Raw genomic sequence first — 56,777 nt, 5'->3', positions numbered from 1 at the left:
CGGCGTGTTGCGCGCCGGCGAGCGGCCACGCCCGGCCTTCTGGCTCTTCTCCTCCCTCGGCAGCGCCGCAGTGGTGGGCTTCGCGCTGGTACAGGGCTTCGCCGCGTCGCCCATCGGCGACCTCCTGATGCTTGGCGCCATCATCGTCTGCGGCCTTGGCTATGCCGAAGGCGCCAGCCTCTCGCGCAAGCTTGGCGGCTGGCAGGTCATCTGCTGGGCGCTGGTCCTGTCGCTGCCGATCATGCTCGCGCTCACGCTCTTCACGCTGCCTTCCTCCTTCTCGATGGTCACGCATGGCGCCTGGACGGGCCTCGCCTACGTCTCGGTCTTCAGCATGCTCGTCGGCTTCGTCTTCTGGTACCGCGGCCTCGCGCTCGGCGGCGTCGCCGGCGTCGGACAATTGCAATTGCTCCAGCCCTTCTTCGGCCTGGCACTTGCCGCGACGCTCCTCGGAGAGCCCGTAAGCTGGAGCATGCTGGCAGCAACCGGCGCCATCGTGCTCTGCGTCGCCGGCGCCAAGAAGTTCGCGAAATAGGCAGCTTCACACGTCAAGGGCGGTGCCGGCAGAGAAGCGGCCTCGCCCGCTCTAAAGGCGGTCGAGCTTCAGCCGCTCGCCGAGCAGATCGAGAAAGTAGCGGATCTTTGCCGAAGGGCTCCGCCCCTCGAGCCAGAGCGCGTGGATCGGCACCGGAGCGGGCTCAAAGTCTTCAAGGACGACCTCGACCTTGCCCGCGTCGATCAGGTGCTTGATCTGCCAGAGCGGAGAGTAGCCAAGGCCGAGACCTACCTCCACCGCCGAGTAGATCGTGTTCATCGAATTCGTGCGAAACGCGCCGGTGACTTTGACCGCACGAGCCCGACCGTCGATGGTGAACATCCAGGCGCCAGGTCGCTCGTCGCCCGTGCGCGTGACACAACGATGCTCGGCCAATTCCAGCGGATGTGAAGGCCGACCGAAGCGCGCGAAATAGGAGGGCGAACCGAAGACGACCCGGCGAAGCGCACCCAGGCGTTTGCCTGTCAGTCCCGAATCCGCGAGATCCCCGATCCGCACCACCAGGTCGAGCCCGCTTCCGGCGAGGTCGACGAACGCATCGGAAAGGTCGAGGTCCACCTCGACCGCAGGATACTTCGCCATGTATTCGGCGATGATTGGCATCAGGAACCGCGGCGCAAACAGATTGGGCGCCCCGAGGCGCAGCACGCCTGACGGCTCGGACCGGCGCTGCGCCGCCTCCTCGCGCGCCTCGTGGATCTCCTCCACCGCCGGCTTGATGCGCTGATAAAAGCTCTCGCCCGCCTGGCTCGGCATCGAGCGGCGGGTCGTGCGATGCACCAGCTCCACATCAACATCAGCCTCAAGCATGGCGAGCGATCGGCTGACGGTCTGGAGCGGGCGCCCCAGCCGTTTCGCAGCCGCCGTCAGGCTACCCTCTTCGACAATGGCCATAAAGGCTTCCAGGTCTTCGATGCGGCTCATAAGATAATCCCGTTTTCCGGGAGAATAAATCACATTTCACATCGATTGTCTGCATCCTTATGCCTCATTAGCTTGAGGTCATCACTTCTCGGCGGCACGAAAGGCAGACCCAGATGAACCAGCGCTCCAATACGATCCTCGTTGTCGGCGCCACCGGTCGCTTTGCCGGTCTCGTCGTTCCGGAACTTGCGCGGCGCGGCGCCAAGGTTCGCGCCCTGATTCGCGACGAGACGCATGGCGCGCTGGCGAAATCGTTGGGCGCATCCGAAATCGCGATCGGCGATCTGCGTGAGCGCGGAAGCCTCGATCGGGCACTCGAAGGCGCTGCCGGCGTCTTCCATATCGGGCCTGCCTTCGCGCCGGATGAAGCGGCGATGGGCGTGTCGATGGTCGAAGCCGCCGTGCGTGCCGGTGTTAGGAAGTTCGTCTTTTCGTCGGTCATCCAGCCGACCCATATAAGGCTGAAGAACCATGCGGCGAAGATCCCGGTGGAGGACGCGCTTTATTCGTCACCGCTCGATTACACCATCCTGCATCCGGCGAACTTCATGCAGAACCTGCGCTCGGTGTGGGCAACGATGCTGGCAACCGGCACCTTCGCCGAGCCTTTCCCTGCGACGACGCGCATCGCCCGGGTCGACTACCGGGACGTCGCCGAGGTCGCGGCAATTGCGCTGACCGAGGATCGCCTCGCCTATGCAACGCTCGAGCTCTGCGCCGAAGGACGGCACAACCGTGAGGAAATCGCCCGCATGATGAGCGAAGCGCTCGGGCGGCCGATCGTTGCCGGAGACATCGGATTTCACGAATGGGCAAAGCCGATCGCCGCGACATACACCGACCACCAGTTGGAACTACTGGCCAAGGTGCATGCCCACTATACCGAGGTGGGCCTCGGTGGAAACAGCCTGACGCTTCGGGCTGCCCTTCAGCGTGCCCCCCGCAGCCTCGAAGGCTTCATCCGTGAGTTGGCACAAGCCTAGCAACAAGGACTGTCCGGCGCCGTCCCCCTTCTTTTTCGAATTCCTGGAGTCATCCCTATGTCAAAGAAGCTTCCACATCGATACCAGGCGATCGTCATGCCGCTGGTCCTTTCCGTGCTGATGTCCGCCATCGTCTCCTTTGTCTCGACGGCCAGCGGCAGCGGCCTGCAGCCGGATCTCTTCACGCTATGGCTCAAGGCCTGGACCTTCTCCTGGCTGGTCGCGTTCCCGAGTCTGCTCGTGGTTCTTCCGGTGGTGCGCCGGATCGTGGCGGCGACGGTGGAGCAACCGCGCAGCAGCCCTTGAGGCGCGCAGCGCAACCCTCCCCTCGCGCCCTCGGCGACCATTTACGAGGAGTTTGCCTTTTGCCGTTCCCGGCCTCCTGCTGCGGCGGATGATTTTTAGGATATCTAAAATCGATTGACAGGAAATCGGGCCGCACCCTAGCTTGAGGAGAGACGAGAAGGGGACAGACAGTGACGACGGACCATGCCAGCGGCGCATCTACCGGCGAGGCAGAGGCGCCGTCGCTCGGCGATCGCCTGCGCCAACGGCGCAAGACGCTGAAGATGACCCTTCAGGAGGTCGCCGACGAGGCAGGCTTTTCCGTTGGTTTCATTTCGCAGATCGAACGTGGCATCACCGTCCCGTCACTGACCTCGCTGATTGCCGTCTGCCGGACCCTGAAGGTCGAGGCCGGCAGCTTCCTCAACCCGCCGAAGGTGGCGACGCCGTTCACCCGCCGTGAACACCGGCCGATCTATGGGCTCGGCGGAGAACGCGGCAACGCGGTCTCCTACGAACGCCTCTCCGCGTCTTTCCCCGGCAATGTACTGAGAAGCACCATCATCCACGAACCGCCGGGCCACCGCAGTGAGCCGATGTCGCACGAGGGCGAAGAGATCTTCTTCATTCTCCAGGGGGCCTTGACGCTGGAGGTGGACGGCGAGCGCATGGTGCTGGAAGCCGGCGATTCCGCCCACTTCCCTTCGCTGCGCACTCACACGATGTGGAACCACACGAAAGAGCCCACCACCATTCTGCACACCTGCACCATGGATGTGTTCGGCGACGGAGATCCGTCGGGAAACTCTGCCGACAGCCTTGCGGTGACGCGGGCCGACAACCGGCTGACTGCCACCAGCAAGACGTGACCTTTAGTAGCGTCTGGGCCCCCGATAGGTCGAGCCACCAAACGCTAAGGCAACAGCACCATGGCACCCGTCGTCCCGCGTCCCTCGAGCCGGCGATGCGCCTCGGCCGCCTCCGAAAGCGGCAGACGCGCGTGGACGGGGATCTTGACCGCGCCGCTCGCGACGACGTCGAAGAGATCCTTGCTCATCGCAAGCACGTCCTCGCGGCGTGCCAGGTGCTCCGGCAGCAGCGGCCACGTGGCGTAAAGCGATCCTTTTATCGCCAGCGTCGTGATCTCGAACGGCGGGATCGGGCCGGAGGCGGCACCGAAACTGACGAAGTGACCGAAGGTGCGCAGGCTGTCGAGCGAACCTTCGTATGTCGCCTTGCCGATGCCGTCGTAGACGACATCGACGCCCTCGCCTTTGGTGATCTCGCGGACATGGTCGGCGAAACCCGAACTGCTGTAGTCGATCACGTGGTCTGCGCCATTCGCCCGCGCCAGCCTGGCCTTTTCAGGTGAGCCGACGGTGCCGATGACCGTGGCACCGAGGTGCTTCGCCCATTGCGTTAGGATAAGGCCGACGCCGCCGGCGGCGGCATGGACGAGGACGGTGTGGCCAGCTTCGACACGGAAGGTGCGGCGCAGGAGATATTGCGCCGTCAGGCCCTTCAGCATCATCGCCGCACCGGTCTCGAAGTCGATATCGTCAGGCAGATGCACGAGGAAATGGGCCGGCACATTGTGCTCTTGCGCGTAGGCGCCGAGCGCCTCGGCATAGGCGACCCGATCGCCGGGCTTGAAGCCTTCGACATCAGGCCCGATCGAGATCACCTCACCCGCCCCTTCCTTTCCGGGGATGAACGGCAGTTGCGGTGGCGGGTAGGAGCCGCGGCGCAGGTAGACGTCGACAAAGTTGACGCCGATCGCCCGGTTGCGCACCCGGACCTCGCCGGGGCCAGGCTCGCCGAGTTCGACGTTTTCATAGGCGAGCACGTCAGGCCCGCCGTGCTGATGCACGCGGATTGCTTTCATGGATTTGCTCCTCGGGTTGGGAATCGTGGCCGCAGGGCCGTGGCAGTGCCTAGTCGATGGTGGGTGCCGGCATGCTCGTCTTGGGCATGCGGATCGAGCGCTCCTTTGTTCTCACACCTGATAGATAGCCACACGGCAGTTCCCCGTGTAGACTGATATCGATGACAACAGAGTTCAAAGATTATGATATCTGATCAGATCGGCATCGACCTGCTGCGCGCCTTTGTGGCGGTCTGTCGACAAGGCAGCTTGAACCGCGTCGCTACCCAGACCGGCCGCACCCAATCGGCGCTCAGCATGCAGATGCGCCGGCTCGAAGATCTGCTTGGCCGCCAACTCTTCAACCGCACCGGTCGCGGCGTCGTGCCGACGCCCGAGGGCGAACTGTTCCTGGGATATGCGACCCGCATGCTGGCGCTCGGCGACGAAGCCGCCGCGCGGCTGCGACAGGCCGATCTCAGCGGTGGCGTGCGGGTCGGGCTTGCCGAGGAAGTGGCGACGACGGCGCTGCCCGAGGCTCTCGGGCGGCTGCGGCGCGGCTATTCGGAGATCCGGCTCGACGTGGTGGTGGAGCAGTGCGTGGCGCTCGGAAGGACCTGGCCCGAAGGTGAACTCGACATCATGGTCGTGCCGACCTCTGTCGTCACGGCTGACGCCCTCACCACCTGGAACGTCGAACTGCAATGGGTCTGCGCCACGGACTATGCGTTCGACGAGACACGACCGGTCGACCTCGTCGCATTCGCAGCGCCCTGTCTCTGGCGCCGGCGCATGATCGAGACGCTGGCGGACCAGGGCCGGGAACACCGCATCACCTTTACGAGCCAGAGCATCACGGCGCTTCAAGCCGCAATCGAGAACGGGCTCGGCATTGGATTGCTTCCGCCAGAAGCCGTGCGCGCGAGCACGATGCGGGCGCTCCCCGCTTCGTCAGGCGTTCCGAAGCCGCTTGCCGTCCAATACGGGCTTTTCGCCAGGGATCGCCGCACAGCCGTCGTCGATGCGGCGATCGGCGTGCTGCTCGAAGCCCTGCCGGCAGCGTCAAGAACCTAGCGACCTTCGTTGAAACGCTCGGCCGCTTGAGAACACGTGGCTCCGAATGGAACTCACGCGCCCCAGGTCGTCTCCAGCACGCGGAGCCAGTTGCCGTGGCAGATCTTGGCGAGCGCCGCCTCGTCATAGCCGCGTGTCCGCAGAAGGTCGACAAGCAGAGGCAGGTCGGCTGCGCTACGCATCGCAGCAGGGATGGCCGTACCGTCGAAGTCAGAGCCGAGTGCCACATGGTCAATACCGATACGCTCGACGATGTAGTCGATGTGGTCGACAAGGAGCGAGAGCGGCGTGTCCGTGTTCCTGGTCCCGTCGGCGCGCAGGAACAGCACGCCGAAATTGATACCCGCGAGCCCGCCGGTATCCTTGATCGCGTCGAGCTGACGGTCCGTCAGGTTGCGGCTGTGCGGGCAGAGCGCATGAACGTTGGAATGCGACGCCACCAGGGGCGCCTGCGACAGCGCGGCGATATCCCAGAAGCCCTGCTCGTTCATGTGCGAAAGATCGAGCATGATCTTCAGCTCGTTGCTGGCGCGCACCAGATCCTTGCCGGCCTCGCTGAGGCCCGGACCGAGATCGGGCGAAGAGGGAAAACGGAAAGGGACGCCATAGGCAAAGATGTTCGGCCGGCTCCAGACGGGGCCAAGCGTGCGCAGGCCGGCGGCATGGAGCACATAGAGCGCGTCGAGATCGGCGCCGACAGCCTCGATGCCTTCGATATGCAATACCGCAGCAAAGGCGCCCTTGGCCATGGCATCGCGGATATCGCCAGCACTGCGGCAAATCTTCAGCCGTCCCTCGGATTGCCGCTCGATCCGCATCAACAGGCTCGCCATACCGAGAGTAGCTTCGAGAGCGGTTTGCTGATCGGGCGTCGCAAAGTCGCCGCTGCCGTCCTTGGCCAGGCCCGGCGAAGCCACGTAGACGGCACAGAGACCGCCGGCAAGGCCACCCGTCTCCGCCTTGTCGAGATCGATGTGTCCGGTATCGGCGCCGTCGAGAAAGCGGCGTTCCGGCGCACCGCCCGGCGAACGCCAAAGCCGCGACAGCACGTCGTTATGTCCGTCAAAGACCGGGATTTTCGCTTGGGTCGCCAATTCTGGATCGCCTTCTCAACCTGTTGTCCTGTGCGCGACTCATAGATAGTCGCGGACGGACCATAGACATTGGGTGCGGGAACCGCACCATTTTTCCCTGCCGCCCTAACCCAATGCAGCCATGCCGGGCAAATGCAAACCGTGCATAGGCCCTGCCGGAATCGGAATTGGCAGCGCATGCGGCTGTCGTGCTTAGTCAGAAAACGCGCGCGGCAACATCCCGCGAACAGGACGGAGAATGGACATGACGAAGCCGGCATCGCTGGATTGGCAAGCCGCCGAAGCAACAGCGAGACGCCTGACCGCACAATGGGCGGCGGACGAGCCGGGCGGCGCCGTCATCGGTTTCGACGGATCCGGAATCTGCTTTTCGCATGCGGCCGGCGTCGAGAGCCTCGCCACGTTTGCGCCGTTCGCGGTCGACAGCGTCGTGCGTTATGCATCCCTCACCAAACACGTCTTTTCGGCAATGGTGCTCGCGCACAGCGATCTGATAGGCCTCGACGATCCGCTCGGCCAACACCTTCCGGAATTGCGTTCGCCGCTTGCCGAAGTGACGGTTGGACAGGCGCTCGACATGAGCGGCGGCCTGCCGGATACCCGCGAATGCCTGTCGTTGCTTGGCCTTTCCGTCTACACGGAAACCAAGGCCGGAGCGCTGCTCGGTTACATTTCGCGCCTTGAGCGGCTGAACTTCGCGGCAGGCACCGAGGTCTCCTATTCGAACACCGGCTACCGCCTCGTCGAAGCGGCGTTGGGGCGCAAGGGATTCGGTTTCGACGATTTCGTCCAGCGCGAGATCTCAACGCCGCTCGGCATCGCGCTGAAGGCGCCGGACGTCTGGAACGACCCGGTGGAGGACCTCGTTCCCGGCTATTGGCATTCGGGCAAAAGCTGGCAGCTTTCCGCCGCCGGTCTGCACATTTCCGCGTCGGGCAGCCTGACCGGCAGCGCCCGGGCGCTCGCCACCTGGCTACAGGCCCTGCTCGGCGACGAAGGTCGCTTCGCCGGTCTTCTGCAGAAATTGCAGGCGACCCGGTTTCTTGCCGACGGGCGACCGACGGGTTACGGCCTGGGCCTGCGCAAGTCCTGGCTCGGCCCGCGTGAATTCGTCGGCCACGGCGGCTCACACCCCGGCTACAAGACCTATTTCCTGCTCGATCCCGAAACGCGCGCCGGCTTCGTCATCGTTTCCAATCGCGAAGATACCAACGGTTACAAGATCGCGCTCGAAAGCATGGCAGCGCTCACCGGGCTCGCACTACCGGCTCCCGTGACCGATCTCGGCGACGGTCTCTATGTGACGGAAACCGGCCCCTGGTGGATCGAGATCAAGGGCAGCACCTGCACCTATCTCGATGCCGACGAGACGCTCTATGACGACGGCGAAGGCTGGGTCTCATCGCGCTCCGCCTCGTCGCCCCTAAGGCTTCACCGTGATGGTGCCACTCTAGTCAGCGAGGTCGGTCATGCTGCTAGACGTTTCCTCCCGGCAAAGACCGAAGAGCCCGTTCCCGCCTCGCTCTGCGGCGTCTGGCGCTCGAACGAAGACGCGGAATTCACGGTCGATAAAGGTACGGTGTTGATGGGCATCGGTCCGACGCGTCAGGCCCTTGCACTGACCGCACTCGGAAACGACCGCTTCCTGTTCACATTGAACGACGGTCCATGGGTGAAGCGCATCTGCCTGCATCTGCTTGGGCCTGACCGTCTCGAACTGGTGACAAGCCGCGCCCGGATGATCGAGTACCATCGGCGCGGCTGATTTTTCTTGATGGCGCTACCGCACCGCCTAAAAGGAGGCTTTCTCGCCGCAGATGACGGCGGGAGCCGAGCTTTACGGGAGCGCGTCAGTGGAAATCAAATGGCTTGAGGACTTTCTGGCGCTCGCCAACACGCTGAATTTTTCCAAGGCGGCGGACGAGCGCCACGTGACGCAGTCGGCCTTCAGCCGCCGCATAAGACAATTGGAAGCGTGGCTGGGGGCAACGCTGGTCGATCGGGCGACCTATCCTTCGCGTTTGACCGAGGCGGGTGCGAAATTCGTTCCCGTGGCACAGGCGACGCTGAAGCAACTCTACCAGACCCGCCGCGACCTGCGGTTAGAGGAAGGGTCCGACGCCCGAACGATTACGCTGACGGCGTTGCACACGCTCTCCTTCACCTTCTTTCCGCAGTGGATGACCCGCATCAATGCCAGGGTCGGACCGCTGTTTTCGCGGCTTCGTCCGGATTCCGGCAGCATGGAGGAAAACCTCAACTCGCTCGTCGACGGCGAATGCGACTTCCTGCTCACCTACGCCCACACCCAGGTTCCGCACCTGCTCGACCCACAGGCCTTCGAGCATCGTGTGCTGGGACACGAGCGCATCCTTCCCGTCTCGGCCGCAAACAAAACAGGTGCGCCAAAGCACCTGCTCGAAGGCGGGGCGAAACCCTTCCCGCATCTGAGCTACGAGAAGTCGTCCTTCTTCGGCCAACTCCTCGACGAGCTGATCAGTCCCAATTTGCCGCCGGCGCAAAGGGTGCACGAAGGCAGCATGTCCGTGGGATTGAAAGCCATGGCCGAAGCCGGCTGGGGCATCGCCTGGGTTCCCGAGAGCCTGATGACGGACGAATTGGCAAGCGGCTCCCTGGTCCGGGCAGCCGAGCCTCGCTGGGACGTCAGCGTCGAAATCCGCCTCTATCGCGCCAGGGAGAACCGCCGCCCGATCGTCGGGCGTGTCTGGCAGAGCCTTGAGGCCACCGCCTAGGCGATAGCCCAGAACCGCGCCACCTAGATCGCCGTCCGCCGTGCGTGTTCCACATAGAGTTCACGCAAGCGCTTGACGATCGGGCCCGGTGCGCCGGAGCCAACAGGCTTGCCGTCGATCCGGGTGATCGGTGCGACGAAATTCGAGGCGCTGGTCAGGCAGGCTTCGCGGGCGCTCAGCGCCTCGTCGAGCGTGAAGGGCCGTTCTTCTAGCGTCAGCCCCTGCTCGCGCGCCAGCGCCAGTGCGGCAAGCCGCGTGCAACCGGGCAAGGTCGCCTGGCTGTTGCCGCGGGTGACGATGCGATTGTCCTCGGTGATGATATAGGCGGTGGAGGAAGCGCCTTCGGTGACAAAGCCGTCTTCGATCATCCAGGCCTCGTCGCAGCCTTCGGCCTTGGCGATGCGCTTGGCGATCACCTGCGGCAGCAGGCACACGCTCTTGATGTCGCGGCGTGCCCAGCGCTGGTCGGGCACAGTCTTGATCGAAAGGCCTTTCTCCGTCGCAGCGACGCCCACCAGCGTCTTCTCCTGGGTGAAGAGCAGAAGCGTCGGCTTGATATCCTCCGAGAACAGGAAGTTCCGGTCTTCGGCGCCGCGGGTGAGCTGGAGATAGACGATGCCTTCGACAAGGTCGTTGTCTCGCACCAGCCGCTTTTCAATCGCGACGATCTCCTCGGTCGACACCGGCAGCAGCACGTCGATTTCACGCGCCGAACGTTCCAACCGGACCATATGCGGCGCGCTGTCGATCAGCTTGCCGTCAAGAACAGCGGTCACCTCATAGATGCCATCGCCGAAGAGGAAGCCGCGATCGAAGATCGAGAGGCGCGCCTCGTTCTCCGGCAGAAACTCGCCGTTGAGATAGACTGTGCGAATGGGCGGCTGGGACATGTGGGCTCCATAAATATTAGGTTTGGTGTGCAGCCCTGGATCGCCACACCACTCGCGATCCATGGCGCAATGATCACTGCTCTCTCAAGTCGCGAAGCCTCTCGAGCGAGATCGCTTCGACCGTGCTTGGCTTGCCGTTCGCGGCGTTGAAGCCGTGCGTCGTTCGCGCCATGGTCAGCGAATTGAGGATTGCCTCCTCGGTTGCCCCGATGGCCGCCTCGAAGAGCGGCGACATCAGGTCGTTCGGAAGGTCCGGGTAATCCGCAATCGCTGCCCGCCGTGCCTTCGTTCGACGAACGGATGGCGCCGTCGAGAAGGCAAGCGCATAGTCGCCGGAGCCGTTGCTGAGTGCTGCCCCAGTGCGGGCAAGGCCGCCAAAGCCGCGCTCGGCGAGACGCTTGAGATTGCGCGCGGAGAGCGGCGCGTCGGTGGCGATTACGATGACGATGGATCCATCCCGGTCGTGTGCCGCCGGCGCATCATAGGCACGACCGCAGACGGTGAGCCGCCCGCCATAGTTGGATTGAACGAGCACCCCGAGCGTGAAGATTTCCCCGGCCGCCTTGACGCGGCGCGAACTGGTCCCGATGCCACCCTTGAGGCCAAAGGCCACCGTGCCGGCACCGGCGCCGACAGCCCCCTCCTCCACGGCACCAGTCTTCGCGGCGGCGAGGGCTGCACCGATCTCGTCGATGGTCGGGCGGCCGGCGCGAATGTCGTTGAGACGGGAATCGTTGGTCTCGCCGACGACAGCGTTCAGCGACACGACCTTCTCGTTGCCGGGTTGCGCCAGGGTCCAGCGGTTGATTGCCTCGATGGCCCGGCCGGTCGCGAGCGTATTGGTGAGAACGACGGGCGTTTCCAGCTCACCTAGCTCCTCGACCTGGGTGGATCCTGCGAACTTGCCAAAGCCGTTGAGCACCGCAAGCGCTGCGGGCACCTTGTCCTGAAACAGGTTGCCGCCATGCGGCAGGATGGCGGTCGCGCCGGTGCGGATGCGATCCCCCTCGACGACGGTGGCATGACCGACCGCGACGCCCTCGACATCGGTAATGGCATTCAACGGGCCGGGTTCATAGACGCCCGGCCGGAAGCCGAGGTCCCGAAGTCGCAAGCATTTGATATCTACCATTTTTTCCGTCATTTCCTTGCCCGTCGACCCGATCGCGAAACAGACGTTTCGTCGCGGGGCACCCTACCTTTATCGTTGGCAAAACGGCATCTCAAAAATGGAATAGTTTCATGAGTAGCCTGCAACGCCGGCGGATACATCGACGGGATCATGGCGCAAGGGCCGATCGCGCCGTCAAGTTCTGAGACAATGCAGCCCGGCAGGTCAGGACGCCAGATGATCCGGAGGCGACGTCAGGCTCCGGGAATGACTTGGCGGCGCACCCATGATCTTGCGGAAGGCGCGGCTGAACGAGGCCTCGGAATCATAGCCGAGCCGGTTGGCGACATGAGCCACGCGCTTTCCTTCGCGCAGCCACTGATGCGCCTGGTGCATGCGCATGCGCGCCACATAACGGGCGGGCGTCTCGCCGACCGTATCGGCAAAGCGCTGGGCAAAACCCGAGCGCGATGCGCCCATGAGCTTTGCCAGTTCCGGCACCGACCAGTCCTTGGTCGGATCGAGATGGATGGCGGCAAGAACGCGACCGACCTCCGGATGGCGGACCGCGGCCAGCCAGCCGGTCGCGGTGCCGCAGCCATGTTCTACCCAAGCACGGATGATCGTTGCGGTCAGCACGTCGGCAAGCCGCGCCAGGATGCCGCCGGAACCTACGCGCTGCATCGCCGCCTCGCGCGTCATGGTGTCGAGCAGCGATGGGATCGACGGTTCGCTCGACGCGAGATCGCTCGTGCGCATGACGGACGGCATCAGCTGGAGGAGAGGATGCAGTCGGTCGACGTTGAACTGCATGACCGCGAAGAACAGAAGGTTCTGGCTGTCCGAATTGGGACATTGCACATCGACGATGCCGTCGCAAAGCTGCCGTTTCGGCAGATCGCGGATCGAGATCGCCGGCAGCCCCGGCTTGCTGGCAAGCACATGCGCGTCGCCCCGCGGCAGCAACACGGCATCGCCCGGCGTCAGCTCCATCCAGGCGCCGTCGGGCGTTTGCAGATGGGCGGAACCGGATGCGAGAAAATGAAAACGCGCAGGTTCCTGCGCGGGATAGGAGGTTGCCCATGGCGCACAGGGCTGGCAACGCCCATATTCCACTCCGTCGAGCCTCAGGCCGCGCAGAATCTCGGTTAGCGCATCGCTCATCTCTCATCCCATCTTTGGATAATCGGCACAGTGTTTTGGATTTTCTAGCATAGAAACTCCAACACGCCATGCATATTTTCATCGCCACATGCAATGGAGATGAAAGTCATGGATGGTAATGTCGCCAAGCCCACGGGACATGCGGATGAGCGAGAAAAGCCCTTGTGGGCGGCCGTCGTGTCCCTGTCGCTTGGGGTTTTTGGCTTGGTCACGGCGGAATTTCTGCCGGCAAGTCTTCTGACGCCGATGTCCGCCGATCTCGGCGTCACCGTCGGCGCGGCCGGTCAGTCAGTCACCACCACGGCCGTCGTCGCGGCCATCGCCGGTCCGGCGATCGTCGTCTACACCGGGCGCTTCGACCGGCGGAACGTCCTTCTGACCCTGACCGCCCTTCTGGTGATTTCGAGCCTGATCGCTGGTTTTGCCTCAAGTCTTCCGATGCTGCTTGTCGCGCGCTTGCTGCTCGGCATCGGGCTCGGCGGCTTCTGGGCGCTGTCGCTGGCGCTCGCCATGCGGCTCGTTCCCGCCCGGCTGATGCCGCGGGCGATGGCGATCATCATGTCGGGTGTGTCGATCGCGACGGTCTGCGCGGCCCCGGTCGGCGCCTGGATCGGCGCGACGCTCGGCTGGCGTTATGCCTTCCTGCTCGCTGCCGCCGTCGGCATCGTTACGTTCATCGTGCAGGCGCTGACGGTTCCCCGCCTTCCGCCTGTCGGGACGACCGGCCTCAACACGATCCTCAACGTACTGAAGCGTCCGGCGATCCGGCTCGGCCTTGCGACGATCCTCTTGGTCGTCACGGGTCACTTTGCCGGCTTCACCTATGTTCGCCCGTTCCTTGAGCAGGTGCCGCAGTTCGGTGTCGAGGCGATCACGGCGATCCTGCTCGCCTTCGGTATCGGCGGATTCTTCGGCAATATTGCCGGCGGGTTCCTGGCCGAGCGCAGCACGCGGCTGTCGATGATGTCGGCCGCAGCCGGCGTCGCTGTCACCACTCTGACGCTGGCGCTTGCCGGCGTACTGCCCGCCGTCGCCATTGTTGCCACGGCCGCCTGGGGCTTCGCGTTCGGCGCGCTGCCGGTCAGTGTGCAATCGTTCCTGAGCCGCGCCGCCGGCGACGAGGCCGAAGGTGCGGGAGCAGCAACGCTCACGACGTTCCAGATCGCCATTTCCACAGGCGCGATCCTCGGCGGCCTTCTCGTCGAACTTCAGGGACCCGCAGGCGTCTTCCTTTTCGCCGCGGTCGCAGCAATGCTCGGCACGTCGCTGGTCTCCGTCTATCGCGAACGGACGCTGCAGGCTGCGGAGTAGCCGACCAAGATCAGGGCGGGAGTGGCAACTCGCACCTGCGCCTGCCGGGCCTTAAGGGGTTCGGCAGGCAAGAAAACATCCGGATCCGCTCTGGAGTATCAGTTCCCGGGAAGACGACGCTCCCTCCAGCTTGTCTTCGGCACCGCGTCGCCAATGGCGATGCTGAAGGAGGTCACTTCCGTCGCCTCTTCATTGACGACGCATTTGAAATCGACGTCGTACCAATTCGCTTTGCTCTGATAGGCTCCGCCGCTCGCGTCCATCCGGTTCTTCGAGATGAAGCCGCCTTTCGGTCCGAAGGGCACCAGCCCTTCCGGCGGGGTATCCGGTCGTTGGCTGCGGATCTGCTCCAGCGCCTCGAGATTGCACAGTTGCAGGATGCGCCTCTTGACCGGCAGGTTGATCAGCGCCTGTTTCACCCGCGGGTCAGCAATCGACTTTGCCGAGTACAGTTCTTTTGCTTCGGTCATCTTGCTCGGAACCGGCTTGAGTTCGACCTTTGCCGCAGCATCGGCCGGCTTTGCCTTTGCGGTCTCCTGTTCCGACTTGACCTCCTGCGGCTTGGCCTGAGGCGTTTCTTTTGGCTCAGGCTTCGCCTCGGCCACCGTCGAGGCGGCTTTTTCATCCGCCTTCTGTGTGGCGTTCTCGGATGACTTTGCGGGCACAGCCAGAGCCGACAGGGGTTTCGGCTCTTTCACCGGTTCCTTCTTCTCCGCCGGGGGCACCTTTGGCGGCTCGTCCGCTGGCTTTGCCTTGTCGTCCACAGCCTTTGCCGGCTCGGACGTTTCGGTCTTTTTTACCGTGTCCCGTGCAGCCGGCGGCAGCTCGGCCTCCTTGTTGTCCTGCTTGGTTTTGGCCATGGCGGAGGCGAAGGACTGCGGCAACTGCTGCGCCGGCCTGGGTTCCGGCTTCGACTTCGGCTCTGGCTTCGGTTGGGGCTTGGGCTTGGCTTGCGGCTTCGGTTGCTCGGCCTTCTTCTCTTCGCCCTTTTTCGTCCCTGCCTTCTTCTGTTCGGCCTTTTTCTCCTCCTTCGCCTCAGGGGGAGGAACGAGCTCAACGTTGACGGTCTGCTCTTTCGGAGGTTTCGGCAGTTCGAGCGGCAGATCGAACAACAGCAGAAAAACGACGATGAGATGCAGGGCGACCGATGTCGGCGCGCCCCATCCTACCCGTTTCCACCATTTTTCCGCAAAGAGCCGCATCGCCAACGAGATAAACCAATCGATCGGCGGAACCTAGGAACTTCCGCTGATCTCAACAAGAGGTACAGCCCTGGAGTGCACCGGGAGGCCCGGTCGCGCAGCTTCAGGCGAGCGGACCGCGCCGCCACGCGCGCAAGCCAACCACCCGCTTGTCAAAAACGTTCCCGGCGAAAACGAGGCGGCGAAATTTGTTTCGGGCCGCGCGTCAATTTCGCACAAAAATACCTATTATATAATTTCTATAGATTTAATTATTTCAGCATGCATCGGGCGCTTCTGCCGTGGATGCGCAGTGACATTCCTTTATGGCTTGGGGGCCTTCATGCAGCGACATTTCACTCACCGAAAACTTTTCACAAAAGCCTTTGCCGCGACGGCAGCGCTGGCGGCCGGCCTCATCGCCACGTCAGCGCTTGCCGGCGAAACGCTCGACCAGATCAAGGCGCGCGGCGTGATCAAGGTCGGCGTCGGTACCACGCCGGGTTTCTTCTCGCCCGATAGCAGCGGCCGCTGGCAGGGCTTCTTCGTCGATTTCGGCCGCGCCATCGCGATCACCGTCTTCAACGACGCCGAAAAGGTCGAGTTCACCAACTCCTCGCCGCAGCAGCGCCTGCCGGCGCTGCAGTCCGGAGAGTTCGACATCCTGCTTTCGGGCGTGACCCAGACCGTCAGCCGCGCCTTCAAGCTTGGCTTCCATTTCGGTCCCGTCGTTTTCTACGATGGCCAGGGCCTGCTGGTTCGCAAGGATCTTGGCGTCAGCAAGGGCGAGGAACTCGACGGCGCGACCATCGGCGTCCAGAGCGGCACGACCGGCGAGCTCAACATCGCCGACTTCTTCCGCAAGACGGGCAAGGCCTTCACGCCGGTCACGATCGAAGAAACCGGCGAGTTCCTGAAGGCGCTCGACAGCGGCCGTGTCGATGCGCTCACCCAGGACGCGACCGACCTTGCCGCTAAGCGCACGCAGCTTTCGAAGCCCGACGATTACGTGCTTCTGCCGGAGCGTCTGTCGAAGGAACCGCTGGCGCCGGCAATTCGCGCCGGTGACGACCAGTGGCTCGAAATCGTCAACTGGACCGTCTATGCGACGATCCAGGCCGAGGAATTCGGCATCACCAAGGACAACGTCGACACGTTCCTGAAGAGCGAAGACCCCGCGATCAAGCGCTTCCTCGGCGTCGATCCCTCGCTTGGGGAAGCGATCGGCCTTGATCCGAAGTTCGCCTACAACATCATCAAGACCGTCGGCAATTACGGCGAAATCTTCGAGCGCAACGTCGGCAAGGGCACGGCCCTTAACTTCGAACGCGGCTACAACCAGCCTTGGACCGCGGGCGGCCTCCTCTACTCGCCGCCGTTCCGCTGAGCCGCTTCATGGTTTTTCCCATGACACGCCATAGCCGACCGGGCCCTTCGGGGCCCGGACCTGTCTCGCGGCTGCGCACCTGGATCGGGCCGCTGCCACTGCTGCAAGGCCTGCTTTTCGTCGTCGTGCTCCTGCTCTTCGCATTCCTGGGCCAGAACACCGCCGACAGCATGCACCGCATGGGGCTGACGCCGGGCTTCGCCTTTCTCTCTCACCAGGCGAACTTCGAGATCGGCGAGAGTCTGCTCTCCTATTCCGCCGGCGACAGCTATGCCCGCGCGCTTGGCGCCGGCATTGCCAACACGATCAAGGTCGCGGTCGTCGGCTGCCTGCTTGCAACCGTGCTCGGCGTTGCGCTCGGCATCGCGCGACTCTCGGGCAACCTGCTGCTGGCCAGCTTCGTTCACTCCTATGTCGAGCTTTTGCGCAACACGCCGTTGTTGCTACAACTCTTCCTGTGGAGCGCCATCATCCACGCGCTGCCGCCGCCGCGCGGCGCCTATTCTTTCCTCGGCAGCATCTATCTCAGCAATCGTGGCGTCTATCTTCCCTCGCTCTCGGTCGAAGGCTTGCCAGCGGTGGTCTGGCTTTCGGTGGTGGTGCTGGCTGTCCTCGCCGCGCTCGTCCTGTGCCGTCGCCTGTTTGCAGGCTCAGCCTTCTATCTGCCGAAGTCGGCCGGTGCTGCGCTCGGGGCGCTTGCCCTCTGCTACCTCACCCTCACCTCCCTAGGTTTCGCGGCCTCTGTCGAAATCCCCGCCAAGGGCGGCTTCAACATTCGCGGCGGCCTGTCGCTGACACCCGAGTTCGCAGCCCTGCTGATCGGCCTCGTCGTCAATGCCTCGGCCTCGATCTCCGAGATCGTGCGCAGCGGCATCCAGTCGGTAAAATCGGGTCAATGGGAGGCGGCCCGAGCGCTCGGGCTGAAACCCGCTCAGATCCTGCGCCTCGTCGTGCTGCCGCAGGCGCTTCGGGTGATTACGCCGCTAATGATTTCCAGCTTCCTGGATCTGACCAAGAATTCAAGCCTCGCGGTCGCGATCGGCTACCCGGACCTCGTCAGCGTCGCCAACACGACGGCGAATACGACAGGACAGGCGCTGGAGGCGATCATTATCATCGCCGCCGTCTACCTGACCATCAGCCTTGCGGTTTCGGCCGTCATGAACCTCTACAACCGCCGCGTGGTTCTGCGCGAGGAAGGAAAGCGATGAGCCAGATCGAACTTGCGCCGCCCGTCGCGCCCGACTGGCACCGTTGGCGCGACGGCCTCTTCAGCGGCTGGGCCAATGGCCTCGTCACGCTTGCCACGCTCGCGGCGATGCTCTGGCTCGCACTTCCCTTTTTCCGCTGGGCCGTCGTCGATGCCGTGTGGTCCGGCACGTCGGCCGATTGCGCAACAGAGACGGCCGGCGCCTGCTGGGCCTTCGTCGGTGCCAAGTTTCGATTCATGCTCTTCGCCTTCTTTCCGCCCCCGCTGCAATGGCGACCGGCGTTGGTGCTCACTCTCATCACGGCGCTGCTCACGGTCTCTGCCCTTCCCCGCTTCTGGAGCTTCCGCCTGGTACCGGTCTGGCTGCTGGCCCTTGTCGTGATCTGGCTGCTGATGGCGGGCACAGCCGGCATGGAACCGGTGTCGACCAATCATTGGGGCGGATTGCCGATCACGCTCACCGTCTCGATCGCCGGCCTCGCCTTCGCCTTCCCGATCGCGCTGCTGCTGGCGCTTGCCCGCCAATCGGACATGGGCATCGTGCGGTGCCTGGCAATTGCCTTCATCGAGGTGCTACGCGGCGTGCCGATGATCGCCGTTCTCTATGTGGCCATGCTGATCGTGCCGATGGCGCTGCCAAGCGGTGCTGCCATCGACAAGCTGCTGCGCGCCCAGATCGGCGTTACCCTGTTCTTCTCGGCTTATGTCGCCGAAGTCATCCGCGCCGGCCTGCAGGTGATCCCCTCCGGGCAGAAGGAGGCGGCCTTATCCCTTGGCCTCAGCCGGATCCAGATGCTGCGGCTGGTCGTGCTGCCGCAGGCGCTCACTGCCGTCATCCCGGCAATCGTCAACCTCTCGATCGGCATCGTGCTCAACACCTCGCTGCTCGCCGTCATCGGCATCTACGATCTGCTGAACGCGGCCAAGACTTCGGCGACCGACCCGACCTGGCTCGGCTTCTACAGCGAGGCCTATATCTTTGCGGCGCTGGTCTATTTCGCAATCTGCTTCACCGGTTCGCGCTACAGCCTCTGGCTCGAGCGGAAGCTCAACGGTTCCAATCGCCGCTGAGCGCACGTCGCGCGGGGTTGCGCGCCGCGCGCCGCCGGGCCAAGAGTGCGGCGACAAGGAATCTGTGACCGGGCAAGCGCATGGGACAAAAGAACATCGCCATTGTGGGCGGCGGGCCAAGCGGGCTGATGGCGGCGGAGGTGTTGGCGGAGCGCGGCCACGCGATCACCGTCTACGACAGCATGCCGACCGTCGCGCGCAAGTTCCTGCTCGCCGGCAAGTCGGGCCTGAACATTACCCATGCCGAACCCTACGCCGTCTTTGCCGAACGTTTCGGTGACGCGTCGCCGCGGCTGCGCGCGGCGCTTGATGCCTTCACGCCCGATGATATCAGGCGATGGGCGGCGGTGCTGGGAACCGCGACCTTCGTCGGCTCGTCGGGACGTGTCTTTCCCGAGGTCATGAAGGCGTCGCCGTTGCTGCGCGCCTGGTTGAAATCGCTGGAAGGTCGTGGGGTCCGGACCCTGACCCGACATCGTTGGACAGGCTTTGAGGGCAACGAACTCGCCTTCGACACACCTGATGGCAAAAAGCTTGTGAGTGCCGATGCGACATTGCTCGCACTCGGCGGCGCGAGCTATCCCCGCCTCGGATCTGATGCCGCCTGGGTTCCCTGGTTGGACGTGCGGGACGTGGCCGTCGCCAGTTTCCAACCCGCCAATAGCGGCTTCGACGTCGACTGGAGCGAAACCTTCCGCGACCGCTTCTCGGGTGCCGCCCTCAAGGGTATCACCGCCACATCCGCGGCCGGGACGGTTCCTGGTGAATTCGTCGTTTCGAGGAACGGCATCGAAGGCAGCCTTGTCTACGCCCATGCGGCCGCCCTCAGAGATCGGCTGGCGCGCGGCGAAGAGGCCGACCTGGTGGTCGATCTCACGCCGGGAAGAAGCGTTGCGAGACTGGAAAAGGACCTTGGCCGCCTCGACAGCAAGACCAGCTTCTCAAACCGCCTGCGCAAGGGAGCCGGGCTCGAAGGCGTGAAGGCCTCCCTGTTGCGCGAACTGGCGCCCGGAGCCGCCCGGATGGGTCCACCTGATCTCGCTGCCTTGATCAGGGCGCTGCCGATACCGCTGTTGCGCCCGCGGCCGATCGCCGAAGCTATCTCTTCGGCAGGCGGAGTTCAGTGGGATTCGATCGACGAAAGCTACATGCTGAAGGCACTGCCCGGCACCTTCGTTGCGGGAGAGATGATCGACTGGGAAGCGCCGACCGGGGGCTATTTGCTGACCGCCTGCTTCGCCACCGGCCGTGCCGCCGCCCGCGGCATCGACCGCTGGCTCAGCCGATAGATCGATAGATTTTCGCCGCACCCGGCAAAGGCGCGGCGAAAGGACTTGAAGGTGCCTCCAAAAGAGGCGGCTTACTGGTCGTTCAACACCAGACCCTTGGTCAGTTCCAGCGCCTGGCGCTCGAAGAGACCGCGGTAGATGCCGCCGTCGAGACGGATCAGCGCGTCATGCGTGCCCTCTTCGGCGATCCGACCATGATCGAACACCAGCAGCCGGTCGAGCGCCCGCACCGTCGACAGGCGGTGCGCGATCACCAAAGTCGTGCGCCCGAGCATCAGCCGCTCCATCGCCTGCTGGATCAAGACCTCCGATTCCGAATCAAGGCTCGAGGTCGCCTCGTCCAGGATCAGGATCGGTGCATCCGCCAGGAACGCACGGGCGATGGCGATGCGCTGCCGCTCGCCCCCCGAGAGCTTTACCCCGCGTTCGCCCACCAACGTGCCGTAGCCCTTCGGCAGGGACGTGATGAAGTCGTGGGCGCTCGCGAGCTTCGCCGCCTTCTCGATCTCGCTCTGCGTGGCGTCCGGTCGCGCATAGGCGATATTCTCCGCCAGAGAGCGATGGAACAGGATTGGCTCCTGCTGGACGATCGCGATCTGCTGACGCAGCGACGTCTGCGCCACCGAAGCGATGTCCTGACCGTCGATCCGGATCTGCCCGGATTTCAGGTCGTGCAGACGCTGGATCAGCTTGACGAAGGTCGTCTTGCCCGAGCCCGAATGCCCGACGAGACCGACACGTTCGCCCTCCCGGATCGTCACCGAGAACCGGTCGTAGAGCGGCTTGCGGTGCGCACCGTAGTGGAACGTCACATCCTTGAACTCGATGCGGCCATCGGTGATCCGGATCGGCTTGGCGTCCGCCTTGTCCTCGATACCGAGCGGCTGGCCATGGATGTCGACGAGCTCCTCCATGTCGTTGATCGAGCGCTGCAAGTTGCGGATGTGCTGCCCGACTTCACGCAGGTAGCCCTGCAGGATGAAGAACGAGGTGAGCACGAAGGTGATGTCACCGGCCGTTGCCTGCCCGCGCGACCACAACAGGAGCGCAAAGCCGATCACCGCCGCGCGCAAGACGAGCAGCATGGCTCCCTGTGTCGTGCCGTTGGTCGTGCCGCGTATCCAGGTTCTGCGCGTGCGGTCCCGCCACTTGGCAAGAACCTTGGCGAGGCGGGCATCCTCCCGGCCTTCGGCACCGAAACCCTTGACGACGATGTTGCAGCTGACTGCATCCGCGAGCGCACCGCCGAGCTTCGTGTCCCATCGGTTGGCAAGGCTTGCCATCGGCGCGACATAGCCGAGCGACAGGAGGATCGTCACGACGATGAAGACGATCGAACCGATACCGATGATGACACCCATCATCGGCCAGTAGAACGACATCAGCACCGTCGAGCCGACGAGCATTACGACGGACGGGAACAGGGCCACAAGCAAGGTGTCGTTCAACAGATCGAGCGCCCACATGCCGCGCGTCACCTTGCGCACCGTCGAACCGGCAAAGCTGTTGGCGTGCCAGTCGGTCGAGAAGCGCTGGATGCGGTAGAAGGCGGCAGACGCGATGTCGGCCATCATCTTGAGCGTCAGATCGGTGACGCCCAGGAAGGTGAAGTGCCTGAGTATGATCGCGCCGAGCGAGAGCGCCATCAGCATCCAGAAGGCAGCAAGTGCCGCATTCCAGGCAAGCTGATCGGCTGCCGCACCGGAGACGACGGCGTCGACAAGCCGGCCGGAATAGAGCGGCGTCAGGACGTCGGCGAGCGTTGACAGCAGAACCATGCCAAGGATGACACTGATCCGCAGCGGCTGCCGCTTCCAATGGACCCAAGTGAAACCAAGAACGCTGCGGAACGCACCGCCGCGCAGATCGAAACGAGTAAAAGCCATAACGATTGCCCGATGCCCATGCATCGGCCTCAAAACTGATTCAAAACGGAGTATGCCGAAAAAAGGAACCCAGCTTCCGATGCGGCATCATTGGTTTGGCAGCGTCCTCCGGGGAGGAAGGGCCAAGGTCAGCGAGACGAACTCCGACCTGGAAAAGACGGAAAGGCGAAAGTGCCCTTCTGCGTCCAGCTCAGAACTGTACGCCGCCCCGTAGGGAGAAAGAAAAAGCTGGCATCTTTTAAAACCTCCCTGATTGGTTGCCGGATGACGACCTATAGGCGAATCGGGCGCAACCGCCAAGTGCAGAAATCTTGCCATGGCGCCAATCGTCGCGGCTGCGGCCGGTTTGCAACAGTCGCTGGACGCAGATCGCGAACGTCGAGAACGCCGCGCATTACCGCGCGGCGTTCCAATCCTCGAGCAAGGTCAGCCCTTGCAATGCTCTGCTGCTCGGCGTGAGCCTTAGAAGCTCACCTTGAGCTTGGCGTTGACGCCGTGGTCGGAGACGCCCGACGCAATCTGCCCGGTGTAGTTGATGCCAAAGGTCGCGTCCGGCGCGATGTTGAAGTCGATGCCCGCTTCGACCAGCGCCGACATCGGCGACGACGATCACGCCGAAGTCGCCGCCGTCTCGGCCGCCATGCGCCAGGCCGAGCGCGTCATTCTCGCAGTCGACAGCAGCAATTTGGCCGGCGGGCGCTCGTCCGGCTTGCGTCGCTTGCCGACATCGATGCGCTGGTCACCGACAGGCTGCCGGACGAGCACCTCGTTGCGCTCCTGCACGAACATGGCGTCAGCATCCATTGCTAGTGGAAGTACCGGAAACGAAGGTGCCACCGCGTTTTTGGACCAAAGGCTTGAAAACCGTAGCCGGGCACCACACATAGGCATCATCGAATTGCCCGTGGAGCCCGCCGGAATTCATCCGAAGGCTCCGGGCGAAGTTCGCGCGGAAACCCTGACCACGGATGTACTGGCAGTGTGACGCAGCGAACGGGAAAAGGTCGGCCTTGCCGGCCTTTTTTGTTTTCACCACCGCTTCAATCCGATCGGAGGCTGGCCGGCGCTGCTACCAGCGGACGGCCAAACGCGCGCCAATGGCTCCAAGCAGCGTCAGGCCAAAGACCGCGATCGTGTACCAGGTCGCGACGAAGAGCGGCGAGTCGTCGGGGCAGTGGGCGGCATAGAAGGTCGCAGCGATGCCACCTGCGGCAAGCCCCGCCAGCGCACCGGAAAGCGCCGGCCGCGATGGCGCGCCGTGGCGCAGCGCCAGCAGGAAGAGCGCAAGCGGCGCCAAGCCGATCAGAGGAATGAAGGTCAGGCAAAGCACGCTGTTGGTGCCGATCAGTTTTGCAGCCCAGGTATCAGACGGCAGGGCGATCAGCTCCAGCGCGACACCAACGAGCACCAGCAACGGCGCGACGCAGAGATAGGGCAGCAGCTTGCGCAACTCGGCTTCGGGCCAGGCCGCAACGCGCATGGCTGCGAAGGCTGCCGCCGCGAGGGCACCGGTGACCACGAACTTGAACAGGAAGCGCAGCGTCTCAACAGCGGCGGCGATATCCGGCCTCGGCCCAAGCATCATGAAGAAGACGAGCCCGGCGAGCATGAGCGCCCCGCTTGCGGCGCCCAGCCACACAGTATTCATAGACAATCCGGGCCGCCGGATATCCGCTGCAAGAGCTTTGATGAGATCGTTCGTGTCCATGTCAGTTTCGTCCAAATCGGCGGGCGATTGCAGCCAGGCCGCGGTGAAGCGCCACGCGAACCGCCGTTTCGTTCATATCCAGTCTCTGCGCCGTTTCGGCGATCGTGCAGCCTTCGATCGAGATCGCGTTGACGACTGCCCGTTGCCCGGGCGCGAGGCCCTCCAGCGCCCGGCCGATCTCCCAATCGCGGGCCTTTTCGGATTCGGCGCTCGCAAGAGTTTCTTCATATTCGTCGATGCCCACCGTCGGGCGGCGGGCCTGCCGCCGGACGGCATCGACGAATTTGTGCCTGGCGATCGCATGGAGCCAAGGGATAACAGGCGCATCGCCTCGCCAGGTATGACGCTTGACGTGCACCGCCAGCAACGCCTCCTGGACGATATCCTCCGCATCGACGCCGCCGCCCGCGGTCCACCGCCTCGCCCAACCGCGGATTACGAGCGCAGCATCACGCAGGAAGTCGCCATAGGCTTTCTCGTCACCGGCCAAGGCCTGGCGAAGCAAACTTGCGAGATGTTCGTCCTCCGCGCCGCTCACTCGCGCCTTTCCTCCCCATTCGCTGATTCCAGGCGTTTGTTACACACTCATCCCAAATTCGCATGGGCAGCGCTGTCAAGCCGGCTGACATCATCGTGACCGCTCGCGAACGCATCACGAAAGCGTGTTGCCAACGTTATGTAACGCCCCCTGTCTCCGCGACGAAAGACCTGATGTGCGCCTGAGACAGGACGCACGGGATGAGTTCAACACGGAGATAGAATGATGTCCATGAAGTCCACAATCAGCAGCGCAATGCTCGCAAGCGCGGTTGCGGCCGCCCTGTCGACGCTCGCGACCGCAGCGCCGCTCACCGAAGCACAGGTCAAAAGCGCGATGGATGCGGGCAAGGAAAAGTGCTTCGGCGTCGCCCTCAAGGGTCACAACGATTGCGCCGCCGGACCGGGCACGACCTGCCAGGCCACGTCCACGGTCGACTATCAGGGCAACGCCTGGAAGTTTGTCGATGGCGGCACCTGCACGACCATGGAACTGCCCGACGGTCGCAAGGGCTCGCCGCAGCCGCTGGCCCGCGACATGCCTTCCTGATCCACCACAGAGCGGAACGGGATGCGGGGCAATCGCGTCCCGTTCCGCACAGGCTTTCACCAAACGGTGGCGCTTCAGCCCGCCACTGAAAAGCACTCGAATACTGAACGGGATTGGCGATGAGCACTTCGACAGGATACGGCGGCCGGTTTGCCTTGGTGAGCCAGCGTCTGCCGAAACATGAAATCGCCGGGCTGGCGGGAACCAGCTTCAAGCACCAGCACCTGCCGGCAATCCTCGCCGATGATACGCCGGGCGGCTTCTTCGAGGTTCATGCGGAAAACTACATGGGCGCCGGCGGTCCGCCGCATGCAGCACTTACCCGCATCCGCGAGGACTTTCCGGTCTCACTGCATGGCGTCTGCATGTCGATTGGCGGGCCACAACCGCTGGACAAGACGCATCTCGCCCGATTCAAGGATCTGGTCGACCGCTATGAACCGGCCCTTGTCTCCGAGCATCTCGCCTGGTCGACCCACGAAACCACCTTCTACAACGACCTCTTGCCGCTGCCCTACACCGAGGCGACCGCCGCTCGCGTCGCCGATCATATCGACGAGGTCCAGGAGATGATCGGCCGCCGGCTGCTGCTCGAAAATCCCTCGACCTATGTCACCTTCCGGGAATCGACGATGAGCGAAACGGCGTTCATTCGCGAACTGGTAAAACGCACCGGCTGCGGACTGCTGCTCGACGTCAACAACGTCTTCGTCTCGGCCACCAACCACGGCTATTCCGCGCTCGACTATCTCGGCGACTTTCCGCTGGAGCATGTGGGCGAGATCCATCTTGCCGGGCACGCGGAACAGCAGGACGACGAGGGCGAACTGCTGCTGGTCGACAGCCACGACGGGCCGGTCGCCGATGCCGTCTGGAAACTCTACGAAATGGTCATCGCTCGGACCGGCCCCATCCCGACTCTGATCGAATGGGACAGCGCCATTCCCGACTGGCCGGTGCTGAAGCGCGAGGCGACGGCCGCACAACGGATCCTTGACCGCCATGCGCAGGTGGCGTCACGGGAGAAGTTCCGTGCAAGCGCCTAGCAGACTACCCACCGCGCGCGTTGGCGCCGCCGGCAGTTATGTCGCCGGCTTCGTGCCGCCGCTTCTTGATCCGGAACGGCAGACGCCGACGCTGGTCTCCGGCCCGAATGGCAAGGCGGCCGTCAAGCGCTTCAACGTCTACCGCAACAACGTCACCGTCAGCCTGATCGAGGCGCTGGCGGCGACCTTCCCGGCGACTGAGCGCATCACCGGCGAAACCTTCTTTCGTGCCATGGCCCGCTTTCACGTGCGGGAAACGCCCCCGACCTCGCCGCTGCTTTTCGAATACGGCCGGGACTTTCCCAACTTCATCGCGCGCTACGAGTACGCCCAAGCGATGCCCTGGCTTGCCGATGTGGCGCGGATCGAACGCGCCTGGCTCGATGCCTATCACGCCGCCGATAAGTCGGCGCTGACGCCAGATGCACTCGCCGCCGTTCCGCCGGACCGGCTCGGCGACGCCGTCTTCGAGGCGCACCCGGCGACCCGGATCGTCCCATCCGACTATCCCGCTGTGACGATCTTTGCCGTCAACCGGGCGAGCGGACCGGTCGACCGAATCGAGTCCTTGGCGCCGGAAAGCGCGCTGATCACCCGCCCGGAACTGGAGGTGGCTGTCCGCAACCTCACACCCGGAGCGGACATTCTGCTCGACCGCCTGCTGTCAGGTGTTCCCCTGGCCACGGCGGCAACGGAAGCAGCAAGCCAATATCCCTCGCTCGACCTCGCCACCGCCATCGCAACGGCGCTCGAGGCCGGCGCCTTCTCGGCCATTCATTACGGAGGATGAAACCATGATGTCCGCATCCAGCTCCCGAAACAGCGTCAATGCCACCGACCTGTCGCACTTGGCCCGCCGCGCGAACCGGGCGGTCGGCGCGCTCGCTCCCCTCTGGCTCGCGCAACTCGTCCTGCGCTTTGGGCTGGCCGTGCCGTTCTTCCGGTCCGGCATGAGCAAATGGGACGGTTTCCTACAGTTGAACGATGTCGCGGTGCTGCTCTTCAGTTCGGAGTTTCAGTTGCATCTTCCCGGTGGTCCTTATCCCTATCCCGCACCGGCGGTCATGGCCTTTGCCGCGGGCTCGGCCGAGATCCTTCTGCCGATCCTGCTGGTGTTCGGTCTGGCAACCCGCTTTGCCGCGCTCGGGCTGCTGGTGATGACCGCAGTCGTGCAACTGACCGTTCCGGACGGCTGGCCCATCCACATCACCTGGGCGGCAATGGCACTCGGCCTCATGGCTTCCGGTCCCGGCAAGCTGTCGCTCGATCATCTGCTGTGCACCTGGCGCGGCGGCCCCAACAAGGGCTGAGCCCATTCCGGCGCCCGCATTACCTGCGTGCGCCAACCCTGATCCCCACTCTCCCATCGGCAGTTCCAATAGCAGCGTGCGAAAATCTCGCACGCCGCTGTCGCGGTTTTTGAAATGTGCGGACGTAAAATCCAATATGGACATTTTAGTCCACGGGTGATTTAAGGACGGTTCCTGAAGAAAGGAAAGGCCGTGAATCCCGAACTCCGCCCGCATATGCTGGTCTGCGACGCGATCGCCTTGCTGTTCCAGCCCTATGCCGAAGTCGTGCTGCACGATCTCGCAACCGAAACCGTGATCCACATCGCCGGTAATTTTTCCAAGCGGGAAATCGGCGAACCCTCGCTGCTCAGCGAAATCGGTTTCAAGGAAGCGGACGGGGTCATCGGTCCCTACGAGAAGGTCAATTGGGACGGCCGCTCGATCAAAGCGATCAGCGCTGTGCTGCGAGGTACAGACGGCAAGGCGATCGGCGTGCTCTGCATCAACGCCGATGTCTCGGACTTTCACGCCGCACTCAGGACCCTCAACGCGCTTGTCCGCGTGCCTGCAAGCAGCGACAAGCCGGAGAGCCTGTTCAAGGAAGACTGGCACGAGCGCGTCAACGAGTATGTCCAGCAATGGACGACGGCCCGCGCGCTGACGATCTCGACGATGAGCCGGACCGACAAGCAGGCGCTGGTGATCGCCCTTTCCTCCGATGGTGCCTTCGGCGGCAAGAACGCCGCCTCCTACATCTCCCGCATCCTCGGCATGGGCCGGGCGACCGTCTACAAATACCTGAGCCAGGGCAGCGCGCCGTGATCGTCATCGACCGCGAAAAACTTGCATCCTTGCCCCTGCTGACACTCGCGGCCCCGGCGATCCGCGACGCCTATATTGCTGTGACCGATGGCCGCGCCAACCTGCCGCCGGTCGGCTACCTGCCGCTCATCGGCCGCAATGCCGATTGCCACATCAAATATGGCTACATCGAAGGCGATCCGATCTTCGTCGTGAAGATCGCGTCCGGTTTCTATGACAACCCGGCCAGGGGGCTGCCATCCAGCAACGGCATGATGGTTGCGGTCTCCGCCGAGACTGGAGACGTGGTCGCGGTGCTCGACGATAAAGGGATGCTGACCGATCTGCGCACCGGCATCGGCGGTGCCATCGCGACCATGGCCTTGTGGCGCAGCGACACCCGCTCGGTCGGCATCGTCGGCACCGGTACGCAGGCGCGCGTCCAGATCCGCGCGCTCGCCGCGCTCTCGGATCGAAAGCTTCATTTCTCGGTCTGGGGACGGTCGCCGGAAAAAGTAGCCGCTGTGCTTGCCGATCTTGCAGACCTTGAGCTTGCCATCGAGGCGACAACCGACTTGGAAGCGCTGTGCCGCCAATCCGATGCGATCGTGGCGACGACACCCTCGAAAGAGCCGCTGATCCGGTCGGACTGGATCGCTCCCGGCACGCACATCACCGCCATGGGTGCGGATGCGCCGGGCAAGCAGGAGCTCGACATCGCGCTCGTTGCCCGCGCCGATCGGCTTTTCGTCGATCTCTCCGAGCAATGCCTAGATCACGGCGAATTCTCCGCCGCTGCGCGGGCAGGATCGATCGGCGAAGGGCGCTGCGTTGCGCTCGGAGCGGTTCTTTCCGGTGCGACCAAGGGTCGGCGCTCGGACGGAGACATCACCATCGCCGACCTGACGGGGATCGCGACACAGGATATCGCCATCACCCGTGCCGCGCTCGCTGCGCTCGGTCTGCTTGGGCGCGCTGAAGGAGCACGATCATGAACAAAGACATTTTCGAAACAGCAGCACGCTCCGTACAGGCGCGCCAGCGTATCCGTCCGTTCATCTATGAGACGCCGCTGATCCCCTCCCGCGCAATCGGACGGCAAACGTCTTCGACTGTGCTGTTCAAGGCGGAGAACCTGCAGTTGACTGGTTCCTTCAAGATCCGAGGTGCCGCCAGCAAGATGACGTCGCTGCCGCGGGATCAGCGGGTGATTACCGCCTCCTCCGGCAACCATGGCATCGGTGCTGCCCATGCGGCAAGCGCGATCGGTCAGAAGCTGACCGTCGTCTTGCCCGAGATCGTCAAGGCGGCGAAGCTCGAACGCATCCGCTCCTATGGCGTCGACGTCATTCTCCACGGCGGCGAAACAGGGCTCGCCGAACAGGAAGCCCAGCGGCTGGCCGCATCGGACAAGCGTGTCTACGTCTCGCCTTACAGCGATCGTGAGATCATCGCCGGACAGGGAACCATTGGGCTCGAACTGCTGGAACAGACCGAACGCATCGACAATGTCTTCGTCGCCATGGGCGGCGGCGGGCTGATCAGCGGCATCGGCTCGGTGCTGAAGAGTTTCAGCCCGCACACTCGCGTCATCGGCGTTTCCGCCGCCAATTCCGCAGCACTTGCCGCTTCGATAAACGCGGGTCGCGTCGTCGAGACGGAACATCTCGATACACTCGCCGAGGCGGTCGCCGGTGGCCTGGATGAAGACAGTGTCACGCTCGCGCTGGCTATGGCCGTCATCGACGAGGTGGTTACGTGCACGGAGGCGGAAATCGAAGCGTCGATGCGCGAGCTGCTTCTTGACGAGCATATGCTGGTCGAAGGGGCTGCAGCCCTCGCGCTCGCCGGCTTCCGCCAGGTCGCCGAAAAATACGCCGGCCAGACCAATGTCGTGCTGCTCTGCGGCGGCAATGTCGATGGCGCGAGCATGCTGCCTACATTGCTTCGCTAGGCGACGACCAGCGTCAAAGGCTGACCCGCTCGACGTAATAGCGCGGGATCTTCACCCGATCCCGATCGCGATAGAAGTCGATGCAGAAATCGACGAAGGCCTTGAAGCGTTTCGACACGTGCCGGCGGCGCGAATAGATGAGGTTGATCGCCGTCTGCGGTGAGCGCCAGTCGCAAAGCACCGGTTCCAGCAGGCCGGCCTGCCGCTCGGTCTCGACGAAGAAGTCAGGCAGGTAGGCGATGCCCTCGCCTGCCACCGCGAAATACTTGATCGTCCAGTAGTCGTTGGTGGTGCAGGTCGCAGCCGGCAGCAGGTCCACCTCGTCCTCGCCGGCTTGCGTCAGGTACCAGGATTGCAGCCGCGTCGGCTGGCGGAAGACGAGGCCGCGATGGCCGGCAAGTTCGTCCGGATTTTCCGGCTGTCCGTGGCGGGCGATGTATTGCGGACTGGCGAAAAGACCGTAGGACGAGACCGAAAGCCGCCGGCTGATGTAATCCACATCCGACGGCTCGCCCCAGTGGAAGATACCGTCGAGCGCCTGTTCGGTGACATCGGAAAACGGCTGACGCGAGGGGAGAAAGACGACGTCGAGATTGACCTGCGGATACTGCTGGCGAAAGGCGTAGAGCAGCTCGGACGTGATGGTCGTGCCGAACTCGCCGGTCGAACCCACCCGCAGCGTGCCCGCGACCTCCTGGCGCATCTCGGCCATTGCGGTTGCCGCATCGTCGCAATTCGACTGGATGAGCCGCGCATAGCGCAGGAATTCCGCGCCCGCATCGGTCACATGAAGCTGGTGACCTTCCCGCACGAAGAGCTCGATGCCGAACTCGTCCTCCAACTGGCGGATCTTGTGGCTGAGTGTCGACTTAGGCAGCCGATACCGCCTGGAAGCCGCTGAAATAGAACGGGAATCGGCAACTTTCACGAAGCAGTCGATAAGCGAGAGATCCATATTTCGTCCAAAATCTTGGATGATATGTTCAGAAAATAGCCTGTTTCGGCCCATTGTGCAAACGCATGGGAATTGGGAATGTTCACTGGAGCTAAGGGAGAAGAGGTTCCAGTGAGCGATATCAGAGAATTCATTCGCGCCGCATCAGGCACCGGCGGCAAGGCAACGCTGGCGATCCGGGGCGGTCGCCTCGTCAATGTCGTCTCGGAGGAAATCTATCAGGCCGACGTCGCCATTTATGGCGAACGCATCATCGCCGTCGGCGACATCTCCGACTATATCGGCCCTGAGACCAAGATCGTCGACGCCACGGGCAAATATCTCGCACCGGGCATGATCGACGGGCATCTGCATGTCGAGTGCTCGAAGATGTCTTTGACGAGCTTTGCCAAGGCCGTCGTTCCGCTCGGCACGACCTCGATCGTCACCGGCCTCGACCAGATCATCGTCGTCGGCGGGCCGGCTGCAGCACGCGAGTTCCTCGATGAAGCCAAGCAGACGCCGCTGAAAGTCTTCTGGGGAGCCCCCTGCAAGACGCCCTACACCATGCCGCGCTCGACCGTCGGCCACTACTTCAGCCCGGCCGACCACCAGGCGACACACAACTGGCCGGAATGCGTCGGCATCTGGGAAACGGTCCGCGAATTCATCCAGGAGGAAGACGCCGACGTGCTGGCGGCGCTTGAACTCGCCGAAAAGAGCCGACTGCCGGTGCTTGGCTGCTGCCCGATGACCCGCGGCGCACGGCTTAACGGCTACCAGCAATCGGGCGTTCGCGCCGACCACGAGAGCTACACGCCGGAAGAGATGCTCGAAAAGCTGCGCGCCGGCATGCATGTCGTGGTGCGTGAATCCTCGATCTCGCATTTCCTTGCGGACAACCTGCGCATCGTGACGGAAATGGGCGTGAAGGCGCTCCGCCGCATCAGCTTCTGCACCGACGACGTGGTCGCGAGCGACATCCTGAAGCGCGGCCATCTCGACAACATGGTGCGCATGGCGATCGCCATAGGCATTTCGCCGATGGCGGCGATCCAGATGGCGACGATCAACGGCGCCGATGCGCTGAGGATCGACGACAAGGTCGGCTCGATCTCGCCCGGCCGCGCCGCCGACATCCTGCTCGTCAACAACCTGCGCGATTTCAACATCGAGACCGTCGTCGCCAAGGGCGAAGTGGTCGCCCGCGATGGCAAGATGGCGATCGAGTTGACGCCGCCGGTGCGCAGCGTTGCCCTGCGCAACTCCGTCAAGGTCGCACAGCTTGAGCCCGGCGACCTCAAGGTCGCCTATGACGGCGCCGGCGACACGGCCGAGGCGTTGGCGATCGCCGTCACGCCGGAAAAGATCTTCGTGCGCACCCGTCGCGACGTGACCCTTGCCGTCAAGGACGGCCAGGTCTTCGCCGATCCCGCCAGGGACGTGCAATACATCACGGTCGTCGAGCGCTACGGCAAGACCCGCAACCGCCCGGTCGCCTTCACCTCCGGCTTCGGCTTGCGCGAAGGCGCGATGGCCAGCTCGACCGCGCCCGATGACAACAACATCATCTGCATAGGCGCCGACCTCGAAGACATGCGCATCGCCATCAACCACCTGATCGCCCACAATGGCGGCCAGGTCGTGGTCAGGAACGGCAAGGTTGAAGCCTTCTTGCACCTGCCGATCGGCGGCATCGTCTCCGACATCGAACCGGCCGAGATGGCGGCGCTGGAAGACCAACTCGACGATGCGGCCCGAGCCCTCGGTTGCCCGCTTCCCTGGCCCTTCATGTACATGTTCGTGCTGCAGATCACGGCGATCCCGGAATATGCGATCACCGACCTCGGCGTCGTCGATTGTGTCGGGCTCAAGGTGATCTCGCCGTTTTCGCCCGCTCGAGGAGACGAGCGCGCCGAAGCCGCAGAATAATGCTCCAGGAGGGGACCGGTCATGCCGGCCCCCTCTGCCGTTTCAAAAAAGGGGAACAAAATGAACATTCAGAACAAGACCGTGGAGGCGGCACCTAGCCCGGAGACATCCTGGCTTCACGCCCTTCTTGATCGCTACTTCCAGATCTCGCGGTTCGGCTCCACCGTCCGCACCGAAATCCTGGCCGGCCTCACGACCTTTCTCGCGGCCTCCTACGTCATCGTCGTCAACCCCTCGATCCTGGCGCATGCCGGCATCCCGTTTTCGGCAGGCGTGACGGCGACGGTGCTCGTCAGCTTCATCGGCAGCTGCGCCATGGGGCTTTATGCGCGCAGCCCCATATTGGTGGCGCCGGGCATGGGCATCAATGCGCTCTTTGCCTACACGATGGTGGTCGGCGCCAAGGTTCCGCTCGAGGTCGCGCTCGGCTGCGTCTTCTGGGCCGGCGTGCTCTTCACCATCATGGCGTTCTTCAACCTGCGCCAGACGATCATCGAGGCAATCCCGGTCGATCTGCGCTACGGCATCGCCTGCGGCATCGGCCTCTTCATCGCGCTGATCGGCCTGGAAAACGCCAAGTTCATCGTTGCCAATCCCGACACCATCGTCGGGCTGACCCAGTTCAACCCGGTGACGCTCACCTTCATCGCCGGCTTCGTGCTGACGGTGGCGCTGGTGGTGCGGCGCGTTCCCGGCGCAATGATGGCCGGCATGATCCTCACCACCATCCTTGCGATCCCGATCGGCCGCTGGTGGGGCGACGGCAGCGCGTTCTGGCCGGAGACGCCCGACGTGCACACGCTGGTCAACTGGAGCGGTTTCTCCGCCGCACCGGATTTCAGCTTCGTTGGTCAGATCGATCTCCTGGGCGCGCTCAACCTGATCTATCTGCCCTTCATCTTCGTCTTCCTGTTCACCAACTTCATCGAGGCGCTTTCCACATTCCTTGGCCTTGCTGAAGCGGCCGACCTCAAGGATGAGACCGGCATGCCGCGCAATATCCGCGAATCGATGCATGTCGATGCGATCGCCGCACTGATCTCGGCCCCGCTCGGCACCAGCCCCGCGACCGTCTATCTCGAATCCGGCGCCGGCATCCAGCAAGGAGGCCGGACCGGTCTGGTGGCACTTATCGCCGGCCTGCTCTTCCTGCCCTTCCTGTTCCTGTCGCCGTTGCTCTCGCTGGTGCCGGCGGTGGCCACTGCGCCGGTGCTGATCCTCACCGGTCTCTTCATGTCCGAGCCGATCAGCAACATCCGCTGGAGCGCGCTCGACGAGGCGATCCCCGCGTTCCTCGCGATCGTCTTGATCCCGCTCACCTTCTCGATCACGCTCGGCCTGTCGCTGGCGATCATCGCCTATGTGCTGATCAAACTGGTCTGCGGCCGGGCGCGCGATGTAAGACCGGTCATGTGGTTCGTCGCGCTGCTTGCCGCAGCCCTCGTCGCCCAGACTCAATAGACCACCAGCAAATCCTTCGGCGCCCTCCTTTTTATGGAAGGGCGCCGACATCGCCCATCCGAAGGAAACAAACATGCTTCAATCCTGGTCGAGAACCGCACCCGAACTGGTCGACGTCGCCATGGGCCGCAAGCCGGCCGATCTCGTGATCCGCAACGGCAAATGGGTCAACGTCTATTCTGGCGAGATCATTCCCGGGACCGATATCGCCGTCAAAGCCGGCCGTTTCGCTTATGTCGGCCCGGACGCCGGCCACACGATCGGCGCCGATACCAAGGTCGTCGATGCGGCCGGCCGCTATCTCGTGCCCGGCCTTTGCGACGCGCACATGCATGTCGAGAGTGGTCTCGTCACCGTCACCGAATTTGCCCGCGCGGTGATCCCGCACGGAACCACCACCATGTTCATCGACCCGCACGAGATCGCCAACGTGCTCGGCCTCGATGGCGTCCGGCTGATGAACGAGGAAGCGCAGAGCCTGCCGGTCAACGTGCTCGTCCAGGTGCCGAGCTGCGTGCCGAGCGCGCCGGGCCTTGAGACCGCCGGCGCCGAGCTTTCCGCTCAAGATGTCGCCGAGGCGCTCGCCTGGCCGAACGTCATCGGTCTCGGCGAGATGATGAATTTCCCCGGTGTCGCTGCCAACGACCCGAAGATGATGGCCGAGATCGCTGCGACCCAGGATGCGCGGCTGACCGTCGGTGGGCACTATGCCTCGCCGCATCTCGGCCGCGAATTCCATGCCTATGCCGCCGGCGGCCCGACCGACGACCACGAGGGGACCACCGTAGAGGACGCGATCGCCCGCGTTCGCCAGGGCATGCGCGCCATGCTGCGCCTTGGCTCCGCCTGGTACGATGTTGCCGCACAGATCAAGGCCGTCACCGAATCCGGCCTCGATCCGCGCAATTTCCTGCTCTGCACCGACGACAGCCATTCCGGCACGCTGGTTCATGACGGACACATGAACCGCGTGGTGCGCCATGCGATCGCACAGGGGCTGAAACCGATTACCGCCATCCAGATGGCGACGCTCAACACCGCCCAGCATTTCGGCCTGGAGCGCGAGCTCGGATCGATAGCGCCCGGCCGGCGGGCGGACCTGATCGTCACCTCGGATCTCGCGGCGCTGCCGATCGAGATGGTGTTTGCCCGCGGCGAACTCATGGCCGAAGGCGGGACGCTGGTGCGCGACATCCCGGCCTATGTCTATCCGGAAAGCGCCCGCAACACCGTCCATCTTGGCCGGATGCTGACCGCCGCGGATTTCGACATTCCGTCCAATGCACGCGCTACAAGGGCGCGGGTGAACGTGATCGGCGTCGTCGAAAACCAGGCGCCGACGCGCGCGCTCGAGGCCGAGGTCGCAATCGAAAACGGCTTCGTGCAGATGGATAGGGCCAACGATATCTGCCAGATCGCGCTCGTCGAACGCCACCGCGGCACCGGCGACGTCGTCAACGCCTTCGTCTCCGGCTTCGGCTACGGCAGCGATTGCGCGATCGCCAGCACGGTCGCGCATGATAGCCACCACATGATCGTCGTCGGCACGAACAAGGCGGACATGGCCAAGGCCGCCAACCGACTGCACGAGGTCGGCGGCGGCATCGTCGTCATCAAGCAAGGCCGCGAGCTGGCTCTGGTCGAACTTCCCGTTGCCGGCCTGATGTCGGATCAGCGGGCGGAGATCGTTGCCGAGAAGGCCGCGGCCATCGTCGAGGCGATGCGCGCCTGCGGCTGCCGGTTGAACAACGCCTACATGCAGCACTCGCTGCTGGCCCTCGTCGTCATTCCGGAACTCAGGATTTCGGACAAGGGCTTGATCGACGTCCGGACCTTCCAGAAGATCGACGTGATCTTGAGCACGCACTGAGCCTAAATAGCGATTGGCCGCCGGCAACCCGGTGGCCAACTCGCCCGTGGTTCTTAATTCCGGGTGATCGCGGGATGGGTGAAGCCACATAATCCCCTGAAAACTTCCTTTATGGTTAACCGATACTTAAACGGAGCCCGACGGCCCCGTTGCCCGGGCGTATCTGCCGTTTGCTTAACCGCGACCGGCCGCAGTAGACACCCGAACCCCCTGTTGATATGGCGTCCCACAATGGAACATGCGTGCAGGCGGAACCGAAACGCCCACAGCTGTTCCGCCCCAAATTGCATGCAATGATGGCAAATGATACAAGATGAAGCTTATATACAACCGTGTGGGGCAAAGGATATCGAGCAGCGCTCGCCATGCTCCGAAGCGAGGTTTCCACAGGTAAGATCGCAAGCAGCCTATTGGCATTGACCCGGGCGGGCGACGCGGTAGCTTTGCAGAAGGACGAGCCGAACCGGAGCGCCGTTGGAGCGGGCTTTTACATTCTTCCGGCGCGTTCGAAATAGAGAGGGAAAGGCAAGCATGCCGGACACTGACGCAACCTTGTCTGCTTCAGCTTCAGTGCAAGATCCCGTTGCGGCCCATCTGGACGAAGTCCTCTCGTTCTATGACGAAGCCTTTCATCTGACCGGCGCCTCGCCGGCGCTGCAGGAAACTTACGAAGTCGGCACGCTCGTCGATGCCACCTTGTGGCATCTCTATCCCGAGTTGCTTGCGCCGGTGTCGAAGGCCGCGGTTGAATCCGTCATCGCTCACGGCGTGCCGCGCAGCGTCGAAGTCGTCGACGCCACCACCAAATCACGGCGCACGCTGCTCGTCTTCCGCGCCATGCGTGGCATCGGCGTGCTCGAAACGAGCGGCCGCTCGACCCGCCGCGAGGTGGGCAGCCATGGCGAAAGCGAGCGCGCGCTGCTTCTGCACCAGGCGACCCACGACGTGCTGACCGGCCTGCCCAACCGGCGGCAGTTCAGCGACGATCTGCAAAGCATCCTGCCGACGCCGGGCGAGAAGCTGGCGCTGATGCAGATCGACCTCGACGATTTCAAGCCGGTCAACGACACGCTCGGCCACGGCGCCGGCGACGCGGTCTTGAAAATGGCCGCCGAGCGCATCCGCGGCACCCTTCGCGACGGCGAAGTCGCCTATCGCCTCGCCGGCGACGAGTTCGCCGTCATCCAGCGCCACAGCGACCAGCCGGCAGACGCCGAGTATCTCGCCGAAACCCTGATCCAGGCGTTCAGCGAACCTTTCACGATCGACGGCATCTCCGTCTTCGTCGGCGCCAGCATCGGCATTGCCATTGCGCCGAATGACGGAAACGACATCGAGCAACTGATGAAGGCGGCGGACATTGCGCTTTATGCCGCCAAGAAGGACGGACGGGGCCGGGCAAAGACCTTCAGCCGCTCCATGCTGATCGTGCTCGAACAGCGCGAGATGCTGCGCCGCAGTCTGCGCACCGCGCTGCAGGACAAGCAGTTTTCGATCGAGTACCAGCCGCTCGTCGAGCCGCCATTTTCGATCGTCGGCTTCGAGGCGCTTGTGCGCTGGCACCATCCGCTGGTCGGCACGATCCCGCCCAACGTCTTCATCCCGATGGCGGAAGCCGACGGCCTGATGAACGAGATCGGCCAATGGGTGCTGGAGGAGGCCTGCCGGCAGGCTGCCACCTGGCCGTCGCACTTCACCGTCGCCGTCAACCTGTCCCCGGCGGAGTTCCTGCGCGAGGGCCTGACAGACCGGATCGCCCAGGCGATCGACATGGCAGGTTTGAGGGCCGACCGGCTTGAGCTCGAGGTCACAGAATCGGTGCTGCTTGAACGCACGACCAACAACCTCGACACGCTGAACACGCTCAACGTGCTCGGTATCCAGATCTCCCTCGACGATTTCGGCACCTTCTATTCGTCGCTCAGCTACCTCAAGAACTTCCCCTTCGATACGATCAAGATCGACCGCTACTTCATCAAGGATCTGGAGAGCGACGAAAAGAGCCAGACGATCGTCCGGTCGATCATCGGCCTTGCCCACGGTCTTGGTATGCGCGTGACCGCCGAAGGCGTGGAAACGGTTGGACAGGCGGTCTGGCTGCGGAAAGAGGGATGCGACCGGCTGCAGGGTTACTTCCTGGGCATGCCGATGCCGGCGGACGCCATTGGCGCCTATCTTCGCCGCTCGTCGGCAATGGCAACGCTCTAGGCGCATCCGTGCGTTGCGCGGCGGGATGCGCGGCGCATCACCTGGGTTGTTTACGTGCAAAATCCGGGGGTTGCGTGGTTAGAAATCATTATAGAAAGTGCCGTATGGCCGTGGCAGAGTTCGGGGTGCGGAGGACATTGCTGCATGGGTGCTAGTGTCAACAAGACCACGGAGACGGCTTTCGAGCCCTTGCTTCAGTTCGATATGGAGATGGAAGATTTCCTCTCGGACTGGCACCATTGCGATCATGTTTCGAGCTACCTCGCGCGTATGATCAGCCACAACCGGACCGATCCGGTACGGCATTCGAACTTCTTTTCCTCCGCGCTCAACGAGCTTCTCGAGGTTTCATTTCGCGGCGGCACCACCGACGGCAAGATCGGGTTGTCGATCTATCGCCAAGGCGCCACGGAGCGGGTTCAGCTGAGCTTCCCCTGCCCGCCGGGCCAGGCGCGCTTCTATCGTGAAGCGGTATCGAAAACCCGTGAGAGCGATGCCCAGGCCCGCTACCTCGACGCCATTTCCAACGACCTTGCCCCCAGCCGGGAATCGGTGCTTCTGGACCTCGCTGTGAACTACGACGCCCGCCTCCGGCTTGACGAGGATGCGGCTCCGGCCATCACCCTGATCGTGGATCTTCCTCTTGAAGGTGAAGGAATGGTGAGTTGATCGCGGCGGGTCTTCCTCAGCGTTTCAAGGTCGGTTTTGACCCGAACAGCCAGATCTTCTCGCTTGCTGGAACGATTCGGCCGCGTTCGATCGATGAAATCGCCGAGAGCATCCATGCGCTGAGAGAAGCGATCGATGCGGTGCGCGGCGTTCTCTATATTGATGTGAAGCGCCTCATCCAGATGAACAACACGGCCTTCCAGGCCTTCATCCGGGTCGCCCTCGACGCCTGCCGCGAGCGATCGGACCTGCGTCTGGTCATCGTCACGTCCAGCGTCGTCAGCTGGACGACGCGCATGTTCCGGCACCTGAGCACGATCGAGCCGCAGATCTCCGTCGAGGTCTATGATTCGATGTTCTATCCCGGCCAGGACTACTTCGAGGATACGAGCTTCATTCCAATCCTCCGCGCGCAGACGAAATTGACCTGGCGCCACGAGCGCACCATCCTGCCGCGCCACGGCATGCGGCCCGGAATCGCCGTGGCCGACATCTGCTGCGGCATCGGCGATTTCGCCGTGCTCGCGCAGAAGGAGTTTCAGCCGGCGCGGATCGTCGCCCTCGACCACTCGAAGCCGAGCCTCGCCTATGCCCGCACGGTGGCGGCGGAGTTCGGCGTGACGGGTATCGAATATACCTATGGCGATGCGTCGGAGATGCTACTGGAGGACAACCAGTTCGACTTCGTGGCCTGCCGCCACTCGCTGCAGATCTTCAATCAGCCGGAGCTGCTTCTCAAGGAACTCTATCGGATCGTGAAGCCGGGCGGCCGGGTCTACATCACCAACGAGAAGAACTCGCACTGCCTCGGCGAGCCGCGGGCGCAAAGCATCCAATGGACCTACAACGAGCTCGCGAGGCTTTTGAGCCATTTCGAGATGGATGTGGAGCTCGGGCCGAAGAGCCGGCGCTATCTCGCCGACGCGGGCTTCGACGACATCCTGGTTGAATCCTTCATGGTCACAAATCTGGACGGTGACCCACAGGATTTCGCCGACATCATCGCCGGCTGGGAGAAGATGTTTGCGGCAATGGCGGCGAGACACGGCGAAGCACCCGAATTCATCGACCGTTTTCGCCAGGGCTTCCGGGACCACATCTTCGCTGCATTGCATCCGAAGGGCTATGCAGGCTGGCCGATCTGGGCAGCGTCCGGGCGCAAACCACTATGAGCGCAAGCAATATCCAACGTCCCCGGTTCGGTTTGAGATCCTTTCGCGCCAAGTTCGTACTGGTCGTCGGCAGCGCCGTGCTCTTCGACCTCCTGCTAACAGGCGGTCTGGCGCTCTGGAACGTTCAAAGATTGTCGCGTGACGCGACGACGGAGGTCGGACAGGGCCTGCAAAAGGCCAACGAAGATTACATGCGCACCTACGCGGTTTCGACGGCCGCGCGGGTTAATCTTCTGCTCGGCCAGGTTCACGCCGACGTCGCCACGCTCGCGGGCGTGCTGCAGGCGCAGATCGACCGCCCCGTGCGCAGGTCCGACGTGGGGGAGGCACTTGCCCGGCACGCACCGGAATCCGTTACAGTCACCTACGATCCCAAAGGTGGGTGGGCGCAGAACCTTCCAGGACAGCTCTCGAGCGTAAGCGTTTGGAGCTATCTCCTTGGCCCCGACCACCGGCCGCTGCCCGAGGTGCAGACCGATATCGAGAACAGCGCCGTTCTCGATCTGGTTGCTCCCGCCCTGCTTGCGCACGGCCGCTCCAAACTGCAGATGTACTATGTCGGGCCAAAAGAACGGCCGATCTTGCGGATGGCGCCCTATGCCGATCAGGCGCAGACATTCGACCGTCTCTACCCCGGTCACAACGAAGCCAACTTCTGGAGCTTCTTCTTCCCCGGCCTCTACGAGTCCTGGGAGGAATGGGCGAAGCATCCGAACCTCAGGCCCGTTGCAGCCGATACCACGCAAACGGCACCTTACACCGATGCCGCCTCGGGCAAACTGATCGTCAGTTTCTTCCAGCCGCTCTGGACGCCCGATCGCAAGGGTGTCGCCGGAGCGACCGGAACCGATATCACGCTCGATCAACTGGCCGAGGTTGTCGAAAGCGTCAAAGTCGGCGACAGTGGCTTCGGATTTCTGGTGATGTCCGACGGCAATGTGCTTGCCATCAATCCGGTCGGCGAAAAGGTAATCGGCCTGCAGCGGTCGAGCGACACTGGTGGACAAGGCGTCACCGGGTTGGAGCGCTCGCTACGCCGCAGCGTACAGCCCGCGATCACAGAGCTGCCGCTTGGCGCCGATGGCGCCATTCAGCGGGTACTACTCGACGAGAGCGGTGAGAAGGTCCCCTACCTCATTCTCCTGAAGCAGCTCGCGCCAGAGAACTTCTGGGTGTCCGGTCCGGTGCGCCGCGAGACCATGTCGATTGGCATCGTCGTGCCGGAGCGGGAAATCTATGCCTCACTGTTTGCGGCGCAGGCGAGTATCTCTGAAGCGACAAACCGCATCCTCATCTATCAGATCCTGGCCCTGCTCGCTTCGCTGCTGTTCGTCACGCTCGCCGTGTTCGGCATTTCCAAGCGCGTTACCCGCGGCATCAGCGCGCTCGCCGGAGCGGCGACCCGCATCGAAGCGAAGGACTATTCCGTCCGTGTGCCCATTACGACGCGCGACGAAGTCGGTGAAGCCGCCATCGCGTTCAACCGCATGGCCGAAGAGATCAGCTACCACACCGAGAACCTCGAAAACCTGGTGACCGAACGCACCAAGCAGCTCGAGGACGCCAACCACCAGATTTCGACGCTGAATACCCAACTGCGCAGCGAGAACCTGCGCCTTGGGGCCGAACTCGCCGTCGCCAAGCAGATCCAGATGATGGTGCTGCCGAAGGCCGGCGAGCTCGCGGAAATCGCCGACCTCGAGATCGCCGCCTATATGCGGCCGGCCGACGAGGTGGGAGGCGACTACTACGACGTGCTGCGTGACGGCGAGCGCCTTAAGATCGGCATCGGCGACGTGACCGGTCATGGCCTTGAAAGCGGTGTGCTGATGCTGATGGTGCAGTCGGTCGCCCGCGCCCTGCAGGAAGCCGGCGACATGGACCCGGAGCAGTTCCTCAACCGCCTCAACCGCGCCATCTACAAGAACATCGTGCGCACCAACACCGACAAGCATCTGTCGCTGGCCTTCCTCGACTACGACCACGGCCGCCTGACGCTGTCGGGGCAGCACGAGGAGCTGATCGTGGTGCGCAAGGGTGCCGAAATCGAGCGGATCGACACGCTCGACCTCGGCCTGCCGATCGGTCTCGAATCGGACATTTCGGCTTTCGTCGCCACCCGCGAGATATCCTTCGGCCGCGGCGACATGATCGTGCTACACACGGACGGCGTGACCGAGGCGGCGAACGCGAAGGGCGAACTGTTCGGTATCGAGCGGCTGTGCGCAAGCGCCGGAAAGTTTTACGGACAAAGCGCCGAGGACGTCAAAGCGGGCATCATCGACGACCTGATGGCGCATATCGGCAAGCAGAAGATATATGACGACATCACGCTCGTCGTCATGAGACACAGGTGATCAGATGACCACGCTCTACGGACTGGCGGACCTGACGATCGGTGCCCACCAGAAGATGACCCGGCTGCGTCTCTACGACGGGCCGCTCGATCTCAGCTGGAAGCATTGCGCCATGGCTTCGGATTTCGTCGCCGAACTCGCCGCGCTGCGCTACCGCGCTTCGCGCAACACCTATCGGGAAGTGCGCCACAATATCGGCTACCTGACCAACGAACTGGTCGAGAATGCCGTGAAGTTCCGCGCCTCCGGTTCTGTCGTCGTCGAGGCTGCCCTCGAGGGCCACAGCTTCCGCACGAAGGTGTCGAACGTGATCGACAACGAAGCGGCCGCCCGCTTCCAGGAACTGCTTTCCGAGATCGCCGACGGCGACCCCGGCGACTTGCTCATCGAGCGTATCGAGGCAAACGCAACCGGGCTCGGCAAGAGCGGCTCGGGGCTTGGTCTTTTGACGCTGATGAGCGATTATGGTGTTCGTTTCGCTTGGGTTTTTGGCGCCCAGGGTGACGACGGCGAAACCTCCTTGGAGACCTATGCCTCCATTGCGGTCCCAGACCTCTCGAACTGATGAGCCGGTGAACATGGAAAACAAGGACGTAGAAGAGTATCGCGTTTGGTCCGAAGGCAACGACATCCATTTCGAAGGCACGATGCGGCTGCCGGGAACGGAAGCCTATGCCCCGATCTTCTCGACCGTCATGGGCGTGCTCGAAACCGAGCCTGAGCACGTCACGATCGATTTGACCGAATTGCAGTTTCTGAACTCGTCCGGGATCAACCTGCTCGCCAAACTGACGATCGAGGCGCGCAACCGGCCGAACGTGCAATTGACGGTGCGCGGGACCTCCGAAATCCCGTGGCAATCAAAATCCTTGCCGAACCTCAAGAAACTGCATCCCGGCCTCGATCTCAGGCTCAACTGAGGTCGGCGATCCGGCTGTATTGCGGCCGGTCAACGACAGAGCGCCGTGCGGTCAACTGAACGCACAAAGGCCGCTCTAGCACTTTGACTCTAGCGCATCTTTCCGCCTCCAGTGACTTCACCTGAGAGCGGGATGCTCTAGACATTCCAGCCAGCACTTCCGGCTTCTGCCGGTTGTGCTGGCTCGCAGCTCCTCGACGAGGCACGCTTCAGGAAAAGAGACTCGAGCCGGTTCGCTGCCCCTTGGTGCCGCCCGGCCGCGTTGACTCACGCATCAACTCGGCCTATGCATCAAATCATCTGATGACTTGATGAGCAGACGATGCAGCCGATCAATCGTACCAATCTCACCGAGAGCGCAGCCGAAAGCCTGCGAACGGAAATCCTCAGCGGCCGCTGGGCAGTCGGCGAGCGCATTCCGAACGAAACAGCACTCACCGAACTACTCGCCGTCAGCCGCGGCACCGTGCGTGAAGCCGTTCGGGTCCTGATCTCGAAGGGCCTTCTCGACGCCCGCCAGGGCTCCGGCACCTATGTCCGCTCGACCGTCGACACCTCGGACGCGCTCGACCGGGTCAAGCGCACCGGTCTGCGCGACCAGTGGGAAGCACGCGCGGCACTCGACGTCGAGGCGGCGCGACTGGCGGCACTCCGTCATACGCCTGAAGACCTCGAGCGCATGTTCAAGCTGCTTGGCGCCCGCGGCACGGTGGCCGATGGCGGACGCGACGCCTTCGGCCAACGCGACATCGCCTTCCACAGAACGATTGTCGAGGCATCGGGCAACAGGGCGATCGTCGCGCTCTATGATTTCTTCACCTCGGCCATCCTCGAAACCATCCACTCGACCCTTCGCGGCGACCTGCCCGAGCCGGACGACCGGGCGCATGCGGCGATCGTCGAAGCGATCTCGTCCGGTGATCCGGACCAGGCCGCGGCCTCCGTCCGGGCGTTCATGGCCCCCGTCCTCGCTGAACTTGATCGGCTTCTCACCCAATGAACCAGACTTTTCGTGATCCCCACAAGGCCGAGGCCGCCGAGCCGCTGGACTTCGAAGACCAGCTGATCGATGCCGAGGCTGACAGCCTACCGGCGCCGCAACCGCCTGTCTTGAGCCGCAGCGCCCGGGTTCTTCTAGGCGTGAGCCTCGTCCTGATCGCCTTCAACCTGCGGCCGCTGTTTTCGAGCCTCTCAGTGCTGCTGCCCGAGGTGATGCAGGCAACCGGCCTGTCGACCGCAGGCGCCAGCGTACTCACCACCCTGCCGGTGCTCTGCCTCGGCATCTTCGCGCCGCTTGCGCCAAAACTCGCGCAACGCTTCGGCGCCGAGCGCACGCTTCTTGGCGTGCTGCTGCTTCTGACGCTCGGCACGGGCCTGCGCGGCGTTCAATCCGTGCCGCTGCTGTTCCTCGCGACCTTTGCCGCCGGTGCGGCGATCGCGGTCGGCAACGTCCTCCTCCCCGGCCTCGTCAAGCGTGACTTTGCCGACCGGGCCGCGATGATGACGGGCTTCTACACCATGGCGCTCTGTGCCGGCGCGGCCAGTGCCGCCGGCCTCACTCTGTCGATCGAGCACCATGTCGTCGGCTCCTGGTCCGGCGCGCTCGCGGCCTGGGCGGTGCCAGCCCTGACGGTGCTCCTGATCTGGGCGCCACAGGCGTTGCGTGGTAAGGCTCAGGCCCGCCACAGCGGCTTCCGCGTCGTCGGCCTCTGGCACGATCGCCTCGCCTGGCAGGTAACTCTGTTCATGGGGCTGCAGTCGGCACTGGCCTATTGCGTCTTCGGCTGGATGGCGCCGATCCTTCGCGAGCGCGGCCTTGATGCCGCAATCGCCGGCGCGGTCGTCTCGGCCTCGATCATGATGCAGGTCGTCACCTGCCTGCTCGTGCCGTCTTTTGCCGTCCGCCGCCGGGACCAGCGCGCCGTCTGCGTGGCGCTCGCGGCTGCTGCGGTCATCGCCCTGATCGGCATCCTCTTTGCGCCGCTATCGACGGTGCTCGTCTGGGCCATTCTTCAAGGCATCGGCCAGGGTGGCCTGATTGCCGCGGCGATGACGCTCATCGTGCTTCGCTCGCCCGATTCCCATGTCGCAGCCCACCTCTCGGGCATGGCCCAGGGCGTCGGATACGTGCTCGCCGCCATCGGCCCGCTGCTCGTGGGCTTCATCCGCAGCTGGACCGGTAGCTTTGCGGCCAGCTCGATTCTCTTCGTCGCCCTTGGCATCGGCGTGGCGATCATGGGCATGGGCGCCGGCCGGGCGCTCCATGTCGGCGCACGAACGGTCAGGATCGACGATCGCTAAGACGGGCGCTGCCGTCTTGAAATGAAAGCTCAGTTCGATCGGGCTCCACTCTCAGGTGGAGCCCTTTCGCGTCGATCTCAGTGCACTGCTTCACGCCGCAGCGACCGCCTGCTGATAGCGCGGTGCGGGCCTGAAGGTGAGCGCGATCAGGAACGCCCCGAGACCGATGCCCCAGGAGCCGACATAGAGCCAGGTATAGCTGGCCATCGCATCATAGATCATGCCGCCGGCAATCGGTCCCGTCGCCATGCCAAGGCTGCCGGCCATGGCGGTTCCGCCAATGACCGTTCCCATCATCCGCAGGGGGAAATTCTCGCGGGCAAGCACGGCATAGAGCGGCATGACGCCGGCATAGATGAAGCCGAACAGGGCGGCGACGGCGTAGAACGAGCCAAGCCCTGCGGCGAAGACATAGGCAAGTGCCCCAAAAGCCTGCGCCAGCAGCCCGAGAACCAGCACGCGCTTTGCACCGAAGCGGTCGCCGAGCAGGCCGAAGACGACGCGTCCGCCCATGCCAGCGAGCCCCTCGACACTGTAGATCGAAACGGCCGCCATCACGGGGATACCGCAAGTAATGGCGTAGCTCACCGTGTGAAAGATCGGGCCGGAATGGGTTGCGCAGCAGAAGAAGTTGGTGAGCAGCAGGATAATGAAGAGCGGCGATTTCAGCACCTGGCTCGTCGTCATCGTCGATTGCGCCTCTTCCTCAGGAGAGGCCGCGGCAGCACCGACAGCAAGTACCGGCGCCTGGCGAACGAGAAGCGACACCGGGATCATGATGACCGCGACGACGACCGCGATGATCTGCAGAGCAGTTCTCCAATCGTAGCCTGAAACCAGCCACGCCGCAAACGGCGACATCGTCATCGGGGCCATGCCCATGCCGGCCGAAACGAGCGAAACCGCAAGGCTCCGGTGCGTATCGAACCAGCCGGTAACGCAGGCCATCATCGGCGCGAAGATTGCCGCCGTGGCGGTGCCGACGACGACGCCGAAGACGACCTGGAAGGCGATCAGCGAGGTCGCCCAGCTGGCCGCCAACAGGCTGACGGCCAGAAGCACCGAGCCGATGAGCACGATCGGCCGCGCACCCCAGCGATCGGAGAGACTGCCCCAGGCAATGCTGGCGAAAGCCATCGCCAGAAAGCCGATGGTCATGGCACTGGAGACCCCGGTGACGGACCAGCCGGTATCCCGCGAGATCGGCAGCAGGAAAACAGGAAGTGAGAACATGGCGCCGATCGCCAAGCAGCCAAGCAGGCCGCCAGCCGCCACGATCACCCAACGATAAATCGAATTGCTCATTGCAATCTCCTTGGCAGCGCCCGGTTAGACGGCCGGCAGCGCCGATAACGTGCAAACTGATCACGCAGCAGGTTTGGACGTGCAGAGCACCTCCTCTTGCTGGTTCCTGTAAGACGCAGGCGCCAGCGGAAAGCCGACACCGAAAGTTGCAGATTTTTGTAACTATTGCAGGTTCGCCTCGCATCGCTCGCGGCATGCCTTCGACCCATTTGGATCCAACCCACTTGATTGTGCTTCGAAGGTCCTCTCTGTTGTCCCGTGCCGTTCGAGCAATAGGTAGAGGCCGAAGCACCGTTGGGGGAGTGACAAGTGTGACGGGATTTCGATGGATTCGCTGATTACCGCGGCAGGCCAGGCGCTGGCCGCTGGTGACCTGCTCGGCGTGCTGAAGCGGGTCGCCTTGCGCGACGACCCGCCGGCGCTGGCGCTCCGCGGCATCGCGATGGCTCAGCTCGGAGATCTCGGCCGCGCCAAGACGCTGTTGAAGGCGGCGGCGCGCGGCTTCGGCCCGAAGGAGGCCGTGGCCCGCGCGCGATGCATCGTTGCCGAAGCGGAAATCGCCATCGTCTCGCGCGATCTCTCATGGCCGATGAAGGCGCTCGACGCCGCCCGCGCGACGCTCGAAGCCCATGGCGACCACCTCAATGCCGCGCACGCCCGCAATCTCGGCGCCCGCCGCCTGCTGCTGATCGGCCGTCTCGACGAGGCCGAACAGATGCTTGCCGGTGTGGATCCAGGCCGGCTGACACCGCCGGCGAGAGCCACGCACGAGCTTGCGATTGCCGGCATCGCCGTTCGACGATTACAAACCGCTTCGGCGGCCAGCGCCTTCGCCCGGGCAACTGAAGCGGCGCGAGCAACCGACATAGCGGCGCTGGTCGCGGAAGTCGAAGGCGCGGCGCTTGTCCTGAAGACGCCGGCGGCCCGGCTTCTGACCAGGGGAGGCGAGCGCCTGCTGCTGCTCGACGACGTCGAAACCCTGCTCAACTCCGATACCCTGGTGGTCGATGCGTGCCGAAACATCATCCGGCGCGAAGCCTCCGCCGTTTCGCTTGCAACGCGGCCGGTGCTCTTCGCGCTGGCGCGCGCGCTTGGAGAGGCGTGGCCGGCCGACGTCTCACGGCGCGCCTTACTCGTCCGTGCCTTCGGCGCGAAACATGTCGACGAATCCCACCGGGCACGATTGAGGGTCGAGATCGGCCGGCTTCGCGACGAACTCCGCGCTTTCGCGAATATCAGCGCGACCAGCGACGGCTTCCGGCTGGCTCCGCGTGGCGACCACCAGGTCGTGGTGCTTGCGCCGCCGGTCGACGATCGGCACGCGGCGATGCTGGCGCTTCTTGGCGACGGCGAGGCATGGTCGAGCTCCGCTCTCGCCATCGCGCTCGACGCCAGCCCGCGCACGGTGCAACGGGCGCTCGAAGAACTCTCCTCGGAAGGCAAGGTTCTGCCGGTCGGCCGCGGGCGGGCGCGACGCTGGGTGATCCCGCCTGTGCCGACTTTCCCGACAGTCTTGTTACTCCCCGGCCCACTGCCAAGCGATTAGGATTGAGACATGAAACGATCCGAAGCCGAAATCCTCCGCGAATATGGCCCCTTCCCTGGAGCCGACCACATCCATGGCGTCACCTTCGACGGCCGGAACATCTGGTTTGCCTCCGGCGACAAGATCAATGCCCTCGATCCGGAAAGCGGGAACCCGGTGCGCTCGATCGATGTCGCGGCGCATGCCGGTACCGCCTTTGACGGCAAGCATCTGTTCCAGATTGCCGAGGACCGCATCCAGAAGATCGATCCCGAGAGCGGCCGCGTGCTGGCAACGATCCCGGCACCGGGCGGCGGCGGCGATTCCGGCCTTGCCTGGGCGGAGGGAACCCTTTGGGTCGGGCAGCACCGAGGGCGGAGGATCCATCAGATCGATCCCGAAACCGGCGCAATCCTGCGCACCATCGAATCCAAGCGCGTCGTGACGGGCGTCACCTGGGTCGACGGAGAGCTCTGGCACGGCACCTGGGAAGGCGACGACAGCGACTTGAGGCGCGTCGACCCCGAGACGGGATCGGTGCTCGAACGAATCGTGATGCCGCCGGGAACCGGTGTTTCGGGGTTGGAGTCCGATGGCGATGACCGCTTCTACTGTGGCGGTGGCGGAAGTGGAACGATCCGGGCCGTCCGCCGGCCGAAGAAGCATGCTCCCTAGGTTCAACCCTCAGCGCAAGGTCTCCAGCCTGGCCGCTCGTCGAGCAAGCAGCTTGGCAGCCAGCGCCAGCGCCGCAAGCGCGAGGCCGAGTGCGCTGACGCCCGGCCAGGAGCCATAGCTCCAGGCGGCGAAGGACAGGGCCGAACCCGCCGCTCCCCCAAGAAACATGCTGGTCATGAAGACTGTGTTGATACGGCTGCGCGCCGCGGGCTCGAGCGCATAGATGATGTGCTGGTTGGCAATCAGCGCGACCTGGATGCCGATATCAAGCACGATAACGCCAACCACCAGTCCGGCGATCGAGGTCCAGGCTCCGAGTACGACCCAGGCAGCGAGCGTCAGAGCCGCCCCGAACCAGACGACGGACCGAGCACCTCGCCGATCCGCCATCCTGCCGGCGACCGGTGCCGCAAAGACGCCGATTGCCCCGACAATGCCGAACAGACCGGCGGCATCGGCGCCCAGATTGAAACGCGGCGTCGCAAGATAAAGCGCGAGCACGGTCCAGAATGCCGTAAAGGATGCGAAAAGCGCCGCCTGCACCATCGAAGCGAGACGGAGCGCGGGCTCGCGCCGCCAAAGAGTGGCGAGCGAGGCCAGGGCTTCGCGATAGGGCAAACGCGATGCCGGGCGCAGATCCGGCAAGGTCCGAAACATCAGGAACGAAGCTGCAAGTGCGAGAGGCACACTTGCCCAGAACATCTCTCGCCAGCCGGCATGGGCCCCGACAAAGCCGGAGACCGTGCGGCTGAGCAGGATGCCGGTCAAAACTCCGGCCATGACCGTGCCGATCGCCGCCCCGCGTTTGTCAGGCGTGGACAGCATCGCAGCGATCGGGACGATCTGCTGCGCGACGGTGGCGCTTGCCCCAAGCAGCACCGAGGCGGCGATCAGCAATAACGGCGACGGGGCCAAAGCCGCGGCGGTCGCTGCTATCGCGATCGCCAGGAACTGCCCGACGATCAACCGTCTGCGCCGGACGATATCGCCGAGCGGCAATAGAAGCAGCAGCCCGAGCGCGTAGCCGAGTTGCGTCGCCGTCGGAAGCAGGCCGACGGCCGCCTCGCCAGGAAACTCGGCTTCGATGAGCCCCAGCAATGGCTGATTATAGTAGATGTTTGCAACCGCGATGCCGCTGGCGACCGCCATGGCGTAGATGCGGGTTCGACCGAGGCCGGAATGCTTCGTTTCATGGGTAACCATTTCACTTGCCCTTCTCACTGGAGAGATGGGCTTGATCTATCGCCTTATCGAAATTCGCTGTAGTGTCGCAATTATAAATAGCAGAATATCGGATTTCGATACAATGAACCTCGACGAAGTCCTCGTCTTCACCGCAGCGGCAAGCGGCGGCAGCCTCGCCGAGGCCGCGCGACGGCTTGGCATCACCCCCATGATCGCAACCCGGCGGCTCGCCTCCTTGGAGCAGGTGCTTGGCGTCCGGCTGATGCACCGCACGACCCGCTCACTGTCGCTGACGCCAGAGGGCGAAACCTTTCTGCCCTATGCCCAGGGTCTGCTCGAAACCGAACAGCAGGCGCGAACGCTCCTGAGAGGTGACGGGGACGGAGCGACCGGTCTCCTGCGCGTCTCGGCGCCGGTTGCCTTCTCGATCAAGCTGATTGCTCCGCTCCTGCCTTCGCTGCTTGATGATCACCCGGGGCTCAAGGTCTCGCTCGATATGAGCGACACAATGCCTGACCTGGTGGCATGGGGCATTGATTTGGCGATCCGCGTCGCGCGTTTGAAAGATAGCAGTTTGATCGCCAAAAAACTGGCCGAAAACCCGCGTTCCCTCGTCGCCTCGCCATCCTATGTCGAAAAGCATGGGAGCCCGCGCACCAGTGGCGATCTCATCAATCATCAATGCCTGCCGCTGCACGGTGTAAGCCATTGGACCTTTCTGAGCGCCGGGGTCGAGAGGCATGTGCGGCTGCAGAGCCGCTTTTCGTCGACAAGCATCGAAGGATGCCATGCGGCCTGCCTCGCCGGTGCAGGCATCACCCTGCTCTCCGACTGGAATATCGCCGACGATCTCGATGCAGGTCGGCTGATACGCATTCGCCTCGAAGATGCGGCGCCCGAGACATTGGCGATCTGGGCCGTCTACCCGACGACGAAGCTTGTCGCACCCAAGGTACGCGTCTTCATCGACCGGTTGATGGGGGCACTTGGCAAAACCGCAAAGGGAAACGCTTGAACGACAGAACCCGCACCGCGATCAACACGGTGCGGGCACCAAGATTTGTCCCGGCACGGTCCGCGGTAACCGAGACGCCGCGGATCATGCCAGCGCTTTAGGCCTTGATGAAGGCAAGCAGGTCAGGATTGATGACATCGGCATGGGTCGTCAGCATTCCATGTGGATACCCTTCATAGACCTTTAGCGTGCCGTTCTTCAGGAGCTTGACGGCAAGCCGCGCCGAATCGTCGATCGGAACGATCTGATCGTCGTCGCCATGCATGACCAGCGTCGGCACGTCGATCGCCTTGAGGTCCTCGGTGAAGTCGGTTTCCGAGAAAGCCTTGATGCCCTCGTAATGCGCCTTGGCGCTGCCCATCATACCCTGCCGCCACCAGTTCTGGATGACGCCTTCGGATGTTTCAGTCCCCGGTCGGTTGAATCCGTAGAAGGGACCCGCCGGAACATCGCGGAAGAACTGAGCGCGATTGGCGGCAAGCGCGGAACGGAAGCCATCGAATACCTCGATCGGCAGGCCACCGGGATTGTTCGCGGTCCTCACCATGATCGGCGGAACGGCACCGACCATGATCAGCTTGGCGACCCGTCCCGCACCGTGGCGTGCAACGTAAGCCGCCGCCTCGCCGCCACCCGTGGAGTGACCGATGTGGATGGCATCACTGAGTTCGAGCTTGAGGACCAGTGCCGCGACGTCCTTCGCATAGTGCGCGATATCATGACCTTCGCTCACCTGTGCCGAGCGCCCATGACCGCGGCGGTCGTGAGCAATGACGCGATAGCCCTTGTTGACGAAATAGAGCATCTGCGCGTCCCAATCGTCTGCCGACAACGGCCAGCCATGGTGAAAGACGATTGGCTGGCCCGAGCCCCAATCCTTGTAGAAGATATCGACGCCGTCTTCAGTCCTGACGAAGTTTTCGGTCATGGGAACGGTTCCTTTGCTTGGGTTCTAGTGTTTGTGTCTTCCTGGCACGTTCCGCGGCACCGGATGGACGCCATGGAACGCAACCCACGTCAACCGAGCTGCGGCCGGTTGATCGCGAGAAGGTGGTGTACGACCGGCGCCGCCGGCCCTTTGTGAAAACGACGAACATCTTCCTGGACATCGGCATCGGCTTTGGACACGCGCTTGTGCTGGCGCAGATGTTCGGCCCAGGATTCGACCATGAACCACTCAACCATGCGGCCGGTGTCAGCCGCGTCCTCGGTGACGCCCCAACCATAGGCGCCATCACGGCGGCGCTCATGCGACAGGCGGGCGAGCGCCTTCAGGAACTCGGAGCGGTCCGCCTTGTCGACCGTGTACTCGATCAGCACGAGGACGGGGCCTCTGTCGTGTTCGACGAGCTCGCTGGTCAACGGCTCCGGCCAATGGTTGGAAGGGATGAGATCCGCCTCGCCCTTCGGCAGTTTCATGGCATGGAAGGCGAGCCCGACGCAGAGCAGGCCGATAGCCGCCACCGTCAGAGTGAACGGGATGCCGATGGCCTCCCCGATGGCGCCCCAGGCAAGGCTGCCGCCGGTCATCGCCCCGTTGAAGACGGTAAGATAGACGGCGAGCGTGCGCCCTCGCACCCAGTTCGGCAGGATCGCCTGCGCGGTGCTGTTGAGCGTCGTCAGTGCGGTGATCCAGGCGGCGCCGCAAACGAGCAACGCGACAACCGCCACCCATTGCGCCGGCGCGAAGGAGAGCACGCCCATCACGGCGGCCGTGAGCACCGCGGAAAGCAAAAGCAGCCCGTCGGCATCCATCCGGGCACGCAGGCGCGGCATCACCAGCGCGCCGCCGATTGCACCCGCGCCGACGGCACCGAGCAGGATGCCGTAGAAGCTGGCGCCACCGCCGAGAAGCTGGCGGGCGACCAACGGCAGCAGGGCCCAGATCGCGCTCGAAAATGCGAAGAACACGGCGGCACGCAGCAAGACCACGTGCAGCTCGCGACTGGCGCGTGCGTAGCGCAACCCCGCCCGGAAGGCGCCAAAGAAGCGTTCCGCGAGAACATCGTCCTCCGATACACCGCGCCGCCACCACAGGAGCGCCGCGATCACGAAGACATAGCTGATGACATCGACGCCATAGGTGACGGCTGCTCCGGACCAGGCGAGCAGCAGGCCGCCAAACGCCGGACCGATCGCGCGGGCGATGTTGATGCCGAGCGAATTCAGCGCCACGGCGCCCTTGACGTCCTGCCTCGAGACGAGCTCTGGCACGATCGCCTGCCAGGTGGGGGCGACCAGGGCCGCCCCTATGCCGCCGACGAAGGTCAGCGCGATCAGCGAGCTCACGGACTGCAGGCCCGTGGCGGAGAGAAACAGCAGGCAGAGGCTCGTCAAAGCTAGCAGAAACTGCACCAGGATCAGGAATTTGCGCCGATCGAGAATATCCGAGAGAACCCCTGCAGGAATGGCGAGCAGGAAGATCGGCAGCGTCGCCGCCGCCTGGACCATGGAAACGGCGGCCGGCGACGCCGACAGGTCCGTAACGAGCCAGGAGCTGGCGACATCACGGATGAAACTGCCGGTATTGCCGATGATCGTCGCCACCCACAGGACCGCAAAGACCTTCTGCCGCAACGGCGCAAACGTCCCTGCGCCCTCTTTCGCTGCCGTCATTGCCCAGCCTTTCCTGCGGATGCCCGTTCACGAAGATCGTAGCAGGCGACGAGCAGGAAGGCACCGCTGAGGCCGAGATGCTCGAAGAAGCCGTTCGTCGCCATCGCACGCTCCATGCCGGGCGGAAATTCCCAGAAGCGAAACGCGAGGAAGGTGGCGGCAAGCGTGAAAGCCGCAAGCGCGCTGGCAGCCGCCCAGCGATAGAAACCTATGAGAATGAGGGCCGACATCAGAAGCTCGAAAACGATGACCCCGACGGCAAAGAGCGGCGCCGGATGCAGGCCGAAGTGATCCATCTCGGCAAGCGCACCCGGAAAGTCGAAGATCTTCGTCAGCGGCCCCTGGATATAGGCCGAGCAAAGCGCCAACAGGCCGACGAAGACGATCCATCGCCCGGCGTGGCTTGGCCGCAGGCGGGCAGCGAGATGTTTTTCGAGAGAAGACAGGCTCAGCATTTTGTTTCCTTGTTAGACGGTCTTCGACTTAACGGGCGGCTTGGCCGCCTTCATCGGGTCTGCGGCCATTTCGAATTACTGAACGCGGTCCGCGAAATGCCCTTGTAATAGGCACCCGCCTTCGGCGGCGATTGGTTCACCACGACCTTCGCCCAGGAGGGTCGCTTGTTATCCTTTGCGGGTGCACCATCGTCGCCGAGTGCGGCCGACGAAGTGATCAGGATGGAGGCTGCCAATGCGGCGGCGCCGACGATCGTTTTCATTTTGCGCCCTTCCGCTATCGTCACACGGCCCAGCAGGAGCAGCCGAGTGCGCCGAAGAAGCCCTTGAGATCGGCGATCGGCAGCTTTGACGTCCAGGCGCCGGCATGGTCGTGTCCATGCACGCCGCAATTGCTGGCGCAGCCGCACGCGGTGATCGCCGTGCGGCGGAGCGAGTTCTTGCCGGCACCATCGGGCTCGCCCCAGGCGGCATAGCCGCCGAAGGTGCGAACCGGCGACCAGTCGGGCATCGCCGGCGGCACCGGATTCTCGTCGTGGGAAGCGAAGTCGCCGGCCGCATAGACGACCTTGCCGCCGACCATCGTCAGCTCCGAGGTCAGGAACGAGATCTCGTCCTCGGAACAAGTGAAGTAATCCTTGTTCGGCACGATCAGGTCGGCAAACTGTCCCGTCTCGATCCGGCCCTTCTTGCCCTCCTCGTTGGAGAACCACTGCACCTTCTCGGTCCACATCCTCAGCGCCGTCTCGCGATCGAGGCAGTTGGCGCGCGGATAGAGCTGCAGGCCGCCGATGGTCTTGCCGGTCACCATCCACGACAGCGAGACCCAAGGGTTATAGGAGGCGACGCGGGTGGCATCGGTGCCGGCGGACACGTTGACGCCCTTCTCCAGCATGCGCCTGATCGGCGGCGTCGCTTCGGCCACGCCGTGGCCGTAGCGCTCGACGAAATATTCGCCCTGGTAGGCCATGCGGTGCTGGGTGGCGATGCCGCCGCCAAGCGCGGCGATCCGGTCGATCGAGCGGTCGGAAATCGTCTCGGCATGGTCGAAGAACCAGTTCAGGCCGTCGAGCGGGATATCCTTGTCGACCTTCTCGAACACGTCGAGCGCGCGGCTGATGGTTTCGTCATAGGTCGCATGCAGCCGCCAGGGCCAGCGGTTCTCGGCCAGCACCCGCACGACCTCTTCGAGTTCGCCCTCCATCTCCGGCGCCATCTCCGGGCGCGGCTGGCGGAAGTCCTCGAAGTCGGCGGCCGAAAACACCAGCATCTCGCCGGCGCCATTGTGGCGGAAGTAGTCGTTGCCCTGCTTGTATTTGACCGATGAGGTCCAGTTCAGAAAGTCTTGCTTCTCTTCCTTCGGTTTCTGGGTGAAGAGATTGTAGGCCAGGCGAACGGTCAGCTGATCGTCGTCCGACAGTTTCTGGATGACGGCGTAGTCGTCCGGATAGTTCTGGAAGCCGCCGCCGGCGTCGATGACGCTGGTGACGCCGAGCCGGTTGAGCTCGCGCATGAAATGGCGGGTGGAGTTGACCTGGTAGTCGAAGGGCAGCTTCGGTCCCTTGGCCAAGGTCGAATAGAGGATGCCGGCATTGGGCTTGGCCAGGAGCAGCCCGGTCGGGTTGCCGTTGGCATCACGGGTGATCTCGCCGCCCGGCGGGTTGGGCGTGTCCTTGCCATAGCCGACGGCCCTGAGGGCGGCGCCGTTGAGCAGCGCCCGGTCATAGAGATGCAACAGGAACACCGGCGTATCCGGGGCGAGCGCATTGATCTCGTCGATGGTCGGCAGCCGCTTTTCGATAAACTGGTGTTCGGTAAAGCCGCCGACGACGCGCACCCATTGCGGCGCCGGCGTGATCGCCACCTGGCGCTTCAGCATCGCCATCGCATCGGCGAGCGAACGCACGCCGTCCCAGCGCAGTTCCATGTTGAAGTTGAGGCCGCCGCGCACGACGTGGGTGTGGTTGTCGTTGAGGCCCGGCAGCACGCGCTTGCCCTTGAGGTCGATCACCTGTGTGCCCGGGCCGGCCAGCACCATGATCGTCCGCTCGTCGCCGACGGCCAGGAACTTTCCGTCCTTGATGGCAACGGCGCTTGCCGTCGGGTTGGCGCGGTCGAGCGTGGTGACAAGGCCGTTGTGCAGGATCAGGTCGGGCGTCATCGAGGTGTCTCCAGTCTGTTGGGCGTGTGTCGCGGTTGCCCTACCCAAGGCTAGGGCGGCGGCGGTTGCACCGAGAAACGAGCGTCGTGTCGGCAT

The 56,777-nt window shown here is 63.6% G+C and carries 53 protein-coding genes (1 of these 53 running past the window's edge); 33 read left to right on the top strand and 20 right to left on the bottom strand.

The features are described 5' to 3' along the window. Positions 1-535, top strand: the 3' portion of a protein-coding gene (locus tag ACTJKM_RS25915) for a DMT family transporter (protein WP_058327310.1). It extends 329 nt beyond the left edge of the window; the window shows 535 of its 864 coding nt (coding positions 330-864); its start codon lies beyond the left edge, outside the window; the stop codon is at positions 533-535. A gap of 51 nt (positions 536-586) precedes the next feature. Here the strand turns inward: ACTJKM_RS25915 and ACTJKM_RS25910 are convergent, their stop codons facing one another. After that, positions 587-1,480, bottom strand: a complete 894-nt coding sequence (locus tag ACTJKM_RS25910) for a LysR family transcriptional regulator (protein ID WP_058327311.1) — start codon at positions 1,478-1,480, stop codon at positions 587-589. A 113-nt stretch (positions 1,481-1,593) separates the two neighbouring features. On the opposite strand from ACTJKM_RS25910, the gene ACTJKM_RS25905 reads away from it, so the two are divergent. The 3 genes from ACTJKM_RS25905 (at position 1,594) to ACTJKM_RS25895 (ending at position 3,617) form a co-directional block, all read left to right on the top strand. Continuing rightward, positions 1,594-2,463, top strand: coding sequence for an NmrA/HSCARG family protein (locus ACTJKM_RS25905; RefSeq protein ID WP_440661252.1), 870 nt, complete (start codon positions 1,594-1,596; stop codon positions 2,461-2,463). Positions 2,464-2,520: 57 nt separating this feature from the next. Continuing rightward, positions 2,521-2,769 (top strand): DUF2798 domain-containing protein, encoded by a 249-nt coding sequence (locus tag ACTJKM_RS25900; RefSeq protein WP_440661250.1) that lies wholly within the window; start codon positions 2,521-2,523, stop codon positions 2,767-2,769. 170 nt (positions 2,770-2,939) lie between these two features. Continuing rightward, positions 2,940-3,617 carry a helix-turn-helix domain-containing protein gene (locus tag ACTJKM_RS25895; protein WP_063893347.1) on the top strand — a complete coding sequence of 226 codons (678 nt, stop codon included), beginning with the start codon at positions 2,940-2,942 and terminating at the stop codon, positions 3,615-3,617. A gap of 44 nt (positions 3,618-3,661) precedes the next feature. Here the strand turns inward: ACTJKM_RS25895 and ACTJKM_RS25890 are convergent, their stop codons facing one another. Beyond that, positions 3,662-4,633, bottom strand: coding sequence for a quinone oxidoreductase family protein (locus ACTJKM_RS25890; protein WP_440638295.1), 972 nt, complete (start codon positions 4,631-4,633; stop codon positions 3,662-3,664). A 183-nt stretch (positions 4,634-4,816) separates the two neighbouring features. On the opposite strand from ACTJKM_RS25890, the gene ACTJKM_RS25885 reads away from it, so the two are divergent. Beyond that, on the top strand, positions 4,817-5,686 hold the full coding sequence (locus ACTJKM_RS25885) for a LysR family transcriptional regulator (RefSeq protein WP_058323140.1): 870 nt from the start codon (positions 4,817-4,819) through the stop codon (positions 5,684-5,686). Between the two features lie 53 nt (positions 5,687-5,739). Here the strand turns inward: ACTJKM_RS25885 and ACTJKM_RS25880 are convergent, their stop codons facing one another. Further along, positions 5,740-6,780 (bottom strand): dipeptidase, encoded by a 1,041-nt coding sequence (locus ACTJKM_RS25880; protein WP_440661249.1) that lies wholly within the window; start codon positions 6,778-6,780, stop codon positions 5,740-5,742. 244 nt (positions 6,781-7,024) lie between these two features. Between ACTJKM_RS25880 and ACTJKM_RS25875 the strand changes: the two genes are divergently transcribed. After that, a complete protein-coding gene (locus ACTJKM_RS25875; protein WP_440661247.1) occupies positions 7,025-8,545 on the top strand; it encodes a serine hydrolase domain-containing protein in 1,521 nt (506 codons plus the stop codon). 88 nt (positions 8,546-8,633) lie between these two features. Then, entirely contained in the window at positions 8,634-9,533 is a 900-nt protein-coding gene (locus ACTJKM_RS25870; protein ID WP_057255479.1) for a LysR family transcriptional regulator, read from the top strand. A gap of 23 nt (positions 9,534-9,556) precedes the next feature. Here the strand turns inward: ACTJKM_RS25870 and ACTJKM_RS25865 are convergent, their stop codons facing one another. The 3 genes from ACTJKM_RS25865 to ACTJKM_RS25855 form a co-directional block, all read right to left on the bottom strand. Continuing rightward, positions 9,557-10,423 (bottom strand): D-amino-acid transaminase, encoded by an 867-nt coding sequence (locus ACTJKM_RS25865; RefSeq protein WP_440661245.1) that lies wholly within the window; start codon positions 10,421-10,423, stop codon positions 9,557-9,559. 73 nt (positions 10,424-10,496) lie between these two features. After that, complete coding sequence (locus tag ACTJKM_RS25860; protein ID WP_058327317.1) at positions 10,497-11,555, bottom strand: DmpA family aminopeptidase; 1,059 nt, start codon at positions 11,553-11,555, stop codon at positions 10,497-10,499. A gap of 204 nt (positions 11,556-11,759) precedes the next feature. Next, entirely contained in the window at positions 11,760-12,698 is a 939-nt protein-coding gene (locus ACTJKM_RS25855) for an AraC family transcriptional regulator (protein ID WP_057255476.1), read from the bottom strand. A 108-nt stretch (positions 12,699-12,806) separates the two neighbouring features. Here ACTJKM_RS25855 and ACTJKM_RS25850 point away from each other — a divergent pair, with 108 nt between their 5' ends. Continuing rightward, on the top strand, positions 12,807-14,009 hold the full coding sequence (locus ACTJKM_RS25850) for an MFS transporter (RefSeq protein WP_058327318.1): 1,203 nt from the start codon (positions 12,807-12,809) through the stop codon (positions 14,007-14,009). Positions 14,010-14,107: 98 nt separating this feature from the next. Here ACTJKM_RS25850 and ACTJKM_RS25845 read toward each other — a convergent pair whose 3' ends face one another. Next, complete coding sequence (locus ACTJKM_RS25845; RefSeq protein WP_063893349.1) at positions 14,108-15,211, bottom strand: DUF930 domain-containing protein; 1,104 nt, start codon at positions 15,209-15,211, stop codon at positions 14,108-14,110. Positions 15,212-15,533: 322 nt separating this feature from the next. Here ACTJKM_RS25845 and ACTJKM_RS25840 point away from each other — a divergent pair, with 322 nt between their 5' ends. The 4 genes from ACTJKM_RS25840 (at position 15,534) to ACTJKM_RS25825 (ending at position 20,147) form a co-directional block, all read left to right on the top strand. Next, positions 15,534-16,577, top strand: coding sequence for an amino acid ABC transporter substrate-binding protein (locus ACTJKM_RS25840; RefSeq protein WP_058327320.1), 1,044 nt, complete (start codon positions 15,534-15,536; stop codon positions 16,575-16,577). Between the two features lie 20 nt (positions 16,578-16,597). Next, a complete protein-coding gene (locus ACTJKM_RS25835) occupies positions 16,598-17,788 on the top strand; it encodes an amino acid ABC transporter permease (protein ID WP_058327354.1) in 1,191 nt (396 codons plus the stop codon). After that, positions 17,785-18,858 carry an amino acid ABC transporter permease gene (locus ACTJKM_RS25830; protein WP_440661244.1) on the top strand — a complete coding sequence of 358 codons (1,074 nt, stop codon included), beginning with the start codon at positions 17,785-17,787 and terminating at the stop codon, positions 18,856-18,858. Before ACTJKM_RS25835 ends, ACTJKM_RS25830 begins: the two co-directional genes overlap by 4 nt. Positions 18,859-18,938: 80 nt before the next feature. Further along, on the top strand, positions 18,939-20,147 hold the full coding sequence (locus ACTJKM_RS25825) for a TIGR03862 family flavoprotein (RefSeq protein WP_058327322.1): 1,209 nt from the start codon (positions 18,939-18,941) through the stop codon (positions 20,145-20,147). 71 nt (positions 20,148-20,218) lie between these two features. On the opposite strand, the gene ACTJKM_RS25820 is transcribed toward ACTJKM_RS25825, so the two are convergent. The 5 genes from ACTJKM_RS25820 to ACTJKM_RS25800 form a co-directional block, all read right to left on the bottom strand. After that, positions 20,219-22,033 carry an ABC transporter ATP-binding protein gene (locus tag ACTJKM_RS25820; protein ID WP_058327323.1) on the bottom strand — a complete coding sequence of 605 codons (1,815 nt, stop codon included), beginning with the start codon at positions 22,031-22,033 and terminating at the stop codon, positions 20,219-20,221. A 462-nt stretch (positions 22,034-22,495) separates the two neighbouring features. Continuing rightward, positions 22,496-22,630, bottom strand: coding sequence for an autotransporter outer membrane beta-barrel domain-containing protein (locus ACTJKM_RS25815; RefSeq protein WP_440638286.1), 135 nt, complete (start codon positions 22,628-22,630; stop codon positions 22,496-22,498). Between the two features lie 12 nt (positions 22,631-22,642). After that, positions 22,643-22,822, bottom strand: a complete 180-nt coding sequence (locus ACTJKM_RS25810) for a hypothetical protein (RefSeq protein WP_176907510.1) — start codon at positions 22,820-22,822, stop codon at positions 22,643-22,645. A gap of 280 nt (positions 22,823-23,102) precedes the next feature. Then, positions 23,103-23,741 (bottom strand): NrsF family protein, encoded by a 639-nt coding sequence (locus tag ACTJKM_RS25805; RefSeq protein ID WP_058327325.1) that lies wholly within the window; start codon positions 23,739-23,741, stop codon positions 23,103-23,105. A 1-nt stretch (position 23,742) separates the two neighbouring features. Further along, entirely contained in the window at positions 23,743-24,279 is a 537-nt protein-coding gene (locus tag ACTJKM_RS25800; protein WP_058327326.1) for a sigma-70 family RNA polymerase sigma factor, read from the bottom strand. A 225-nt stretch (positions 24,280-24,504) separates the two neighbouring features. Here ACTJKM_RS25800 and ACTJKM_RS25795 point away from each other — a divergent pair, with 225 nt between their 5' ends. From ACTJKM_RS25795 to ACTJKM_RS25765, 7 genes are all read left to right on the top strand, one after another. Further along, positions 24,505-24,828 (top strand): BufA1 family periplasmic bufferin-type metallophore, encoded by a 324-nt coding sequence (locus tag ACTJKM_RS25795; RefSeq protein ID WP_058323170.1) that lies wholly within the window; start codon positions 24,505-24,507, stop codon positions 24,826-24,828. A gap of 119 nt (positions 24,829-24,947) precedes the next feature. After that, the gene (bufB, locus tag ACTJKM_RS25790) at positions 24,948-25,874 is read left to right on the top strand and encodes an MNIO family bufferin maturase (protein WP_058327327.1); all 927 of its coding nucleotides are present in this window, start codon (positions 24,948-24,950) and stop codon (positions 25,872-25,874) included. Next, positions 25,861-26,664 carry an HvfC/BufC N-terminal domain-containing protein gene (locus tag ACTJKM_RS25785; protein ID WP_058327328.1) on the top strand — a complete coding sequence of 268 codons (804 nt, stop codon included), beginning with the start codon at positions 25,861-25,863 and terminating at the stop codon, positions 26,662-26,664. Before bufB ends, ACTJKM_RS25785 begins: the two co-directional genes overlap by 14 nt. Positions 26,665-26,668: 4 nt before the next feature. Beyond that, complete coding sequence (locus ACTJKM_RS25780) at positions 26,669-27,184, top strand: DoxX family protein (protein WP_058327329.1); 516 nt, start codon at positions 26,669-26,671, stop codon at positions 27,182-27,184. 192 nt (positions 27,185-27,376) lie between these two features. Further along, positions 27,377-27,988, top strand: a complete 612-nt coding sequence (locus tag ACTJKM_RS25775; protein ID WP_245296101.1) for a helix-turn-helix transcriptional regulator — start codon at positions 27,377-27,379, stop codon at positions 27,986-27,988. Continuing rightward, complete coding sequence (locus tag ACTJKM_RS25770) at positions 27,985-28,962, top strand: ornithine cyclodeaminase family protein (protein WP_162764808.1); 978 nt, start codon at positions 27,985-27,987, stop codon at positions 28,960-28,962. The genes ACTJKM_RS25775 and ACTJKM_RS25770 overlap by 4 nt, the downstream gene beginning before the upstream one ends. Further along, positions 28,959-29,921 carry a pyridoxal-phosphate dependent enzyme gene (locus ACTJKM_RS25765; RefSeq protein WP_113514791.1) on the top strand — a complete coding sequence of 321 codons (963 nt, stop codon included), beginning with the start codon at positions 28,959-28,961 and terminating at the stop codon, positions 29,919-29,921. Before ACTJKM_RS25770 ends, ACTJKM_RS25765 begins: the two co-directional genes overlap by 4 nt. Before the next feature lie 13 nt (positions 29,922-29,934). Here ACTJKM_RS25765 and ACTJKM_RS25760 read toward each other — a convergent pair whose 3' ends face one another. Further along, the gene (locus ACTJKM_RS25760; RefSeq protein WP_058327332.1) at positions 29,935-30,876 is read right to left on the bottom strand and encodes a LysR family transcriptional regulator; all 942 of its coding nucleotides are present in this window, start codon (positions 30,874-30,876) and stop codon (positions 29,935-29,937) included. Between the two features lie 111 nt (positions 30,877-30,987). Between ACTJKM_RS25760 and ACTJKM_RS25755 the strand changes: the two genes are divergently transcribed. The 11 genes from ACTJKM_RS25755 (at position 30,988) to ACTJKM_RS25705 (ending at position 45,744) form a co-directional block, all read left to right on the top strand. Continuing rightward, positions 30,988-32,787: an adenine deaminase gene (locus tag ACTJKM_RS25755; protein ID WP_058327333.1), complete on the top strand. Its 1,800-nt coding sequence runs from the start codon at positions 30,988-30,990 to the stop codon at positions 32,785-32,787. 60 nt (positions 32,788-32,847) lie between these two features. Continuing rightward, positions 32,848-34,248, top strand: coding sequence for an NCS2 family permease (locus tag ACTJKM_RS25750; RefSeq protein ID WP_058327334.1), 1,401 nt, complete (start codon positions 32,848-32,850; stop codon positions 34,246-34,248). Between the two features lie 73 nt (positions 34,249-34,321). Continuing rightward, complete coding sequence (gene ade, locus ACTJKM_RS25745) at positions 34,322-36,118, top strand: adenine deaminase (protein ID WP_440638278.1); 1,797 nt, start codon at positions 34,322-34,324, stop codon at positions 36,116-36,118. A 531-nt stretch (positions 36,119-36,649) separates the two neighbouring features. Continuing rightward, complete coding sequence (locus ACTJKM_RS25740; protein WP_057255457.1) at positions 36,650-38,326, top strand: putative bifunctional diguanylate cyclase/phosphodiesterase; 1,677 nt, start codon at positions 36,650-36,652, stop codon at positions 38,324-38,326. Positions 38,327-38,470: 144 nt separating this feature from the next. Then, a complete protein-coding gene (locus ACTJKM_RS25735; protein WP_057255456.1) occupies positions 38,471-38,995 on the top strand; it encodes a hypothetical protein in 525 nt (174 codons plus the stop codon). Further along, positions 38,992-40,167 (top strand): class I SAM-dependent methyltransferase, encoded by a 1,176-nt coding sequence (locus ACTJKM_RS25730; protein WP_057255455.1) that lies wholly within the window; start codon positions 38,992-38,994, stop codon positions 40,165-40,167. Before ACTJKM_RS25735 ends, ACTJKM_RS25730 begins: the two co-directional genes overlap by 4 nt. Continuing rightward, positions 40,164-42,524 carry a SpoIIE family protein phosphatase gene (locus tag ACTJKM_RS25725; protein ID WP_058327336.1) on the top strand — a complete coding sequence of 787 codons (2,361 nt, stop codon included), beginning with the start codon at positions 40,164-40,166 and terminating at the stop codon, positions 42,522-42,524. The genes ACTJKM_RS25730 and ACTJKM_RS25725 overlap by 4 nt, the downstream gene beginning before the upstream one ends. A 4-nt stretch (positions 42,525-42,528) precedes the next feature. Continuing rightward, the gene (locus ACTJKM_RS25720; protein WP_057255453.1) at positions 42,529-43,089 is read left to right on the top strand and encodes a slr1658 superfamily regulator; all 561 of its coding nucleotides are present in this window, start codon (positions 42,529-42,531) and stop codon (positions 43,087-43,089) included. A 13-nt stretch (positions 43,090-43,102) separates the two neighbouring features. After that, positions 43,103-43,444 (top strand): slr1659 superfamily regulator, encoded by a 342-nt coding sequence (locus tag ACTJKM_RS25715; RefSeq protein ID WP_058327337.1) that lies wholly within the window; start codon positions 43,103-43,105, stop codon positions 43,442-43,444. A 321-nt stretch (positions 43,445-43,765) separates the two neighbouring features. Further along, a complete protein-coding gene (locus tag ACTJKM_RS25710; RefSeq protein ID WP_058327338.1) occupies positions 43,766-44,443 on the top strand; it encodes a FadR/GntR family transcriptional regulator in 678 nt (225 codons plus the stop codon). Continuing rightward, positions 44,440-45,744 carry a CynX/NimT family MFS transporter gene (locus ACTJKM_RS25705; RefSeq protein ID WP_058327339.1) on the top strand — a complete coding sequence of 435 codons (1,305 nt, stop codon included), beginning with the start codon at positions 44,440-44,442 and terminating at the stop codon, positions 45,742-45,744. The genes ACTJKM_RS25710 and ACTJKM_RS25705 overlap by 4 nt, the downstream gene beginning before the upstream one ends. Positions 45,745-45,834: 90 nt before the next feature. On the opposite strand, the gene ACTJKM_RS25700 is transcribed toward ACTJKM_RS25705, so the two are convergent. Then, positions 45,835-47,049 (bottom strand): MFS transporter, encoded by a 1,215-nt coding sequence (locus ACTJKM_RS25700; protein WP_058327340.1) that lies wholly within the window; start codon positions 47,047-47,049, stop codon positions 45,835-45,837. Positions 47,050-47,374: 325 nt separating this feature from the next. Here ACTJKM_RS25700 and ACTJKM_RS25695 point away from each other — a divergent pair, with 325 nt between their 5' ends. Further along, positions 47,375-48,595 (top strand): hypothetical protein, encoded by a 1,221-nt coding sequence (locus tag ACTJKM_RS25695; protein ID WP_058327341.1) that lies wholly within the window; start codon positions 47,375-47,377, stop codon positions 48,593-48,595. A gap of 9 nt (positions 48,596-48,604) precedes the next feature. Beyond that, positions 48,605-49,249 (top strand): Vgb family protein, encoded by a 645-nt coding sequence (locus tag ACTJKM_RS25690; protein ID WP_058327342.1) that lies wholly within the window; start codon positions 48,605-48,607, stop codon positions 49,247-49,249. A 9-nt stretch (positions 49,250-49,258) separates the two neighbouring features. On the opposite strand, the gene ACTJKM_RS25685 is transcribed toward ACTJKM_RS25690, so the two are convergent. Beyond that, positions 49,259-50,452: an MFS transporter gene (locus tag ACTJKM_RS25685; protein ID WP_058327343.1), complete on the bottom strand. Its 1,194-nt coding sequence runs from the start codon at positions 50,450-50,452 to the stop codon at positions 49,259-49,261. Between the two features lie 103 nt (positions 50,453-50,555). Here ACTJKM_RS25685 and ACTJKM_RS25680 point away from each other — a divergent pair, with 103 nt between their 5' ends. Then, positions 50,556-51,449: a LysR family transcriptional regulator gene (locus tag ACTJKM_RS25680; protein WP_058327344.1), complete on the top strand. Its 894-nt coding sequence runs from the start codon at positions 50,556-50,558 to the stop codon at positions 51,447-51,449. Positions 51,450-51,546: 97 nt separating this feature from the next. Here the strand turns inward: ACTJKM_RS25680 and ACTJKM_RS25675 are convergent, their stop codons facing one another. From ACTJKM_RS25675 to ACTJKM_RS25655, 5 genes are all read right to left on the bottom strand, one after another. Beyond that, entirely contained in the window at positions 51,547-52,377 is an 831-nt protein-coding gene (locus ACTJKM_RS25675; protein ID WP_058327345.1) for an alpha/beta fold hydrolase, read from the bottom strand. 89 nt (positions 52,378-52,466) lie between these two features. Beyond that, complete coding sequence (locus ACTJKM_RS25670) at positions 52,467-54,065, bottom strand: MFS transporter (RefSeq protein WP_058327346.1); 1,599 nt, start codon at positions 54,063-54,065, stop codon at positions 52,467-52,469. Beyond that, complete coding sequence (locus ACTJKM_RS25665; protein ID WP_082663513.1) at positions 54,062-54,520, bottom strand: DoxX family protein; 459 nt, start codon at positions 54,518-54,520, stop codon at positions 54,062-54,064. Before ACTJKM_RS25665 ends, ACTJKM_RS25670 begins: the two co-directional genes overlap by 4 nt. Positions 54,521-54,570: 50 nt before the next feature. After that, positions 54,571-54,783, bottom strand: a complete 213-nt coding sequence (locus ACTJKM_RS25660) for a hypothetical protein (protein ID WP_058327347.1) — start codon at positions 54,781-54,783, stop codon at positions 54,571-54,573. A gap of 20 nt (positions 54,784-54,803) precedes the next feature. After that, positions 54,804-56,777, bottom strand: a 1,974-nt coding sequence (locus ACTJKM_RS25655; protein WP_440660204.1) for an amidohydrolase, incomplete at its 5' end; no start/stop codon positions are given.

The sequence above is a fragment of the Ensifer sp. 22460 genome (genome assembly GCF_052044935.1).
In the GTDB taxonomy this organism is placed as follows: Bacteria; Pseudomonadota; Alphaproteobacteria; order Rhizobiales; family Rhizobiaceae; genus Ensifer.
Note: the sequence above shows the minus strand (reverse complement) of the source record. Positions and strands in the feature narration are given on the sequence as shown.

Coding starts and splice junctions, on each gene's coding strand:
- ACTJKM_RS25910 (WP_058327311.1), bottom strand. CDS start 1,480: ATGAGCCGCATCGAAGACCTGGAAGCCTTTATGGCCATTGTCGAAGAG.
- ACTJKM_RS25905 (WP_440661252.1), top strand. CDS start 1,594: ATGAACCAGCGCTCCAATACGATCCTCGTTGTCGGCGCCACCGGTCGC.
- ACTJKM_RS25900 (WP_440661250.1), top strand. CDS start 2,521: ATGTCAAAGAAGCTTCCACATCGATACCAGGCGATCGTCATGCCGCTG.
- ACTJKM_RS25890 (WP_440638295.1), bottom strand. CDS start 4,633: ATGAAAGCAATCCGCGTGCATCAGCACGGCGGGCCTGACGTGCTCGCC.
- ACTJKM_RS25885 (WP_058323140.1), top strand. CDS start 4,817: ATGATATCTGATCAGATCGGCATCGACCTGCTGCGCGCCTTTGTGGCG.
- ACTJKM_RS25875 (WP_440661247.1), top strand. CDS start 7,025: ATGACGAAGCCGGCATCGCTGGATTGGCAAGCCGCCGAAGCAACAGCG.
- ACTJKM_RS25865 (WP_440661245.1), bottom strand. CDS start 10,423: ATGTCCCAGCCGCCCATTCGCACAGTCTATCTCAACGGCGAGTTTCTG.
- ACTJKM_RS25860 (WP_058327317.1), bottom strand. CDS start 11,555: ATGGTAGATATCAAATGCTTGCGACTTCGGGACCTCGGCTTCCGGCCG.
- ACTJKM_RS25855 (WP_057255476.1), bottom strand. CDS start 12,698: ATGAGCGATGCGCTAACCGAGATTCTGCGCGGCCTGAGGCTCGACGGA.
- ACTJKM_RS25850 (WP_058327318.1), top strand. CDS start 12,807: ATGGATGGTAATGTCGCCAAGCCCACGGGACATGCGGATGAGCGAGAA.
- ACTJKM_RS25845 (WP_063893349.1), bottom strand. CDS start 15,211: ATGCGGCTCTTTGCGGAAAAATGGTGGAAACGGGTAGGATGGGGCGCG.
- ACTJKM_RS25840 (WP_058327320.1), top strand. CDS start 15,534: ATGCAGCGACATTTCACTCACCGAAAACTTTTCACAAAAGCCTTTGCC.
- ACTJKM_RS25835 (WP_058327354.1), top strand. CDS start 16,598: ATGACACGCCATAGCCGACCGGGCCCTTCGGGGCCCGGACCTGTCTCG.
- ACTJKM_RS25830 (WP_440661244.1), top strand. CDS start 17,785: ATGAGCCAGATCGAACTTGCGCCGCCCGTCGCGCCCGACTGGCACCGT.
- ACTJKM_RS25825 (WP_058327322.1), top strand. CDS start 18,939: ATGGGACAAAAGAACATCGCCATTGTGGGCGGCGGGCCAAGCGGGCTG.
- ACTJKM_RS25820 (WP_058327323.1), bottom strand. CDS start 22,033: ATGGCTTTTACTCGTTTCGATCTGCGCGGCGGTGCGTTCCGCAGCGTT.
- ACTJKM_RS25815 (WP_440638286.1), bottom strand. CDS start 22,630: ATGTCGGCGCTGGTCGAAGCGGGCATCGACTTCAACATCGCGCCGGAC.
- ACTJKM_RS25810 (WP_176907510.1), bottom strand. CDS start 22,822: ATGTTCGTGCAGGAGCGCAACGAGGTGCTCGTCCGGCAGCCTGTCGGT.
- ACTJKM_RS25805 (WP_058327325.1), bottom strand. CDS start 23,741: ATGGACACGAACGATCTCATCAAAGCTCTTGCAGCGGATATCCGGCGG.
- ACTJKM_RS25795 (WP_058323170.1), top strand. CDS start 24,505: ATGTCCATGAAGTCCACAATCAGCAGCGCAATGCTCGCAAGCGCGGTT.
- bufB (WP_058327327.1), top strand. CDS start 24,948: ATGAGCACTTCGACAGGATACGGCGGCCGGTTTGCCTTGGTGAGCCAG.
- ACTJKM_RS25780 (WP_058327329.1), top strand. CDS start 26,669: ATGATGTCCGCATCCAGCTCCCGAAACAGCGTCAATGCCACCGACCTG.
- ACTJKM_RS25765 (WP_113514791.1), top strand. CDS start 28,959: ATGAACAAAGACATTTTCGAAACAGCAGCACGCTCCGTACAGGCGCGC.
- ACTJKM_RS25760 (WP_058327332.1), bottom strand. CDS start 30,876: ATGGATCTCTCGCTTATCGACTGCTTCGTGAAAGTTGCCGATTCCCGT.
- ACTJKM_RS25750 (WP_058327334.1), top strand. CDS start 32,848: ATGAACATTCAGAACAAGACCGTGGAGGCGGCACCTAGCCCGGAGACA.
- ade (WP_440638278.1), top strand. CDS start 34,322: ATGCTTCAATCCTGGTCGAGAACCGCACCCGAACTGGTCGACGTCGCC.
- ACTJKM_RS25740 (WP_057255457.1), top strand. CDS start 36,650: ATGCCGGACACTGACGCAACCTTGTCTGCTTCAGCTTCAGTGCAAGAT.
- ACTJKM_RS25735 (WP_057255456.1), top strand. CDS start 38,471: ATGGGTGCTAGTGTCAACAAGACCACGGAGACGGCTTTCGAGCCCTTG.
- ACTJKM_RS25725 (WP_058327336.1), top strand. CDS start 40,164: ATGAGCGCAAGCAATATCCAACGTCCCCGGTTCGGTTTGAGATCCTTT.
- ACTJKM_RS25720 (WP_057255453.1), top strand. CDS start 42,529: ATGACCACGCTCTACGGACTGGCGGACCTGACGATCGGTGCCCACCAG.
- ACTJKM_RS25715 (WP_058327337.1), top strand. CDS start 43,103: ATGGAAAACAAGGACGTAGAAGAGTATCGCGTTTGGTCCGAAGGCAAC.
- ACTJKM_RS25710 (WP_058327338.1), top strand. CDS start 43,766: ATGCAGCCGATCAATCGTACCAATCTCACCGAGAGCGCAGCCGAAAGC.
- ACTJKM_RS25705 (WP_058327339.1), top strand. CDS start 44,440: ATGAACCAGACTTTTCGTGATCCCCACAAGGCCGAGGCCGCCGAGCCG.
- ACTJKM_RS25700 (WP_058327340.1), bottom strand. CDS start 47,049: ATGAGCAATTCGATTTATCGTTGGGTGATCGTGGCGGCTGGCGGCCTG.
- ACTJKM_RS25695 (WP_058327341.1), top strand. CDS start 47,375: ATGGATTCGCTGATTACCGCGGCAGGCCAGGCGCTGGCCGCTGGTGAC.
- ACTJKM_RS25690 (WP_058327342.1), top strand. CDS start 48,605: ATGAAACGATCCGAAGCCGAAATCCTCCGCGAATATGGCCCCTTCCCT.
- ACTJKM_RS25685 (WP_058327343.1), bottom strand. CDS start 50,452: ATGGTTACCCATGAAACGAAGCATTCCGGCCTCGGTCGAACCCGCATC.
- ACTJKM_RS25680 (WP_058327344.1), top strand. CDS start 50,556: ATGAACCTCGACGAAGTCCTCGTCTTCACCGCAGCGGCAAGCGGCGGC.
- ACTJKM_RS25675 (WP_058327345.1), bottom strand. CDS start 52,377: ATGACCGAAAACTTCGTCAGGACTGAAGACGGCGTCGATATCTTCTAC.
- ACTJKM_RS25670 (WP_058327346.1), bottom strand. CDS start 54,065: ATGACGGCAGCGAAAGAGGGCGCAGGGACGTTTGCGCCGTTGCGGCAG.
- ACTJKM_RS25665 (WP_082663513.1), bottom strand. CDS start 54,520: ATGCTGAGCCTGTCTTCTCTCGAAAAACATCTCGCTGCCCGCCTGCGG.
- ACTJKM_RS25660 (WP_058327347.1), bottom strand. CDS start 54,783: ATGAAAACGATCGTCGGCGCCGCCGCATTGGCAGCCTCCATCCTGATC.